General features: G+C 61.5%; 50 protein-coding genes (1 of these 50 running past the window's edge). 26 read left to right on the top strand and 24 right to left on the bottom strand.

Annotated features, from left to right (window positions below):
- Window positions 1-55, bottom strand: the start of a protein-coding gene (locus ACUN9V_RS13830) for an NfeD family protein (RefSeq protein ID WP_445511807.1). It extends 1,313 nt beyond the left edge of the window; only the first 55 of its 1,368 coding nucleotides appear in the window; its start codon is at window positions 53-55; its stop codon lies off the left edge, out of view.
- A gap of 205 nt (window positions 56-260) precedes the next feature.
- On the opposite strand from ACUN9V_RS13830, the gene ACUN9V_RS13825 reads away from it, so the two are divergent.
- Both ACUN9V_RS13825 and ACUN9V_RS13820 read left to right on the top strand, forming a co-directional pair.
- Window positions 261-1,259, top strand: a complete 999-nt coding sequence (locus tag ACUN9V_RS13825; RefSeq protein ID WP_445511806.1) for a GlxA family transcriptional regulator — start codon at window positions 261-263, stop codon at window positions 1,257-1,259.
- Window positions 1,260-1,348: 89 nt separating this feature from the next.
- Entirely contained in the window at window positions 1,349-2,641 is a 1,293-nt protein-coding gene (locus ACUN9V_RS13820; protein WP_445511805.1) for a TauD/TfdA family dioxygenase, read from the top strand.
- Between the two features lie 88 nt (window positions 2,642-2,729).
- Here the strand turns inward: ACUN9V_RS13820 and ACUN9V_RS13815 are convergent, their stop codons facing one another.
- From ACUN9V_RS13815 to ACUN9V_RS13800, 4 genes are all read right to left on the bottom strand, one after another.
- Entirely contained in the window at window positions 2,730-3,218 is a 489-nt protein-coding gene (locus ACUN9V_RS13815; protein WP_439283825.1) for a thioesterase family protein, read from the bottom strand.
- Window positions 3,219-3,235: 17 nt separating this feature from the next.
- A complete protein-coding gene (locus ACUN9V_RS13810; protein WP_445511804.1) occupies window positions 3,236-4,207 on the bottom strand; it encodes a 3-hydroxyacyl-CoA dehydrogenase NAD-binding domain-containing protein in 972 nt (323 codons plus the stop codon).
- Between the two features lie 270 nt (window positions 4,208-4,477).
- The gene (locus tag ACUN9V_RS13805) at window positions 4,478-5,359 is read right to left on the bottom strand and encodes a 3-keto-5-aminohexanoate cleavage protein (protein WP_445511803.1); all 882 of its coding nucleotides are present in this window, start codon (window positions 5,357-5,359) and stop codon (window positions 4,478-4,480) included.
- A gap of 160 nt (window positions 5,360-5,519) precedes the next feature.
- On the bottom strand, window positions 5,520-6,539 hold the full coding sequence (locus ACUN9V_RS13800; protein WP_445511802.1) for a GlxA family transcriptional regulator: 1,020 nt from the start codon (window positions 6,537-6,539) through the stop codon (window positions 5,520-5,522).
- A 95-nt stretch (window positions 6,540-6,634) separates the two neighbouring features.
- Here ACUN9V_RS13800 and tmpA point away from each other — a divergent pair, with 95 nt between their 5' ends.
- The 5 genes from tmpA to argC all read left to right on the top strand — a co-directional run bounded on the left by tmpA (window position 6,635) and on the right by argC (window position 11,864).
- A complete protein-coding gene (tmpA, locus tag ACUN9V_RS13795; protein ID WP_445511801.1) occupies window positions 6,635-7,762 on the top strand; it encodes a 2-trimethylaminoethylphosphonate dioxygenase in 1,128 nt (375 codons plus the stop codon).
- Window positions 7,759-8,337 carry an HD domain-containing protein gene (locus tag ACUN9V_RS13790; RefSeq protein ID WP_445511800.1) on the top strand — a complete coding sequence of 193 codons (579 nt, stop codon included), beginning with the start codon at window positions 7,759-7,761 and terminating at the stop codon, window positions 8,335-8,337. Before tmpA ends, ACUN9V_RS13790 begins: the two co-directional genes overlap by 4 nt.
- A 56-nt stretch (window positions 8,338-8,393) precedes the next feature.
- On the top strand, window positions 8,394-9,350 hold the full coding sequence (locus ACUN9V_RS13785) for an ABC transporter substrate-binding protein (protein ID WP_445511799.1): 957 nt from the start codon (window positions 8,394-8,396) through the stop codon (window positions 9,348-9,350).
- A gap of 163 nt (window positions 9,351-9,513) precedes the next feature.
- Window positions 9,514-10,764, top strand: coding sequence for a pyridoxal phosphate-dependent aminotransferase (locus ACUN9V_RS13780; RefSeq protein ID WP_445511798.1), 1,251 nt, complete (start codon window positions 9,514-9,516; stop codon window positions 10,762-10,764).
- Window positions 10,765-10,826: 62 nt separating this feature from the next.
- On the top strand, window positions 10,827-11,864 hold the full coding sequence (argC, locus tag ACUN9V_RS13775; RefSeq protein ID WP_445511797.1) for an N-acetyl-gamma-glutamyl-phosphate reductase: 1,038 nt from the start codon (window positions 10,827-10,829) through the stop codon (window positions 11,862-11,864).
- A gap of 92 nt (window positions 11,865-11,956) precedes the next feature.
- Here argC and ACUN9V_RS13770 read toward each other — a convergent pair whose 3' ends face one another.
- The 3 genes from ACUN9V_RS13770 to ACUN9V_RS13760 form a co-directional block, all read right to left on the bottom strand.
- Window positions 11,957-12,841: an NAD(P)-dependent oxidoreductase gene (locus tag ACUN9V_RS13770; RefSeq protein WP_445511796.1), complete on the bottom strand. Its 885-nt coding sequence runs from the start codon at window positions 12,839-12,841 to the stop codon at window positions 11,957-11,959.
- A 133-nt stretch (window positions 12,842-12,974) separates the two neighbouring features.
- The gene (locus tag ACUN9V_RS13765) at window positions 12,975-13,490 is read right to left on the bottom strand and encodes a cupin domain-containing protein (RefSeq protein ID WP_445511795.1); all 516 of its coding nucleotides are present in this window, start codon (window positions 13,488-13,490) and stop codon (window positions 12,975-12,977) included.
- Between the two features lie 63 nt (window positions 13,491-13,553).
- Window positions 13,554-14,801 (bottom strand): MFS transporter, encoded by a 1,248-nt coding sequence (locus ACUN9V_RS13760; protein ID WP_445511794.1) that lies wholly within the window; start codon window positions 14,799-14,801, stop codon window positions 13,554-13,556.
- Window positions 14,802-15,001: 200 nt separating this feature from the next.
- On the opposite strand from ACUN9V_RS13760, the gene ACUN9V_RS13755 reads away from it, so the two are divergent.
- From ACUN9V_RS13755 to ACUN9V_RS13745, 3 genes are all read left to right on the top strand, one after another.
- Window positions 15,002-15,931, top strand: coding sequence for a LysR substrate-binding domain-containing protein (locus ACUN9V_RS13755; protein ID WP_445511793.1), 930 nt, complete (start codon window positions 15,002-15,004; stop codon window positions 15,929-15,931).
- 183 nt (window positions 15,932-16,114) lie between these two features.
- Window positions 16,115-16,864, top strand: coding sequence for a type I methionyl aminopeptidase (map, locus tag ACUN9V_RS13750; protein ID WP_439304777.1), 750 nt, complete (start codon window positions 16,115-16,117; stop codon window positions 16,862-16,864).
- A gap of 139 nt (window positions 16,865-17,003) precedes the next feature.
- Window positions 17,004-17,888, top strand: a complete 885-nt coding sequence (locus ACUN9V_RS13745; RefSeq protein WP_439304778.1) for a DUF1932 domain-containing protein — start codon at window positions 17,004-17,006, stop codon at window positions 17,886-17,888.
- 46 nt (window positions 17,889-17,934) lie between these two features.
- Here the strand turns inward: ACUN9V_RS13745 and ACUN9V_RS13740 are convergent, their stop codons facing one another.
- The gene (locus ACUN9V_RS13740) at window positions 17,935-18,624 is read right to left on the bottom strand and encodes a DUF4396 domain-containing protein (protein ID WP_445511792.1); all 690 of its coding nucleotides are present in this window, start codon (window positions 18,622-18,624) and stop codon (window positions 17,935-17,937) included.
- A gap of 297 nt (window positions 18,625-18,921) precedes the next feature.
- Between ACUN9V_RS13740 and fucP the strand changes: the two genes are divergently transcribed.
- Window positions 18,922-20,220, top strand: coding sequence for an L-fucose:H+ symporter permease (gene fucP, locus ACUN9V_RS13735; RefSeq protein WP_445511791.1), 1,299 nt, complete (start codon window positions 18,922-18,924; stop codon window positions 20,218-20,220).
- Window positions 20,221-20,316: 96 nt separating this feature from the next.
- Here the strand turns inward: fucP and ACUN9V_RS13730 are convergent, their stop codons facing one another.
- On the bottom strand, window positions 20,317-21,165 hold the full coding sequence (locus ACUN9V_RS13730) for an oxidoreductase (RefSeq protein WP_445511790.1): 849 nt from the start codon (window positions 21,163-21,165) through the stop codon (window positions 20,317-20,319).
- Window positions 21,166-21,579: 414 nt separating this feature from the next.
- Here ACUN9V_RS13730 and ACUN9V_RS13725 point away from each other — a divergent pair, with 414 nt between their 5' ends.
- Both ACUN9V_RS13725 and ACUN9V_RS13720 read left to right on the top strand, forming a co-directional pair.
- On the top strand, window positions 21,580-23,133 hold the full coding sequence (locus ACUN9V_RS13725) for a DHA2 family efflux MFS transporter permease subunit (protein ID WP_445511789.1): 1,554 nt from the start codon (window positions 21,580-21,582) through the stop codon (window positions 23,131-23,133).
- Between the two features lie 82 nt (window positions 23,134-23,215).
- Entirely contained in the window at window positions 23,216-24,403 is a 1,188-nt protein-coding gene (locus ACUN9V_RS13720; RefSeq protein ID WP_445511788.1) for an HlyD family secretion protein, read from the top strand.
- A gap of 32 nt (window positions 24,404-24,435) precedes the next feature.
- Here ACUN9V_RS13720 and ACUN9V_RS13715 read toward each other — a convergent pair whose 3' ends face one another.
- Window positions 24,436-25,233: an MBL fold metallo-hydrolase gene (locus ACUN9V_RS13715; RefSeq protein WP_445511787.1), complete on the bottom strand. Its 798-nt coding sequence runs from the start codon at window positions 25,231-25,233 to the stop codon at window positions 24,436-24,438.
- Window positions 25,234-25,337: 104 nt separating this feature from the next.
- A complete protein-coding gene (locus ACUN9V_RS13710) occupies window positions 25,338-26,213 on the bottom strand; it encodes a DMT family transporter (protein ID WP_445511786.1) in 876 nt (291 codons plus the stop codon).
- A gap of 137 nt (window positions 26,214-26,350) precedes the next feature.
- Between ACUN9V_RS13710 and ACUN9V_RS13705 the strand changes: the two genes are divergently transcribed.
- Window positions 26,351-27,265, top strand: coding sequence for a LysR substrate-binding domain-containing protein (locus ACUN9V_RS13705; protein ID WP_445511785.1), 915 nt, complete (start codon window positions 26,351-26,353; stop codon window positions 27,263-27,265).
- Between the two features lie 24 nt (window positions 27,266-27,289).
- Here ACUN9V_RS13705 and ACUN9V_RS13700 read toward each other — a convergent pair whose 3' ends face one another.
- Window positions 27,290-28,552 (bottom strand): PIG-L deacetylase family protein, encoded by a 1,263-nt coding sequence (locus ACUN9V_RS13700; protein ID WP_445511784.1) that lies wholly within the window; start codon window positions 28,550-28,552, stop codon window positions 27,290-27,292.
- A complete protein-coding gene (locus tag ACUN9V_RS13695; RefSeq protein ID WP_445511783.1) occupies window positions 28,549-29,754 on the bottom strand; it encodes a glycosyltransferase family 4 protein in 1,206 nt (401 codons plus the stop codon). Before ACUN9V_RS13695 ends, ACUN9V_RS13700 begins: the two co-directional genes overlap by 4 nt.
- Window positions 29,755-29,963: 209 nt before the next feature.
- Here ACUN9V_RS13695 and ACUN9V_RS13690 point away from each other — a divergent pair, with 209 nt between their 5' ends.
- The 4 genes from ACUN9V_RS13690 to ACUN9V_RS13675 all read left to right on the top strand — a co-directional run bounded on the left by ACUN9V_RS13690 (window position 29,964) and on the right by ACUN9V_RS13675 (window position 32,785).
- Window positions 29,964-30,563, top strand: coding sequence for a TetR/AcrR family transcriptional regulator (locus ACUN9V_RS13690; protein WP_445511782.1), 600 nt, complete (start codon window positions 29,964-29,966; stop codon window positions 30,561-30,563).
- 103 nt (window positions 30,564-30,666) lie between these two features.
- On the top strand, window positions 30,667-31,701 hold the full coding sequence (locus ACUN9V_RS13685) for an NADP-dependent oxidoreductase (protein WP_445511781.1): 1,035 nt from the start codon (window positions 30,667-30,669) through the stop codon (window positions 31,699-31,701).
- Between the two features lie 105 nt (window positions 31,702-31,806).
- Window positions 31,807-32,493 carry a type 1 glutamine amidotransferase domain-containing protein gene (locus ACUN9V_RS13680; RefSeq protein WP_087718204.1) on the top strand — a complete coding sequence of 229 codons (687 nt, stop codon included), beginning with the start codon at window positions 31,807-31,809 and terminating at the stop codon, window positions 32,491-32,493.
- Between the two features lie 4 nt (window positions 32,494-32,497).
- The gene (locus ACUN9V_RS13675) at window positions 32,498-32,785 is read left to right on the top strand and encodes a DUF1330 domain-containing protein (RefSeq protein ID WP_075562974.1); all 288 of its coding nucleotides are present in this window, start codon (window positions 32,498-32,500) and stop codon (window positions 32,783-32,785) included.
- Between the two features lie 152 nt (window positions 32,786-32,937).
- Here the strand turns inward: ACUN9V_RS13675 and ACUN9V_RS13670 are convergent, their stop codons facing one another.
- The 3 genes from ACUN9V_RS13670 to ACUN9V_RS13660 all read right to left on the bottom strand — a co-directional run bounded on the left by ACUN9V_RS13670 (window position 32,938) and on the right by ACUN9V_RS13660 (window position 36,719).
- Window positions 32,938-34,650 (bottom strand): thiamine pyrophosphate-dependent enzyme, encoded by a 1,713-nt coding sequence (locus ACUN9V_RS13670; protein ID WP_445511780.1) that lies wholly within the window; start codon window positions 34,648-34,650, stop codon window positions 32,938-32,940.
- 199 nt (window positions 34,651-34,849) lie between these two features.
- Window positions 34,850-36,277 (bottom strand): amidase, encoded by a 1,428-nt coding sequence (locus ACUN9V_RS13665; protein ID WP_445511779.1) that lies wholly within the window; start codon window positions 36,275-36,277, stop codon window positions 34,850-34,852.
- Window positions 36,278-36,398: 121 nt separating this feature from the next.
- Window positions 36,399-36,719: a YrhK family protein gene (locus ACUN9V_RS13660; RefSeq protein ID WP_445511778.1), complete on the bottom strand. Its 321-nt coding sequence runs from the start codon at window positions 36,717-36,719 to the stop codon at window positions 36,399-36,401.
- 188 nt (window positions 36,720-36,907) lie between these two features.
- On the opposite strand from ACUN9V_RS13660, the gene zwf reads away from it, so the two are divergent.
- Together zwf and ACUN9V_RS13650 are read left to right on the top strand one after the other, a co-directional pair.
- On the top strand, window positions 36,908-38,494 hold the full coding sequence (gene zwf, locus ACUN9V_RS13655) for a glucose-6-phosphate dehydrogenase (protein WP_445511777.1): 1,587 nt from the start codon (window positions 36,908-36,910) through the stop codon (window positions 38,492-38,494).
- Window positions 38,495-38,579: 85 nt separating this feature from the next.
- Window positions 38,580-39,755 carry an MFS transporter gene (locus ACUN9V_RS13650; RefSeq protein WP_445511776.1) on the top strand — a complete coding sequence of 392 codons (1,176 nt, stop codon included), beginning with the start codon at window positions 38,580-38,582 and terminating at the stop codon, window positions 39,753-39,755.
- A 62-nt stretch (window positions 39,756-39,817) separates the two neighbouring features.
- Here the strand turns inward: ACUN9V_RS13650 and ACUN9V_RS13645 are convergent, their stop codons facing one another.
- The 7 genes from ACUN9V_RS13645 to doeA form a co-directional block, all read right to left on the bottom strand.
- Window positions 39,818-40,765 (bottom strand): cyclodeaminase, encoded by a 948-nt coding sequence (locus tag ACUN9V_RS13645; RefSeq protein WP_445511775.1) that lies wholly within the window; start codon window positions 40,763-40,765, stop codon window positions 39,818-39,820.
- Window positions 40,766-40,816: 51 nt separating this feature from the next.
- Entirely contained in the window at window positions 40,817-41,803 is a 987-nt protein-coding gene (gene eutB, locus ACUN9V_RS13640) for a hydroxyectoine utilization dehydratase EutB (RefSeq protein WP_445511774.1), read from the bottom strand.
- An 83-nt stretch (window positions 41,804-41,886) separates the two neighbouring features.
- A complete protein-coding gene (locus tag ACUN9V_RS13635) occupies window positions 41,887-43,287 on the bottom strand; it encodes an aminotransferase (protein ID WP_445511773.1) in 1,401 nt (466 codons plus the stop codon).
- Window positions 43,288-43,418: 131 nt separating this feature from the next.
- Entirely contained in the window at window positions 43,419-44,882 is a 1,464-nt protein-coding gene (locus ACUN9V_RS13630; RefSeq protein ID WP_445511772.1) for an NAD-dependent succinate-semialdehyde dehydrogenase, read from the bottom strand.
- 226 nt (window positions 44,883-45,108) lie between these two features.
- Window positions 45,109-45,591 carry an Lrp/AsnC family transcriptional regulator gene (locus ACUN9V_RS13625; RefSeq protein WP_445511771.1) on the bottom strand — a complete coding sequence of 161 codons (483 nt, stop codon included), beginning with the start codon at window positions 45,589-45,591 and terminating at the stop codon, window positions 45,109-45,111.
- Window positions 45,588-46,622 (bottom strand): N(2)-acetyl-L-2,4-diaminobutanoate deacetylase DoeB, encoded by a 1,035-nt coding sequence (doeB, locus tag ACUN9V_RS13620; RefSeq protein ID WP_445511770.1) that lies wholly within the window; start codon window positions 46,620-46,622, stop codon window positions 45,588-45,590. The genes ACUN9V_RS13625 and doeB overlap by 4 nt, the downstream gene beginning before the upstream one ends.
- 237 nt (window positions 46,623-46,859) lie before the next feature.
- Window positions 46,860-48,059: an ectoine hydrolase DoeA gene (doeA, locus tag ACUN9V_RS13615; protein ID WP_110691380.1), complete on the bottom strand. Its 1,200-nt coding sequence runs from the start codon at window positions 48,057-48,059 to the stop codon at window positions 46,860-46,862.
- 196 nt (window positions 48,060-48,255) lie between these two features.
- Between doeA and ehuR the strand changes: the two genes are divergently transcribed.
- The 6 genes from ehuR to ACUN9V_RS13585 all read left to right on the top strand — a co-directional run bounded on the left by ehuR (window position 48,256) and on the right by ACUN9V_RS13585 (window position 57,559).
- On the top strand, window positions 48,256-49,662 hold the full coding sequence (gene ehuR / locus ACUN9V_RS13610) for a MocR-like ectoine utilization transcription factor EhuR (RefSeq protein WP_445511769.1): 1,407 nt from the start codon (window positions 48,256-48,258) through the stop codon (window positions 49,660-49,662).
- A gap of 74 nt (window positions 49,663-49,736) precedes the next feature.
- Window positions 49,737-50,672 carry a 2-hydroxyacid dehydrogenase gene (locus tag ACUN9V_RS13605; RefSeq protein WP_445511768.1) on the top strand — a complete coding sequence of 312 codons (936 nt, stop codon included), beginning with the start codon at window positions 49,737-49,739 and terminating at the stop codon, window positions 50,670-50,672.
- Between the two features lie 118 nt (window positions 50,673-50,790).
- Complete coding sequence (gene hsdR, locus ACUN9V_RS13600) at window positions 50,791-53,220, top strand: EcoAI/FtnUII family type I restriction enzme subunit R (protein WP_445511767.1); 2,430 nt, start codon at window positions 50,791-50,793, stop codon at window positions 53,218-53,220.
- Window positions 53,221-53,346: 126 nt separating this feature from the next.
- On the top strand, window positions 53,347-54,849 hold the full coding sequence (locus tag ACUN9V_RS13595; RefSeq protein ID WP_445511766.1) for an N-6 DNA methylase: 1,503 nt from the start codon (window positions 53,347-53,349) through the stop codon (window positions 54,847-54,849).
- Window positions 54,846-56,498: a restriction endonuclease subunit S gene (locus ACUN9V_RS13590; RefSeq protein ID WP_445511765.1), complete on the top strand. Its 1,653-nt coding sequence runs from the start codon at window positions 54,846-54,848 to the stop codon at window positions 56,496-56,498. The genes ACUN9V_RS13595 and ACUN9V_RS13590 overlap by 4 nt, the downstream gene beginning before the upstream one ends.
- Window positions 56,495-57,559, top strand: a complete 1,065-nt coding sequence (locus ACUN9V_RS13585; RefSeq protein ID WP_445511764.1) for an SIR2 family protein — start codon at window positions 56,495-56,497, stop codon at window positions 57,557-57,559. Before ACUN9V_RS13590 ends, ACUN9V_RS13585 begins: the two co-directional genes overlap by 4 nt.
- Window positions 57,560-57,671 lie beyond the last annotated feature (112 nt).

Below are 57,671 nucleotides of genomic sequence, written 5' to 3'. Positions count from 1 at the left end.
GGCACCGCCAGCGGCGGGTCGAGAACCTGCGCGTATCGACCGTCGAATTGACCATATCTGCAGCGTAGCCAGTTTCCGGCGTCCGCGCCGTTAGACGCTGGTCGTGCCGATCAACCTGTCGCACTCCCGTTTGCAGCATGATGCCGCTGACGAATGCCGACGTGTTTCCTGCGATTTTTTTTGTCACCATGAGCGCGCCACGATGGCAAAATCCATAGACACCCTCACCGTAGTGTCCGATAACGCCGGGAAGCCACATCATGCGTCTGGACTACGTTGGACCACTGCCCGAGCCGGTGGGCTTTCTGCTGATTCCGCGCTTTTCGATGATGGCGTTCTTCTCGGCGGTCGAGCCGCTGCGGATCGCCAATCGACTGGCCGGTCAGGAGCTCTATCGCTGGACGCTGATCAGCGAGGACGGTCAGCCGGTGACCGCCAGCAACGACATGACGCTGCTCGTCGATTGCGGGCTCTCCGATGCGCCCTCCTTGCCGACGCTCGCGGTCTGCGCCGGCTTCGAACCCGAACGCGACCACTCGCGCCGGCTCTCGCAATGGCTGCATCGCCAGGCCAGCGAAGGCTGCCTGCTGGGCGGCATCGACACCGGCCCGCTGATACTCGCGGAGGTCGGGCTGCTCGAGGGCCATCGTCTGACCCTCCACTGGGAAAGCCTGCCGGCCTTCCGCGAGCGTTTTCCCGGGCTTGATGCCGTGGAATCGCTGTTCGAGATCGACGCTCGCCGGTTCAGCTGCGCCGGCGGCGCTGCCGCCATGGACATGACCCTGAGCATGATTGCCAGCCGTCACGGTCAGGCCCTGGCCGACGATATTTCCGAACAGCTTATTCACGCCCGCCTGCGCCCCCGCCAGGACCATCAACGGCTTCCACTGGCGAAACGGCTGGGCACCCATCGCCGTCCGCTGGTCGATGCCGTCGCGCTGATGGAACAGCATCTCGAGCAGCCGCTGTCGATGGCGGCGCTCAGCGAGCGGATCGGCCTGTCGTTGCGCCAACTCCAGCGTCTGTTTGTGGACGAACTCGGCAAGCGCCCGCGGGATTACTATCTCGAACTGCGTCTGGACCGCGCCAGACATCTGCTGGAAGAGACCGACCGCGATATCCTGAGCATCGGCCTGGCCTGTGGCTTCAGCTCGGCTTCGAGTTTCTCGCGCGCCTATCGCCAGCACTATCGACAACCGCCCAGCGCCTCGCGAAGGCGCGCCGAACTTCCAATGTCAGACGCGGATCACGACCAATAACCTCAAAAAAATGGCGTTTTAGGTCAATTTCGCCACCGGCTGATCGGCGACGCTGACTCGATCCCTATCAGCGAGCCTCCGGAGCCTCCATGTCAGCCGATCCCGACTCTCGATCCCTGCGCCATTCTCGAGTCTCGTCTCAATCCGAGACCCAGTCTCGATCTCAGCCTTTGCCCGCCACTCCGGATTTCGACGCCTGGCCGGTCGAGGTCGCCATCATCGCGATCGATCACGATCCGCAGATCTTGAACGTGACCTGGCAGGACGGCAGCCAGAGCCGCTACCACAGCATCTGGCTGCGCGAGAACGCCGCCGACGACAGCACCGTGAATCCGGCGACGCGGGAGCGGATCCTCGATCTTTCCCGGCTGGAGGCGTGGCCCACGATCGAGCACGCCAGATTGGAAGCCAATGGCGCGATCACGATCGACTTTCTGCCCGAACGACGCCGGCTATCGTTCCACCCCGGCTGGCTACGAGCCCACGATTACGCCAACCTCGTCGAGCACGAGCCCCCGTTAGTGCCACGGACGCTGTGGCTGGGGTCGGATCGCGAGGAACCGACCACGCTCGACGCGACCGGCTGGATGGAAAGAGATCACGACGCGACAAGCGTCGACTCGCTGCTGAAACAGGCGCTGGAGGCGGTGATCGGCGAGGGGCTGGTCCGACTTCGCAATCTGCCCACGGCGCCTGGCAGTCTGGATGCCATCGCCCGGCGAATCGGCCCGCCGCGACCGACCAATTTCGGCAATCTGTTCGATGTCCGCGCCAAGCCGGATCCGGATTCCAACGCTTACACCTCGCTCGCCCTTCCGCCCCACGTCGATCTGCCGACGCGGGAGTACCAGCCTGGCTTGCAGTTACTCCACTGCCTGGAGAACGATACCGTCGGCGGCGAAGCAGTGATGATGGACGGATTTGCCGTGGCCGAAGCGCTGCGCGAACGTCATCCGGCGCACTTTGCCACGCTGACCCGGGTGCGCTGGTGCTACGCCAATACCGCCAGGACCAGCGACTACGTCTGGTTCGATCCGATGATCAAGCTCGATGCTCGCGGCGAGTTTGATGAAGTCCGCATCGCCGACTTCCTGCGCGGCCCGCTGATGGCACCGTTCGACGACGTGGAACCCGCCTACGCGGCGCTGATGACGCTTCAAAGTCTGCTACGCGAGCCCGAGTTCGCGCTGCGCTTCAGCTACGCTCCCGGCGATCTGGTGATCTTCGACAACCGGCGCCTGCTCCACGCCCGGGACGCCTTCGATGTCAGCCAGGGCGGCAGTCGTTGGTTGCAAGGGTGTTATCTGGAACGCGATGAGGCTCGTTCGCGCCTGCGCATGCTGAAACGCGCCGAGCGCCAGGCGCGGCTGGAAGACGCCTGAGCCCAGAGCCCGACCCATTCCTCCCAAAACGCAAAGACCCCGCTGTTCCCAGCGGGGTCTTTGGTGTTTCAAACAGCCGAGGAAACGGTCAGCGCCGGATCCCGATCTTGCGGCCGGCTCCCTTCGGCCATTCGTCTCCGGCTTTCGGTAGCGCCTCGACGCTCGCGGCCACCGGCTCGGGGAAGGCGCCAGGGCGACCGCTTTCGATGTCGATCCCCATCAGCATCTGCTCGCTGGTCGCCAGGGTATCGCCATCAGCGTTAGTCAGCGTGAACAGCACGTGCAGGCGTTTGGCGTCGCTGTCGAGCAGCGTCAGCGCCACGCTCAGCGCTTCGCCGCGATGCGCCTGCTGGCGATAGCAGAGATGGGTCTCGAGGGTATAGATCGTGTAGCCGTGCTCGGCGCGACCGGCCTCGTCGAGACCGACGCGATCCATCAACGCCTCCACCGCCAGGGAGAACACGCGGGCGTACTCGGCATCGTTCATGTGGCCGTTATAGTCGACCCAGGCGTCCTGCACCCGGGTCTTGAACAGCGGATCATCCGGAATCGTGGTCATCAGAGGCGCCTCGCTCATCAAATCCGTCTCGTTCATTAAATCCGGCCCTGGAGCCCTTCGGCTTCCGGCCAGTATTTCTGGGTCAGTTCGAGCAGCTCGGTCAGGAACGCATCGCGGCGTGTCTCGAGCTCGGCGACGCTGCGCCCGGCGGCCTGATGCTCGCAACCATCGGCCACCTTATCGATCAACTCCTCGGTCAGCTCGGGGGCTTCCAGCTTGGTCCACGGCAGTTTCAGCGCTGGGCCGAACTGGTGAAGCATATGGCGCATGCCGCCGTCGCCGCCGGCCAGATGGAACGTCAGGAAGGTTCCCATCAACGACCAGCGCAGGCCGCAACCGTAGACCACGGCGGCATCGATCTCTTCGGTGGTTGCCACGCCGTCGTTGACCAGATGCAGCGCCTCGCGCCACAGCGCTTCCATCAAGCGGTCGGCGACATGGCCTTCGATCTCGCGACGCACCACCAGCGGGCGCATGCCCAGTGCGGCGTACTGTGCCTGGGCGCGCTCGATCACCACCGGCGCGGTGTGCTCGCCACCCACCAGCTCCACCAGCGGCAGCAGATAGACCGGGTTGAACGGGTGCGCCACGATCACGCGCCCCGGGGCCCGGGTGCAGGCGGACTGCAGATCGCTCGGCTTGATACCCGAGGTCGACGAACCGATCACCACGTCCAGCGGCGCCAGCGCGTCGAGCTGGCGCAACACGTCGTGTTTGAGCGCCAGCCGTTCCGGCACGTTCTCCTGGATCAGCTCGGCCCCTTCTACCGCGGCCTCCAGGGAATCGACGAAGGTCAGCGCCTGCGGGTCGGCGTCATCGGCCAGCCCGAGTCGTTCGAGCGACGGCCAGGCGCGCTCGACGAACGCACGGGTGCGCTCTGGTGCGGCGGGGTCGAGGTCGAAGGCGGTGACCCGGCAGCCGGCCGCCAGGGCGCGGGCGATCCAGCCGTTGCCGATCACGCCGGTACCGATCACGGCGACATTGCGGGGAAGTTCGGAAGTAGTCATGGATACCTCGCGGGAATAAGGGAAGATGTGAAACCGCACGCTCAGCGGCATCGAGCGCGCGATCGCGATCGCGATGGGCGAAGCGAGCGACGCGCTAGAGGTTCAAGCAGCCGGAGGGGGTTTACAAAGTCGGCGAGCGAGGACAAGACAAGGCAAAATCGGCCGAAAAACGGACCGGGCTGGCGCTCCAGTTTACACGGGGGTAAATGAGCATTTTAAGGCCGATTTTAACGCCGTATTGTCGAGCGCAGGCAGTTTGTAAACCTCCTCTCAGGGCTTGCGCAGCGCGAGCGACTCCCGCGTCTGGGCCGGCGTCTGCACCTTGCCGCCGAGGTTTTCGGCGATCGTCACTGCGCGCTCGACCAGTTGGGCGTTACTGGCGAAGACGCCCTTGCTCAGGTAGAGGTTATCTTCCAGGCCAACACGCATGTGCCCACCCATGATCATCGACTGCGCCGCCATCGGGAACTGCTGACGACCGATGCCGAAAGCCGACCAGATGGCGTTTTCCGGCAGTTTGTTGCGCATCGCCAGCATGGTTTCGGTATCGGCTTCGGCGCCCCAGGGAATGCCCAGGCAGAGCTGGAACAGCGGATCGCCGTCGATCAGGCCTTCCTCGACCAACTGACGCGCGAACCAGACATGGCCCAGATCGAAGCACTCCAGTTCCGGCTTGACCCCGGCCTGCTGGATCAGGCGCGCATGCTCGCGCAGCCAGTCGGCGGTGTTGAGATAGACCATGTCGCCGAAATTGAGGCTGCCGCAGTCCAGCGTGCAGAGCTCGGGCAGCAGCTCGCCCACCGGGTGGTGACGTTCGGCCGCGGTCTGCAGATCGGTACCTTCGAGGCCGTGAATCACGCCGTCACGAATCTCGGGAAACAGATCGCCACCGCCGCCGGCGGTGATGTTGATCACCGCATCGACATCGGACTCGCGGATGCGCTCGACGACTTCACGGAAATGATCCGTCGAGTGGCTGACACCGCCGGTTTCTGGATCGCGAACGTGAAGGTGGACGATGCTGGCGCCGGCGCGGGCGGCATCCAGCGCGCTGTCGGCGATCTGCTTAGGCGTAATCGGGAGATCCGGGTGCTTGCCGGCAGTATCGCCAGCACCGGTCACGGCACAGGTCAGGATGACGTCGCGATTCATGAGATAACCTCTCGGTCCGACCCCGAACCGCCAGCGGCACGGAGCAATGGTTGAGCGCACCTGGTGATGCGTTGCTATGCCCTCATTGTGGGCGCCGAACCGACCCGATTGTTGTCATAAAACGCCGCCACATTGACATTGAGCGACGACCTAAACCCTGTCACGACGAGCGTTTGCCCCGCTGCGCCGTGGTCCGTGGCGACTCCCCGAACCGCTCACGATAGACCCGGGAAAAATGCGCGGGCTGGCCGAACCCGGCCGCCAGCGCGGCCTGGGTCACGCTGGTACGGCTATCGGCGAGAATCTGCTGGGCGCGGTCGAGACGTAACGAGAGATAGCGTCCTTTCGCCGTCTCGCCCCGATAGCGCTGGAAGAGCCGGTTGAGCTGGCGCTGGGACTGGCCGATCCGCTGACATATGTCGGGAATCGTCAACGGCTGCGCCAGATGGCCCTCCATGATCGCTTCCGCCCGGCGCACGCTGCGTGGGCAATATTCCGATCCGATATCGACGTTGCCCTCATTGTCGATACGTGGATCCAGACGGGAATGCACCAGCTGGCGGCTCAGGGCCGTCACCAGGTTGGCGCCGTGCTCGCGCTCGATGAAAGCCATCATCAGGTCGAGACTTGCCGCCCCGCCGCCGCCGGTCAGACGTTGGCGATCGAAACGATAGCGCGCATCGCTCAGCGCAAGGCCTGGAAACTCCTCGAGGAACGCCGGGGCACTTTCCCAATGCAGTGCCGTCTCGTAGCCTTCCAGCAATCCGGCTCGCGCCAGGATGAAGGCGCCGGTGTCGAGTGCGGCGAGCAGCCCGCCGTGGGCGGCAACCCGGCGCAGCACGGCCCACTGTGAAGGCGCCACGGTCGCCTCGGCTTCATAGGAAGCGATGACGAACAGATTATCGAAGATCGGCGTTTCACCCAGTGCAGCGTCGACGTCGACGGTCACGCCATTGCTGGCGGTCACCGCTTCACCGTCATTGGAGAACAGCCGCCAGGCGAACAGCGAACGACCGAATCGGTTGGCGACGCGCAGCGGCTCGAGCAGACAATAGAGCGTCAGCATCGAGAATTTGGGCAGCAGCCAGAGATTGACCGTGATGTCCGCTTCGTCCGGTGAAAGCACGGGCGGCAGGTCGGGGCGCGGATAGAGCCATTGCGGCGTCGGATGATCGGTCATGGCGAAAATCCTCGCTGATACGGCCAAAAAACTCAAATCGCCTCGCGTCATACCTCATAGGGTGTCAACACACTGAGACACCAAGAGATGTCGCCATGGACGTTTTCGTCGAGATCATTCCGGAAACCCACGCCCGCCAGCTGCGAGTGATCGTGGATAACCGGGAGACGCGGCTCCACGCGCTGTGGCTGCGCGAGCGCTCGCCGGATGCCGAAACCCTCGATCCGCGCACCGGTCAGCGTCTGATCGAGGCTGCGGCGCTGCCGCTGGACCTGGCACTAATCGAGGCGAGCTGCCGCGGCGACCGGATCCATCTCGCGTTCAGCGATGGCCATCACGCCGATTTTGCCCTGAGCGACCTTGTTCCCGCGTCGTCGGACGTGATCCACGAACACTGGGATGCATCGTTGGCCGAACTGCCCAGCGCCGATTTCGAGCGCTCCCTCAAAGATGACGGGGCGTTGGCCGCGATGCTGGAATCGCTCGAGCGTTACGGTTTCGTCAAGGTCCGCGGCGTGCCGTTGACCCTTGATGGGATGATGCCGCTGGTGGAGCGCCTGGGGCCACTGCGCCGCACCAACTGGGGCGGCATCGCCGACGTCAAATCGATCGCCGATGCCTATGATCTGACCATGACCCAGCGCGGGCTCGAGCCGCATACCGACAACCCCTACCGCGATCCGATCCCGGGTTATATCTGGCTGCACTGCCTGAGCAACGCCGATAGCGGCGGCGACAGCACGTTGGCCGACGGCTTCATGGCCGCCGAGCGGCTGCGTCGCCAAGATCCCGACGCTTTTGATTGCCTGACCCGGATCTCGACGCGGTTCCGCTACGTCGACGACAGCGCGCATCTGGTAAGCGAAGGTCCATTGATCGAACTCGATAGCCGCGGCGAAGTGGTCCGGGTGCGCTACAACAATCGCACCGAGCGCATCCCCCCGCTTCCGCCCGAGCAGCTGGAGCGCTACTACGCCGCCCGGCGCGCGTTCTTCGCCCTGATTACCGATCCCGACCTGACGCTGACCCCCAAACTGGCACCGGGAGAGATGCTGATCATGGACAACTACCGGCTGTTGCATGGGCGAACCGCGTTCCGGCTCAGCCAAGGCGTTCGTCACCTGCGCCAGGGCTACGTCGATCGCGATACCACCGCCAGCCGGCGCCTGATCTTGCGTCGCCAGGCTGGAGACAACTCACTCTCGCGAAAGGAGTCCGCATGAGCGCCAACTTCACCCGTTTCGATAACAGCAAGGCGGAGGACTGGCGCGAGATCGACGCGCACTTTCGTGACTATCGCGAAGGTGTCGTCGAGCGCGTCGTCACGCATCTGCTGCGCCTCGAGGGCGATACCCACGGCTATCCGGTCGATCGCTACACCCACTGCCTGCAAACGGCGACCCGCGCCGAACGCGCCGGCGCCGACGACGAAACCATCGTCTGCGCCCTGCTCCACGATATCGGCGACGACCTGGCGCCGGACAATCACGCCGAGATTGCGGCGGCGATCCTGGAACCGTTCATCGACCCGTTGAACGTGTGGATGATTCGCCATCACGAGCTGTTCCAGGGCTATCATTACCGCCACTTCTACGACCTGGATCGCCACGTTCGCGACGATTACCGCGGCCATCCCGGCTACGAACGTACGGTTCGTTTTTGCGACGAATGGGATCAGACCTCGTTCGACCCCGACTACGACACGCTTCCGCTCGAGCACTTCCGTCCGGTGCTCGAGCGAGTTCTGGCACGCCCGCCGTTCGAAGGCGAGGGGCTGCCCAGCGTTTCGACCGGCTAAGCCCACGCGCTCGTAGACCGGAACGCCCATTAATCGCACAACAACGAGGAGTCACCATGACACTGCGTAATGCGCTTCTGGCGGCGACGCTGCTGCCACTATCGCTGATGACCGTATCGACGTCGGCTTTCGCTCAGAGCCCGCAACCGGATGAGGCCGATAGCGTCAATTTCGTCGTGCCGCCGTGGCCCGGTGTTACGGTCAAAACCGAGGTTCTCAGTCAGTTGATCGCGCCGCTCGGCTATGACAGCGAGGCCCAGGAAGTCAGCAGCACGGTCGGCTATCAGACACTGCAGACCGGCGACAGCGATGTTTTCCTGGCCGGCTGGATTCCGGCTCAACAGGAGAGCCACGACGAGGCGATGGCCAGCGGCAAGATCGAGGATCTCGGCAACAACGTGACTGGCGCTCGAATGGGCTTTGCGGTACCGGGTTATGTCTACGACGCTGGCGTCCATAGCGCCGAAGACCTGGCGGCGCACCGTGATCAGTTTGATAGTCGCTTCTACTCGATCGAATCGGGCTCAACGGTCAGCACATTCATTCATGATGCCCAGGACCAGGACATCTACGGTTTGGGCGACTGGCAGATTCTCGATTCGTCGACGCCGGGCATGCTGTCGGAGGTCGATGCGGCCTTCAACGACAAGCGCTGGATCGTCTGGTACGGCTGGACCCCGCACTGGATGGCGCCGGCTTACGACATGCACATTCTCGACGACCCGAAGTCGGTCTACGGCCCGGACAACGGCCAGAGCGACGTGCGCACCATTGTCAACAAGGCGTTCGCCGCGGCCAATCCCAACCTGCTCGCGCTGCTCGAGCAGTTCACGCTGACCGCCGACGAACAGAGCGAATTCATCGACGGTTACGGTCGCCAGGAGCGCTCGGCCAAGGATGTCGCCCGCCAGTGGTTGCAGGATCATCCCGACCGGGTTGCCGAGTTCCTCGACGGTGTGAAAACCCGCGACGGCAAACCGGCACTCGATGCCGTGACAGCTAGTCTGCAGTAATCGTTTCTGACCTCTCGGATCGAGTCACGGGATGCAATTCTGAGTGGCTGATGGACGCCGAGCGGCCCTGGTGCCGCTTGGCGGCTGTTCGTCGAGGTACGTAATCGTTAGTCTGTCCCTATCAGCTTGCTTCCAATCCGCGACTTGCGACCACGGGACTGTCATGCGTTCAGCCGATTCACACGATACTTCTCCCCCCTATGCCCAACTGACGCAGCGCATCGCCGGTGAAGGTGCCAGCGCCTGGAATATTCACTTCCGCGCCAAGGCCCGTCAGGCCCGCGGCGAAGACGTGATCATCCTGTCAGTGGGCGATCCTGATTTCGATACGCCGCCCACCATCGTCGAGGCCGCCGTCACCAGCCTGCGCAGCGGCGCCACCCATTACACCGACGTGCAGGGCAAACCGGCTCTGCGTGAGCGCATCGCGGCCTTTCATCGTGGCCACGGCGGCCACGCCGATACCGACGCGAACAACGTCGCCGTACTTGCCGGCGCACAGTGTGGGCTCTACGCCACGGCCCAGTGCCTGCTCGATCCGGGCGACGAGGTGATCATTCCCGAACCGGCCTACGTCACCTACGAAGCCGTGGTGCAGTCCACCGGTGCCGTGCCGGTCTGGGTGCCGTTATCCGCCGATGAGGGCTTCCAACCGCGGGCGGCCGACATCGAGGCGGCGATCACCCCTCGAACGCGGGCGATTCTGATCAACAGCCCCCATAACCCCACTGGCCAGTGCCTGACGCCAGCGGTGTGGGAATCGATCGCCACGCTCTGCCGCGAGCATGACCTGTGGCTAATCGTCGATGCCGTCTACGCCGATCTGATCTTCGACGGCGAGCACGCAAGCCCCGATAGCCTGCCGGGCATGCGCAAGCGCACGGTGGTCATCAGCAGTCTGTCAAAATCCCACGCGATGACCGGCTGGCGGCTCGGCTGGGTCGTCGGTCCGCCAGCACTGATGTCTCACCTGGTCAATCTTGCCCTGTGCATGCTCTACGGCTGTCAGCCATTCATTCAGGATGCCGCGATTGCCGCATTCGACGAGCCGCCAACGGCGATTGCCACGATGCGTCAGACCTACCGACAACGTCGCGATGCGGTGGTCGAAACCCTGCGTGACAGCGAGGTCGTTGCCACCCTTCCTCCTGCCGCGGGGATGTTCATGATGATCGATATTCGCGCCACCGGCCTCAGCACGCATGCTTTCGCCGACCGTCTGCTCGATGAGCACGGGGTCTCGGTGCTCGCGGGCGAGGCCTTCGGCCCTTCCGCTGCGGGTTTCGTACGGCTGAGCCTGACGGTGGGCGCCGAGCGTCTGCGCGAAGCCTGTCGGCGAGTCGAGCGCTGTGCCCGGGAGTGCCAGGGCGAATCCCGGCTGGCGGCCAGGCCACTCAATGGCATGACAAGCTGACGCCAAATCTGCACAATATTGCGATTACGACATCGTCATAGATCAACGGCAGGACAACGCCCATGGCACCTCAGGACTCATCCCAGCGCGCCTTCGAGGACTCTTCCCAGAGCTCATTCAAGGGCTCTTTCAAGGGCCCTTTCAAGGTCTATGTCGACGGCCAGGAAGGCACCACCGGCCTGCGCCTGTTCGATTATCTTCAAGCGCGCGACGATATCGAACTGCTGCGTATCGACAGCGACAAGCGCAAGGACCCGGTCGAACGAGCGCGACTGCTGAATGCCGCCGACATCGCGTTTCTGTGCCTGCCGGATGCAGCCTCTCGCGAGGCCGCAGCGATGGTCGAAAATCCAGACACCTGTCTAATCGATGCCAGTACGGCGTTTCGTACCGATCCCGACTGGGTCTACGGGCTGCCGGAGCTGGATGACGGCCAGCGCGACCGGATTCGCGCCAGCAAGCGCATCGCCAATGTCGGTTGTCATGCCAGCGCGTTCATTCTGCTGGTACGGCCGCTGGTGGATGCAGGATTGTTGCCCGCAGACTATCCGCTCTCCGCCTTCTCGCTGACCGGTTACAGCGGGGGCGGCAAAGCGATGATCGCCGACTATCAGGCCAGTGCGGGCGGCAAGTCTGCCGCCGACGATCGCCTGAGCGCGCCGCGGCCCTATGCCATGTCGCTCGGCCATAAGCACCTGCCGGAGATGCAGCAGCATGGCCGCCTGGCGCGGCCGCCGGTATTCTCTCCGATCGTCGGTCCTTTCCTGAAAGGGCTGATGGTCAGCGTGCCGCTGCAGCTGTCTCATCTACCTGCTGGCATTCGGGCGGAGGATTTGCTGAATGCCTACCGCGCCCAATACGCCGAAGAGCCTTTCGTGCAGGTCAGGCCGTTCGAGCACATCGATAACCTGGACAATGGCTTTTTCGACGTGCAGGGCGCCAATGAGACCAATCGCGTCGACCTGTTCGTGTTCGGCAACGAAGAGCGCGTCTGCCTGGTGTCGCGGCTCGACAATCTCGGCAAGGGTGCCGCCGGGTCCGCTGTACAGAACATGAACGTGCACCTCGGCGTGGACGAAATGACGGGCCTCAGCATCTGACGCGAAACTCGCCGGGCCTGGATTTCATCGATCCAGACCCGGCGAATTCAGGGTCGTATGCTGTCGAGGGTCAGTCTGTGAGCGCCGATCGATCAGCGGCGATACGTTTCCAGAAATGCATAGATCGCCGCGATATCCTGCTCGCCATGCCCTGCATTAACGGCATCGAACCAGAGATTGCGGATATGGGAAAGCGACGGCAGCGCCTTGTCGTCGCCCGCCTCCAGTGCCAGCCCGAGATCTTTCAGCCCCCACTGCATCGCCATCTGCGGATCGAATTCGCCGCTGGCGATCATGTCCATCTTGAGCTTCATGTAGGGCGTGGCCAGCGGGCCACCCTCGAGCACCTGCCAGAGATCGTCGGTGGTGAAGCCGAGCGTATCGGCAAGCTGTGCGGTCTCGGCGATGCCCTGCATCATCGAGATCAGCCAGGCGTTGATGACGACCTTCATCCGCGCGCCCTGCCCGGCCTGTCCCAGCCACTGGGTCTTGTTGCCCAGCACCTCGAAGACCGGCTCGACCACGGTGCCCGCGCGATCACGATCGCCGCTGGCCAGAATGGCGATCTTACCCTGCTGCGCCGGCGCCTTGGTGCCGGAAACCGGCGCGTCGATGAACACGACGTCACTGCGCGCGTCACCGACTTCGGCGATCAGCCGGTCGGTTTCGGCCACGCCCAGCGTGCCCATCTGGATCAATATCGCGCCTTCCGTCATCGCGACCAGCGCGCCATCGTCGCTCAACAGCACGTCCCGCGTCACCGCGAGGTCGGGGAACATCGTGATCACGGCCTGGGCCTGATCCACCGCATCGGCGGGAGACTCGGCAAGACGTGCGCCATTCTCGACGAGACCGCTGGCCTTGCCGGGAGAGCGGTTCCACACCGCTACATCAAAGCCGGCTTGCAGGAGATTGGCGGCGAAGGCATGGCCCATGGCACCCAGGCCCAGCACGGCAATGGAACGAGAATCGGACATCGGAGTGTTCCTCAAGAAAAGTGTAGGCTGCTAATCACACAGGAAACTATAGACGAAAGTCACATCCTTCAAGCTCAAGGCCCGATTTCAACGCGACGCCCTTCCGCTATCGTTCCCTTGCCTTGGCGCCTTTTTAATGATGACCGCGCCATAACGACAACAGCGCCCCGCCGACGGGATCGTCGTCGGGCGACGCGACCGCAGCCACCCGGCGGCGGGCGGCATCGAGTTGGCCGGGCTCTCCGCGCTCTACCTCCCACGACTGGCCCGGCGGATAGGCGCCGACCATGGTGAAGTCATCACTGGCCTCAAGGCAGGCATGACCGACGCCCGCCGGCAGCACCAGCACATCGCCTGCAGCGATATCGTGCTCGCGGCCGTTGGGGCCGCCCAGGCGAATATGCGCCCGGCCACGGAAGACGCCCAGCGCCTCGTGCGCGGTGGAATGGAAATGATCGAAATCGTAGAGCCCATAGCGCCACTGTGGCGGCCATTGGTGACGAGCGAACAGCGCCTCGAAACCGGCGGCCGGATCCGACTCGGAGGCGTCGAGAACCTGACGGTAGATCAACACCGGCAGCAACGAGTTGGGAAAGCCGCTGGCCTCATCGGCGTCGAACGTGTGCGTTTCGGGTTGCGGCGTCGCCATGGCGTTCTCCCTGAAGCTGGATCATCGATGCCACAAATAGCTTAGGAGACGCTCGCCGGCTCGTCACTCGGGCTCGTCATTCGGGCTCGCCGACAGCGGCATCCGGTAGACCGCGAAAAGACTCAGGCCGGCGAACAGCAGCATCGGCCACAGCGCGAGGTTCGGGTTCGAGTATGCCTCCGCGAGCCAGCCGCCCAGCATCGGCATGACGAAGGCCAGGGAGTAGCCGACGAAAGACATGCCGGCGGTCAGCGAGGCCACCGCCTCCCCGCGTTCCAGACAAGGCGGCAACGCCATGATCAGCGTGAGTTCCAGGGTAATGCCGAAACCGGAAATCACCAGCGCGATCAGCGCCGGCCAGCCCTCCATCCCCAGAAAACCGACTAGCCCCAGCACCCCGAGCGCGGCAAAGATGCCCAACGGCTGACGTCGAGTGATCCAGCGTCGCCCTCGCCACAGCATGACCAGCGACGCCGCCAACGGACTGGCGTTGTAAAACAGCAGCGCCAGCGTGAGCAGGTCAGATTCTCCACGAGCCTCGAGAATACTGCTGAGATAGGCGTTGGTGGCCATGAATAGCCCTATCGACGCTGCCAGCGGTACGCCCATCAGCCATACCCGTGACGAGCGCAACGACATCGAGCGGGAAGGCACCGTCTCGGATGCGGCCGCGACCTTGCGATGTCGCGAGCTCTGGCGAAGACGCACCGCCAGCAATGCGACGATCACCAGCGCCGGCAGCGACCAAAGCAGCAGCGCCAGCTGCCAGCTATCGCCCGCCAACGCCAGCACGACGGGGCGCGTGCCTCCCGCGCCGATCAATTCACCCACCGTCATGCCGTTGAGATAGATCGCGCTGCCCAGCCCCAGATGGCTCGGCGTCCAGCCCCGCAGCAACGCGGGCACCGTGACCTGCATCACCGCCAGCCCCAGACCCATGACGACCGACGCCGTGAACAGAACGGGGGCGGAGAGCGTCAGCCCCCGTGCCGCGGAACCCAGCGCCACGATCGCCAGCGCCAGCGTCAATGCCTGCAGCATGCCGACGCGTCGGGCGAATCGCACCGCCAGCATCATGCTCAACGCCAGCACCACATAAGGCACCGTGGTCAGTGCGCCAATAGCAGCGCTTCCCAGAGACAGCGACTCGGCGATCTCTCCGGCCAGTGGCGGCATGATCAGAATGGGCAGGCGCATATACAACCCGACCAACCACAGCAGTGCCAGCGCACCCCATGGCAAAGCCGAGTCGGTCTTTGTCGAAGAGACAATCGACGAGACATAAGACTGCGCGCGTGCAAACAGAGCCATGACGCCACCTGTGTTAGCCAGCGCCCGGCAATGACCGGGCGCGATGAAAAGACGATCAAGAATCGATGAGAAAAGACCCGCAAAGCATCGCGTGATTGTCTCTATCGATATCAGCGCAATCTAGGCAATCGGCCGGGCTGCGACAAAAGAAACTTCTTGCCATAATGGGTGAAAATATCTCATCCATGGTGCCATCGACGATGCGTTATCTTCCCCCGCTCAACGCGTTGCGTGCCTTCGAGGCCGCCGCCAGACACGAGAGTTTTCATCACGCCTCGCAAGAACTTCACGTCACGGCATCAGCGATCAGCCACCAGATTCGCGGGCTGGAAGAAGCGCTGCAGACGACATTGTTCGTGCGCCGCACGCGTCAGGTGCTATTGACCGATGCCGGGCGTCGCCTGTTCGATGGCGTCCGTGAGGGGCTGGATCGCATCAGCGCGGCGGCGGTGTCGGTTAAAACGCAGCAGGAGGACCCGGTGCTCACCGTATCGACGGTGCCGATTTTTGCCAGCGGCTGGCTGATCCCGCGTCTCGCCGACTTTCAAACCGCCTATCCCGGCTATCAAGTGCGCCTGGAGACCTCGGTCGATCTGATCGATGTCGAACGCGCTGACGTCGGCGGCATGAACGTCGACGTCACCATTCGTTACCTGTCGAAGCCGCCGGACACCTCGCTCGATACCCGATTTCTATTTCACGAAAGACTGACCGTGGTTTGCGCACCGGGAATGGCATCAAAACTGACGACGCCCGATGATCTCACTCGCGTCACGCATATTCAGACCCGACTGCGGCCGGAGGGTTGGCGGGCGTGGCTAACGCCCAGAGGGCTGGCCCACCTCGATGACGGCAGTGGCCCCACCTTCGATAACGATAGCCTCGCACTCGAAGCGGTGATGACAGGGCTCGGCGTTGCCATTACCCATCAGGAGATCGCGCATCCACTGATCGCCAGCGGCCAGTTAATCGAGCCGTTCGGTGCCGGTCATGTCATCGGCCTAAGCTGCTACTGGGTCTGCACCCGCCGCTGCGCCGAGCTGCCCAGGGTCGCCGCCTTTCGTGACTGGCTGCTGACCCAACTCGCCGCCGAAGGGCTACTCGACGCCAGTCGACCAATGCATCACTAAGCGGATCGGATAGCGGATATCAGCGTCGAATACCGGCAGGTTGAAGTGTCGAGATACAGTAGTGGATAGACTCAAAGCTATGCTCAATGGCGAGCGCTACTTCAAAGATCTGATTCACGGATTTAACTCAAAGTCACAGCTCAAAGTTACTGGCCAGAGCACCATTTCGAAAGAGGCTTCTGAATGACGATCACGAAACAAGGTGAGCTGGATGGGCTCAAGGAAATCGGCCGAATTGTCGCCAACACGATGCTCGCCATGTCGAAATCGTTGGAGCCCGGCATGACGACACGAGAACTGGATGAGATCGGTAAAGCGTTACTGGAGCGTGAGGGCGCCCTGTCTGCGCCGCAATCCAGTTATCACTTTCCGGGAACGACTTGCATCAGTGTCAATGAAGAGATCGCCCATGGAATTCCGGGAGATAGAGTTATCGCTCAGGGCGATCTGGTCAATATAGACGTCTCAGCCTCCAAGAATGGTTATTTTGCGGATACCGGCTCGACATTCCGTGTCACACCAGTCGCGCCTGCACTCGACACACTTTGCCGAGACGGTAGGCGAGCCATGCAGATCGGAATCGAACAGGTTGGCAACTCACGGCCGTTATCCGGCATCGGCAACGCCATCGGGCGCTTTGCTTCGGATCGGGGCTACACATTGATCCGCAACCTCGCCAGCCATGGTGTTGGCCGATCACTGCACGAGTACCCCGAGGAAATCGCGACCTGGCCCACCCGCGGCGAGAAAAGACGCATCAACAAAGGACTCGTGCTGACCATCGAGCCATTCCTGTCCACCGGCGGACACTGGGCAACCGATGGGAATGACGGCTGGACGCTTTACAGCGAGCCACACGCTCCAACTGTGCAGTATGAACACACTGTCGTCGCCACGGATCGAGGGGCCATCATCGTTACATTGCCGAGTTGATCGATCTCTGTATTGTTAATCTCTTGAGACTAAAACTCCTCGCCCTGGAATCTTCTCCCTTAGACACAAGGGGCATGGTCGAAGGCCGAATCCTGTCCGATAGTGTTTGTCATACAAACGCGACAGGAGAAACCAGACCATGACACTGACCGTTGCATTGATTGCTCCGGGCGCAATGGGTGCCGCCATCGGCAAACGCTTGAGCGAGAACCATGTCGAGGTGATTACCTCACTGAAGGATCGCAGTGAGCGCAGCCGAGAACGTGCCAAGCACGCTGGCATGCGTGACGTCGAACTGTCTGAATTGATGCAGGCCGATCTACTGCTTTCCGTCGTACCACCGGCGCAAGCCGAGGCGATTGCCAGCAAAATCGCCCCGCTACTGGCCGACTGTGAAACACCACCGATCTACTGTGACTTGAATGCCATCAGCACCGCCACGCTGGCCCGCGTCGAACGTATCGTGCGAGATAGCGGCGCGGCATTCGTCGATGGCGGCATCATCGGTCCGCCGCCCTCCGAGACCAAGACGCCGCGAATCTACGTGGCCGGCGAACAGGCCTCCAAACTGGCCCAGCTCAACGATCACGGCCTGGACATTCGGGTGCTGGAAGGAGAGAGCGGCAGCGCTTCCGCGCTGAAGATGTGTTTTGCAGGAATCAACAAGGGCATGACAGCGTTGACCACGATCATGCTGATCGCTGCCGGGCGCAGTGGCGCCGGCGATGCGTTACGTGCGGAACTCGAACATAGCCTGCCCGAGGTCATCACGCGTATCGATAGCGGCATTCCGGACATGCTGCCCAAGGCGTGGCGCTGGCACCCGGAAATGCGCGAGATCGCCGATTTCCTCGATGCCAGCGATCCTCAGGGGACGAATCCCGCCGGGCGGCAGGCTTTCGAGGGCTTTGCATCGCTTTATGAGCAGCTGGGGGACGACACCAACAATGAAGCACTCAAAACGCTACTCGCTGGCCTGATCGATAACGGCTCCGGCTCAAACTGCGAGGGGAAGCCCTACTGAGCCAACCACGGTGCTATATGGCCGCTACATGGCGGCTATACGGGCGCTACATACCGTGCTTGATGCCTCGATTGATCAATATCCAGTTGGCCGGATAAGAAGTGACAAAGCCGATCAGCATCGCGATCTGCATCATGAACCAGAATGGCGCGGTGAACGCGTTGAGCTCTCCCATCCAGCCATAGAGAGCAATCAGCATCCAGAGATACATGCCGATCTGAAAGGCGATCAATGACAACGTATCGGCCTTGATCGCGTCTCTCAGCGCCGCGCCGGGGCCTGAATCGCTCATTGCCCGAATCGGCAGATACTGGAACAGCACGCCGAACAGATAGGCGCCGATGAACGCGAGCACGAAATGCCCCAGCACCGCGGAGCCCAGCAGGGCGAAGCCGGTGGCCGTGGCGATCGGGGCCGTCACCACGTCGCCCAGCGTGCAGCCGCCGCCGCAGTGGGTAGCGGAGACGAAGACGCTCTGCCACTTGGGCTTATCACCGCCATGATGCTCATGGCCGCCGTGCTGTTCGTGGGCTTGATGCGCCTGCTCCAATTTAGTCGGCGCTCGACCCATTCGGCGATAGGCCCACCATCCGAACACCGGCATGTAGAGCCCGGTGATCGGCCATGTCAGATTCATGATCGCCATGGGCTGGGGGCGTTTCAAAACATCGACGGCAATGATCAGTGCCGTCGCGATACCCAGCAGCAGAAAAGTCCATGACCAGAAAATCAGCATTATTGCCCTCCTTGGCGATGTCTCGGCTATCTATGTCCGCGATATGCCCGCGATCGAGTGGTCGCGTTCTTTCTAAGATCGCTTCAGGTATAGAAACGTTCGGCGACTTCAACAAGCGAGGTCCCGGACCCAGGTTCGCGCATTCACATGGCGCATTCCATTACCGTTCTAATAATGAACAGCTGCTTTATAAGCCGCCTCGCTTAATGCATTATCTTGTCCAGCCAGCGCGCTGACACGATCAACGTCGGGGCAACGGCCCATTCTCTGGACACTTCATCACAGGATTCTCCGAACATGTCCGAAACGCACAGACCCAATTACCGCAGCGCGCTGACCGTCGTCACGACGATCTTTTTCATGTGGGGTTTCATCACCTGTCTCAATGACATTCTGATTCCCCACCTGAAAGCGGTCTTTTCGCTGAACTACACCCAGACCATGCTGATCCAGTTCACCTTCTTCGGCGCGTATTTCATCATGTCGCTGCCGATGGGCAAGGTGCTCGCCAGGATCGGTTACAAGAACGCCATCAGCCTGGGACTGTTGATCGCCGCGGTAGGCGCGGTGATGTTCTATCCGGCGGCGCGGGCGCCCTCGTATCCGCTGTTTCTGACCGCGCTGTTCGTGCTGGCCAGCGGCGTCACCATGCTGCAGGTCGCGGCCAACCCCTATGTCAGTCTGCTGGGGGCCGAGGGCTCCGCCTCGAGCCGGCTCAATCTGGCCCAGGCGTTCAATTCGCTGGGCACCACGCTGGCCCCGTACTTCGGGGGCATGCTGATCCTTGGCGCCGCGGTGCTGGGGGCCAGTGAACTGGCCGACATGTCCAGCGCCGACCGTATGGCCTACAAGGTTCAGCAGGCCCAGAGCGTGCAGCTGCCCTACCTGCTGCTGGCCGGTGTACTCGCTGTTCTGGCGGTGGTGATCTATCTGTGGAAGCTGCCCAATTTCAAGGATCAGGCCCGCGACGATAGCCCCACCGAGAACGTCACTGCCGCCCAGGCCTTGCGTCACCCGCATGTACTGTTCGGCGTCATCGGCATCTTTGCCTACGTGGGTGCGGAGGTTTCCATCGGCAGCTTCCTGATCAATTACATCTCGCTGCCGGACATCGGCAACATGAGCGAAAGCAGCGCCGCCAGCTACGTTGCCTATTACTGGGGCGGCGCCATGATCGGTCGCTTTATCGGCTCGGCGCTGATGCAGAAGATTCGCCCCAGCCTGATGCTGGGCGTGTTCGCCATCGTTGCGGCACTGCTGACCGCTGCGACCATGTTGACCTCCGGCCATGTCGCCATGTGGAGCATCGTTGCCATCGGCCTGTTCAATTCGATCATGTTCCCGACCATCTTCACGTTGGGCATCGCCAAGCTCGGTCCGCTGACCAGCAAGGCGTCGAGCCTGCTGATCATGGCCATCGTCGGCGGCGCCATCCTTCCGGTGGCCCAGGGCGCGATCGCCGATACCGTGGGCATTCATCACGCCTTCGTGCTGCCGCTGATCTGCTATCTGTTCATCGCGTTCTACGGCTTCCGCGGCTCGCGGGTCATCAATCCGCACCCCGCCGCTCAAGGTGAAGCCAACGCTTATTCGTGAACGGCTACCCGTCAACGACAAACGCCCCTCGATGGAGGGGCGTTTGTCGTTGAGAACGTCGTTGCCTACGCTCCGGTCATCCGTTTCCGACGGCGTTCACTTGTCTGGATAGTCGGTCGCTTCACCGACCGCCCGCCACTCGCGAATTTCCGCCAGCCGCTCCTCGAGATTCTCGATCACCTTGTCGACACCCCAGGCCCCCAGCACCAGATGACGCGGCGGCTGCGGCTGCGCGACCAGATCCATCATCGCTTGAGCGGCACGCACCGGATCACCCGGCTGCTTGCCGCTGTTGCTGCTGGTTCCTGCCATGCGCGCCTTGGCCGTCTCGGCGTAGTCGTCGATCTTGCTCGGCGTCTGCTGCAGCGAGCGTCCGGCCCAATCGGTGCGAAACGGCCCCGGTTCGACACAGGTGACGCGAACACCCAGCGGCCCCACCTCGGCCTTGAGCGAATCCGACCAGCCTTCCACCGCGTGCTTGCTGGCAGCGTAGTAACCGGAACCCGGAAACCCGATGAAGCCGGCGACCGAACTGATGCTGATGACGTGTCCGGCACGGCGTTCGCGCATGCCGGGCAGCACCGCTCGCGTCATCGCGAACAGACCGAAGACGTTGGCATCGAACTGCGCTCGAATCGCGCTCTCTTCGCCCTCCTCGCAGGAGGCTTGATAGCCGTACCCGGCGTTGTTGATCAGCACATCGATCCGGCCGAACTTGTCGTTCGCCGCCGCGACGACCTCATCGATCTGCGCTGCATCGGTGACATCCAGCGCCAGCGCGAGAACGCGATCTTCGGCGCCTTCGACCAGATCCGCCACGCGCTCGCGGGAACGCGCCGTCGCGATGACTTTCCCGCCCTGCTCGATGATCAGCTTGGCCAGTTCGCGGCCGAAACCGGTGGAACATCCCGTGATCAACCACACGGGAGAATTGGGCATGGACATGCAATACCTCCTTTCGAATATCGAGAACACGAGCTTTCGAGAACACGACGCCACGGAAAATAGATCATGACCGTATGGCAGCGCCGTCGGTGAACGTGAGTCTCTAGCGTAGACGATCTCACGGCAACCGATGCCGCCGCCAAGGCCCGATTCGGCGTCCGACGAGAGCCACCGCTTCGTTCTTCGCGCGAGAGCCGGTTATCGTGCGACCTTAGTCGCAAGCACCTTGAAAGTCATACAACCAAGTCGGGATAATCGCTTAGCGAGCAAAAAATAGACGCGTTATCGATTCGCCTGCTTCCTTCATCGCCCGATCTTTGCAAGCTGCATTTTTGCCTCCTGCACCGTTCAAGGATACCCATTGCCTTTCACCCATAGGATCGCCGGCGCCATCGATACTTCGGATGACGACGCATGACCCAGGTCGAGCAGCTTTTCGAGCGCTACGGTCCACGCTATCGGCTGTGGGTGACGTTGACCGTGATGCTGGGCCTGGTGGCGCTGGGCATGTCGATCACCATCGTCAACGTGGCCATCCCCTACATCAAGGGCGCCTTCGGCATGAGCGACTCGCAGGTCCAGTGGCTTTCTACCGGCTTTCTGGCCTCGACCACCGTGTCGCTGCTGGTCGCGCCGTGGCTGGTGGCCGCCGTCGGTCAGCGAGCCACCTTCGTCGGATTGCTGCTGACGTTCATCGCGGCCTCGATCCTCGGCGGCCTGGGCCAGGGCATGGCGACGCTGGTGGCGGCGAGGATCGTCCAGGGCGGCATGACCGGGTTGATTCGCCCGGTCGCCATGCAGGCGCTGTTCGCCGTCTATCCGCCGGAGGGGCGGGGCATGGCGACTGCCATGTACGGCATGTGCCTGGGCCTGCCGCTGACGCTGGCGACCGTCGTCGGTGGCTGGCTGGTCGAACATTTCACCTGGCGCTACGTGTTCTTCGTCACGCTGCCCATCTGCGCTGCCGCGATCGTGATGGGTCTGTTCTTCCTGCCCACCCGCGAACAGAAGGGTCCGCGCCCCCCCTTCGACTGGGCCGGCGTGGTGCTGCTATTCGTAGCAGTGTTTTCGCTGCTCGCGGCGCTTTCCAACGGCCAGCGCTGGGGCTGGTACGATCCTCGCGTTCCCGAGCTGATACTGGTGTCGGTGCTCTGCGGGGCCACGTTCATTGCCTGGCAGAATCGCTCCCGGCATCCGCTGCTCGACCTGGCGATCTTCCGCAATCGCCTGTTCGTCGTCGGCACGCTGGCGATGTGCCTGTTCGGCGGCACCTTCTACGGCATCATTTACCTGCTACCGCAATTCGTGCAGGCGGTGCTGCACTACAGTCCGATCACGGCCGGGCAGATATTCCTGCCCTCCACCGCCGTGCTCGGCATTCTGGTGCCGCTGGTCGGTTGGCTAAGCGATCGTTACCCGCCCCATTGGATCACGCTCCCCGGTCTCGCCTGCACGCTGCTCTCGGTATGGTTGATGGCGCAGATGGACTGGAATACCTCCTTCGTTTATCTCGCCACGGCGATGGGCATTCTCTCCATCGGCATGGCGTCGTTCCCGCCGCCGACGCTATCCACCGCCATCGCCGGTCTGCCCAGCCACCTCACCGGCCATGGCTCGGGCGCAATCAACTTCGCGCTGCAGCTGGGCGGCGCGCTGGGCACGGCGGGTCTGGTCATACTGCTCGATCGCCAGACCGTCTACCACGGTCAGATCCTGAATGCCGGCGTCAACGCCGGTAACGCCATCGCACGCCAGCAGCTTGGCCAATTGACCGATCTGGTAGGCCGCCTCGGCGTACCGGAAACCCATCAACCGGCCATGGCCGGCTACCTGATGGGCCGCATCGAGGCGATCTGGGCCTCGATTTTCGCCTACCAGGACGGCTTCTGGATCCTGATAGGGAGTCTGCTTCTGGTGGTGATACCGTCGATTCTGCTTAGCCGCTGGCGAGGCTTGCCTCGCGCCTGATCTTGCTCATCCGCCTTATGTTCTCCCGACTTATGTTGTCCCGACTTGTGTTCACCCGACTTTCGAAGGATCCATTCACGCCATGACCGCTGATTCCCCTCGATCTGCCAAGCGCCGCCTGCCTCGCAGCGTGAAACTGCTGATACTCGCCATCGTCGTGGTGCTGTGCCTGATCTGGATCGGCCTGGCGATTGCCCACCGTCTGTCGCATGTCAGCGCCCAGGACGCTCGCGTCATGACCGACCAGGTGACCGTCAGTAGCCGTCTCGAAGGCTGGGTGACCAAGTTCGATCTCACCGAAGGTGACACGCTACACCCCGGCGATGCCGTGGCGGTGCTTTATCGAAAACCCGATGCGCGCAGACTGACCGCACTCGAAGCCGAGGTCGACACTCAGCAGGCCCAACTGGATTATGAACGATCGCGGTTGGCTATGGCCGGGAAACAGCTGAAAGGGGGGATGCATCTGACGCATCGTCAACTCGAGGCCAGCAAAGCCGCCGAAGACGCGGCCCAAGCGCGGCTGACTCAAGCCGAACGGGACTTCAAGCGCTCCGACACGCTCTATCAGAAACGCTCGGTCTCCGAACAGCGCCGTGATCAGGATTACTACGCCTATCAGGCCGCTCTCGCCGAACACGCCCAGGCGCAACAAGAGGTTCAGGTCAATCAGGCGTTGGCGGACAACGCCCAGATCGGCTTCATCAACGGCTCGCAGATGCCGCTTCCCAACCCCGATGTGCTACGGCAACAGGTAAAGATTGCCGAAAGCAACCTTGCCTCTGCCGAGGCCAAACGTGATGAGGAGCAACTGCGCATCGCCGACCTGCAGGTCAAGAGCCCGGTGGATGGCGTGATCGACAAGACGCTCATCGACCAGGGCGAATACATCAGCGCCGGGCAGCCGATCCTGATGATGCACGACCCCTCGAAGCTGTGGGTCGAGGCCAACATCAAGGAAACCGACATCGGCGCGCTGCGCGTTGGCCAATCCGTCTCCATCACCGTCGATGCCTTTCCCGACCAGGCCTTCAGCGGTCACGTCGCCGTCATCGGCCGCGCCGCGACCAGTCAATTCGCCCTGTTACCGGACCCCAACCCCTCCGGCAACTTCACCAAGATCACGCAGCGAATTCCCGTACGCATCCGCTTCGACGACGGCCCCACCGACCTAATCGGCCCCGGCATGATGGTCGGGGTGGATATCGACATCAGCGGCGCCGACAAACGCCAACCGGATTCACAATCAGGCGTCGACTCCCACAGCTGACCGAATCGATGAGATCGGAGCGGTGAAAACTCTCACCCGCGCAGCGCCCGACAATGGCGCTGCGCCGACTCCTCGATGACGTGCTTGGCATCGATCAGTATCTCGCGACCCCAGAAAGCGGAATAGGCGCTGTCGAAATCGAGCGGCTCGAGGCGCCTGGCAATACTCTCGACCGTGCTGGCGTCGAGAGGAATATTGTTGGGATAGGACCACATGAACGATGCCATACGATCCGGCGTCACCAGCAGCGTATCGCTAGTCAGTAGCACCTCGTGCTCGGGCCAGTGCAGCACGCTGGCGCCGGGGAAATGGCCACCTAGACGATGGACCTCGACGCCGGGCAATATTTCGCGAGACGCCCCCTCCCAGAACTCGATTCGCACATCCGGCACGGTGACCCAGTCACGATCTGCGGCGTGAACATGAATCGGGCAGTCGAACGCCTGTGCCCAATCTGCCATGGTGGAAAAGAAATGCGGGTGGGACAGCACGATGGCATCGAGCCCGCCGAGACCTTCGATGATCTCGATGGTCGCCTCGTCGAGTAAGGTCAGGCAGTCCCACAGCACATTGCCAGCCGGTGTTCGTACCAGGAAGGCGCGCTGGCCGATGGCGAAGCTTGGCGTGGTGCCTATCGCCATCAGTCCCGGCGCCATGTGGCGGAAGGTGTTGGTGTGATGGGTCGCCAACTCGGTTGGCGTCGTCCAGCGCTGGCCCTCGACGGGCACGAACTGACGCTCGTCCTCGCAGATTTCGCAGTGCTCCGGCGGTGCCTCGCTGGGCGTATATTGCACACCGCAGGTAGCGCAGATAAAACCATGGTTACGCATCTCGACCTCCCCGTAGAACCGCCTCAGAACATCGATTGTCACTTCTCTTTATCAACGTCGCTTATTATCAACGTAGCTTGAGGTCGTGCGCTTGCCAGCGATCGTCACGCTTTATGCTGCCGGATCACCAGCCATCCGGCGATCAAGATAATCGCCATACCCACCAGCATTGGGCCATCAGGAACCTCGCCGAATAACCAGAACCCCCAACCGATGGCGAATATCAGATAGGCGTAGTCGAATGTGCCTACCAACGAAGACGGCGCAATCTGATACGCTCGCGCGACGCCGGTGTTGACGGTCACCATCAGTAGCGCATAAACGAGGATCAGCGATATCTCAAAGATATCGAGGGGCTGCCATTGCCGGCTCAAGAAGCCCTGCCGCACGGCGGTGTCACCGATCGTGGTCGCCGTCAGCCCGCTGCCCACGAGCCCGGCCAGCGCAAAGGAGAGATTCAGGCCCAGCGCCAATACCAGCGGGCGCTCACCGGCGCAGTGGCGACGCGTCAAGACCATGGCGACGGCGTAGCAGCAGGCTGCGGCCACCGGCAGGCAGATGGCGACAGACACCAATCCCGGTCCCGGACGCAGCACCAGCAGAACGCCCCCGAAGCCGATGCCGATCGCTGCCCAGCGACGAAGGGTCAGCCGTTCATCACCCATCAGCGACGCCATCATCGCAATGAACAGCGGCGTGGTATAGATCCCCACGGCGGCGGTCGCCAGCGGGATCAAGGGTAACGCCGCGTAGAACAATAACCACATCGCCAGCAACAGCAGGCTGCGCAGCATCACCCACCCGATCTTCCCGGGTACCAAGGCCGCCAGCCCCCCGCGCAGAACCAGGCACCCAGCCACAATGGGAATCGACACCAACGATGCCATCGCGAGCAGTTGCCAAAGCGACAGCGCCGCGCTGAGATACTTAACCAACGCGTCAGATAACGCGAGCAGACAAACCGAGCCGACGATCAACATCACCCCTTGGCGATGATTGTCATGGCGTTGCTGATGCATGATGATCCCTATCGTTTCCAGACTGATGGGGCTCAGCATGCACGGAGAACCTGTCATCTGACCAACGACTTCACCGTCACAACCCATGAGCTCAGATTATGAATCGGCTAGGTCAGTCATTGCCGCCTTTGTCGACGTTATTGCCTTTCGAGGCGGCCGCGCGCCTCGAAAGTTTCTCGCGCGCGGCCGATGAGCTGCACCTCACTCAGGCCGCCGTCAGCCGCCAGATACGCGCACTGGAGGACGATCTGGGCCTCGCGTTGTTCGAGCGCCGTAATCGCGGCGTCTTTCTCACCCCAGACGGTCGCGAATTCGCCGACATCGTCTCCCGGGCGTTACGCGCCATGGCGGATCAGGCCGACGAGCTGCGTGGCCCTCATCGCGGTTCCCAGGTCATTCTATTCTGCCAGCTGTGTGAGGCCTTCTACTGGTTGATGCCGCGCCTGGCCACCTTCAACCGCCGCCACTCCGACATCGACCTGAAGCTGGCGACGTCGACGCGCCCCGTCACCGAACACCGCGACCCGTTCGATATCGCGCTCCAAACCCACGGCAGGCCCAGCGGCAACCATCGTCTCGCCTTCACCGCGACCGATGAGATCTACCCCATCTGCAGTCCCCATCATCCCGCGGCACAACAGGCACCCCTGGCCCTGAGCTCGTTGGCGGGATTCGAGTTGCTACATCATCGGGTCGAGCCGCAGGAGTGGATGGAGTGGCGCGACTGGTTCCGCGCCATGGGGCACCCCTTGACGGCCCCCCTGCCCGGCAAGCGCTTCGACAGCTATCCGCTGATGCTTCAAGCGGCCCTGGAAGGCCACGGCGTGGCACTGGGTTGGCGGCGCACGACCGAACGGCTGATCGCGTCGGGTGAACTGGTTCGTCCCGTGAGCGACAGTCTGCCTCAACCGGCAGCGATCGCCGTGTACACGCGACAGGGATCGCCCGAACGTCACGCTACGCGGGCATTGCTGGACTGGCTGAAAGACGCGCTGGCCGATACCGACCACTGACATTGCCCGCCCTCACCCGCCACGTCACCGAGGTGACTCATCGGCTTCGAATCGTTGCAGCCAGCCTTTGACGAATACCTCACCGGGCAACACCCGGAAAAACTCGGTCGAGCGCACGGCGGATTGAAAATAGGGATCACGCTCTGCCGCAAACGTCGGGCGAAACCCGGCGCGTTTTACCCGCTGACGCTGTTGGCGACGATTCGCCCGCGACGACAGGTCACTCATGCTATCCAGCAACAGCGCCTTGTGTTTCTGCATTGCCGGGGCGAGGGGCCACAGCATCGGCACCGGCGCGTCATCGAACAGCGAGTCGATGGCGATGGATTTTGGTGGCATCCAGGCCGGCTGAAAGGCCGGACCGGGAGGATAGGCGTGACGATAGTGATTGGCATAGAGCATGACGTTAGCCGGCCGGTGCGCGCTTTCCGACAGCGCCAGTGCCAGTGCCAGCGATGTCGCGCGATGATCGCCATGCGGGTCGAATTCGGGATCGGTCACCAGCACCGTTTCGGGGCGCAGAGTATCGATCAATTGCCGGAGGGCAGCCAGCACATGCTCGCGCTCGAGCACGTCGGTCTCCGAGAAAGGCAGTTCGACACGATTGAAGGCGCGGGTCTCGCGGACCGGCCACGCCGGCGTCTGCGGCGTGCCGTCATGGATCAACGACCACCCCTGTCCATCCGGCACGCCGATCAACGTCGATCGCTCTGGCGACAGTCCGGATAGCAGCGGCGTGGCGTAGACGTTCCAGCGTCGCCATTCGGCCTTGCGTCTCGAAGCGTCTGCCTGGGTCTGGTCCAAGCCGCTGAGATACTGCCGATCCATGCTCTTGAGCTTCTCGCCGCAGGAGAGCGTGACAATGTGCATCGTCTCCGCCTGATCGGTGTAGAACCCGCCGGCAGCCAACTCTGCGTCATCCGGGTGCGGGGCCAGAATCAGATACGGCCCCGTTAGCGCCGGTCGCGGGTGCCAGCGGAGACGCGGCGTCTCGACGAGCCGGGCACCTTCGACGCTGAGCTGAAGCTCGCCCTCCGCCGCAACATCCTCTGGTAATGGATAGGCAATCCGCTGCCTGTCGCGCTCGGGCTCCAGCGAGAAGACTTCAGGCGAACGCTCTCCCCCGCTGATCGTCACGCGGGGCAAGCCTCGGCGGGCCCACGACCAACGTCTGGCCTTCAGCGTCAGCTCGATCTCGATCATGCCCGCGACGTCGGCTGCACGCGCCGGCAGGCTGAATCCATAACGATCGCTACCCAGAGATGTCGCCTCGATCACACCGCTCATGTCGTCCCCATCGTTTGCAGATGCCGAGTCATGCTGTCGACGTAATGATCCAGCGCAAAATGCTCACGCACGAAGCGCTGCCCGGCCTGGCGCATGCCGAGATGACGCTCGGGATCGCCGAGCACCGCAGCCACGCTTTCTGCCAGGCGTTCTGGCGATACCCCAAGTGGCACACGCAGTTGATCCGTGTCCGGGTCGTAGACCTGCGGCGGAATACTGCTGTGATCGGCATGCGTCGTCAGCGACTCGACCGCTTCGGTGCACGGCAACGTCAGACCGCTGACGCCCTCGCTCAAGGTCTCCGGCAGGCCATCGACCCGACTGCCGATGACCGGACAACCGACGGCGGCCGCCTCGATACTGACCAGGCCGAAGGTCTCTCGAAACGACGGACACAGCAACAGATCGAATGTCGCAAGCTCGGCCGACATATTGTCGACGAAGCCATGAAAGATGACCCGATCGGCCAGGCCCAATTCATCGACCAGGCGCTTGAGGCTCTGCTGCATCATGCCGCTACCTAGCACGTGCAGCTCGGCATCGAGGCCGCTATCCACCAAGCGGCGAAGGGCGCGAATGGCAATGGGGAAGCCTTTGACTGGCACCAACCGCCCCGCCACACCCAACCGCCAGCGTCGATTGACGGCCAGCTCGGATGCCTCGACGACTGCGCTGTTGCCCACTGGATGAATCAACGGATTATGCTGCACCACCATGGGGATATCGGTGACACCCCAGCGCAGCTGCAACATGCGGCGAGTCGCATGAGAGACGCAGATCACACCGTCGCAGGCAGCCAGGTGCGCCAGTCGAGACGAGCTCGGATTGGCGCGCCATGCGGAGCCATGATCGTAGTGGATCGCCCGCGCGCCGAGCTTGCGATGGGCCGCAATCAGCGGGCCAGCATTGAGCTGTGACCAGCTCAACAACACATCCGGCCTGGGCACCTTGGTCAGCGCTCGCGACATGCCCCACTGCCGCACTCCCGGTATCCACGCGGGGAGTTTGACGCCCTGTGGCGCCTTGTAGCCGATCATCGGCATTCCCGGCGGCAGCCGAGACGCCATCGCCTCGGCGACGCGATCGCCTTTGTTGACCAGCACGTTGCCGTGGTCACGGCGGGCGAGCTCGTGGATCAGCGTGGCACAGAGCAAGCCGATGCCCCCCGCCACGTTGAAACTCGCAAAGTGCGATACGTTCATGAAAGAGCCTTTCCCTTCGAACCATCGGCGTCCAGCGCCGGGATAATAAGCATGGTAAGTGAAGTATTCACGAGAGCAAGCGGCAAAAGGCGAGACCGGGATACGGCTAGCCGAAGACACACCCCGGGCATTCTCTGCCAACGCGCATTATCGATGCACACTATCAACGCAAACTAGACGACTGGTCTATTCCGGACTAGAGTGGGCGCATGAACAATTCACTTGCCAATCGCGACGTCAAGACGCAGATCCTTGATATCGCTCAGTCCACCATGGGAAGCCGAGGGTTTTCCGCGGTCGGGCTGAATGAAATTCTCAAGGCGGCTCAGGTCCCGAAAGGCTCTTTCTACCATTACTTCGAGTCGAAAGAGGCATTTGGAGTCGCACTGCTGGAACGTTACTTCAGTCGCTATCTGGCCGAACTTGACGTATTGCTTGGCGCTACTGACGACGGCTCCGCCATTTCCCGGTTGATGCGCTATTGGCAGCGGTGGGTGGACACCCAGGCCGGAAATGACCTGCAAAGCCGCTGCTTGGTGGTCAAGCTGGGTGCCGAGGTCAGTGATCTATCGGATTCCATGCGTCAGGTACTGGAAGACGGCACGGATCGGGTCATCGAGCGTCTGACCCGCGAGCTGAAACGCGCCCGGCAGAACGGAGAAATGGCTGCCGACGGCGATGCCAGCGAGTTGGCTGCCTCGCTTTATCAAATGTGGCTAGGGGCCAGCATGTTGGCTAAGGTTACCCAGGACGATAGACCGTTGCAGTCGGCATTGAGCACAACACGACGCTTGCTCGGCCGTGACTGAACCGAGAGTGAATCCAGGGCCGACGAATCGGCTCTTTTATTTTCACTGCGACTAGACGACTGGTCTAATCGAATCGACTTCATCGACGCAAAAGGAGTGCCTCATGGCGCAGAATCAGGCAATCAATCGACAGTGGGTACTGGCCTCGCGCCCTCACGGCGAGCCGAGTCGGGATAATTTTCGCCTGGAAGAGACCGAGATCCCCAGCGTTACCGAAGGCTCGGTGTTACTGCGCACGGTGTATCTCTCGCTGGACCCCTACATGCGGGGCCGCATGAGCGACGCGCTATCCTATGCCCCACCCGTGGCAATCGATCAGGTCATGGTCGGCGGCACCGTCAGCCGCGTCGTCGAATCTCGACATGCCGATTTCCAGCCAGGCGATTGGGTGCTGGGCTACAGCGGCTGGCAGGACTACGCCCTGTCGGACGGCACGGCCCTGACCAACCTGGGACAGCAGCCCGAGAATCCTTCCTACGCTCTTGGCGTCATGGGCATGCCGGGCTTTACCGCCTACATGGGGCTGACGGATATCGGCAAACCCAAGGCGGGTGAGACCCTGGTGGTCGCTGCCGCTACCGGCCCTGTCGGTGCGACGGTTGGACAGATCGGCAAGATCAAGGGCATGCGGGTCGTCGGTATTGCCGGCGGTGACGAAAAGTGCCGCTATGTGGTCGAGACACTGGGCTTCGATGCCTGTATCGACCACCGGGCAGACGACTTCGAAACCCAGCTCGAAGCCGCGTGCGATGCCGGCATCGATGTCTACTACGAAAACGTGGGCGGCAAGGTCTTCGATGCCGTCCTGCCGCTGCTGAACACCAGCGCTCGAATACCGGTCTGCGGCGTGGTCGCGCAGTACAACGCGACGGATCTGCCGGAGGGGCCCGACCGCCTGCCTATGTTGATGACGACCATTCTCAAGAAGCGCCTCACCGTGCGCGGGTTCATCATCTTCGATGACTACGGGCATCGTTTCGACGAATTCTTCACTGATATGTCGCGCTGGGTCGAGGAAGGTCGCATTCACTATCGCGAAGAGATCAAGGAAGGCCTGGAAAATGCCCCCAAGGCGTTCAGCGGTCTGCTGAAGGGTGAGAACTTCGGCAAACTCGTCATCCAGGTCGGCGAGCGCTGATCCCATGTCGCTCGATCTCGTCCCCCTCGATCTCGTCCTCCTCGACTTCGAAGCACCGGATCCCGCGGTCATCGATTGCGTAACCACCACAAAGGCATTCATCCCATGAAAGTATTAATGGTACTGACATCACACGATCAACTTGGCGACACCGGTGAGAAAACCGGCTTCTGGCTCGAAGAGCTGGCAGCGCCTTATGTCGTCTTCCAGGACGCCGGCGCCGATATCACGCTGGCCTCGCCCAAGGGGGGTCAGCCCCCGCTGGACCCTAAAAGCGACGACCCGACGGCGGATACCGAAGAGGTCAAACGTTTCCGCGCTGACGCGGAGGCCATCAAGGCACTTGCCAGCACCCACGTGCTGGCAGATATCGATAGCGACGATTTCGACGCAGTCTTCTACCCTGGCGGCCACGGCCCGCTGTGGGACCTGGCCGAAGACAAGGCATCCATTGCGCTGATCGAACGTACCCTGCGGACCGGCCGTCCCGCGGCGCTCGTTTGCCATGCGCCTGGCGTACTGCGTCACGTGAAGGACGCTGACGGCGCGCCGATCGTGAAGGGTAAAAAGGTCACCGGCTTTTCCAACAGCGAGGAAGAGGCTGTCGGCTTGACAGACGTGGTGCCGTTTCTGGTCGAGGACGTGCTCAAGTCACAGGGTGGCGACTACAGCAAAGGCGCTGACTGGTCCTCTTACGTTCTGACCGACGACCTGCTGATTACCGGCCAGAACCCGGGCTCCTCCGCCGAAACCGCGAAGGCCCTGCTGAAACGACTCAACGAAAAGGGGTAGTTCAATGAGCACTTACGTGATCTTCATCAAGGACGCCACCCTCGATAGCGAGGAGATGGCGATCTACGCCGACAAGGCCAGCAAGGCAAGGGGGGAGGTCCCTCCCAAGCCCCTGGCATTCTATGGCGATATCACCACCCTAGAGGGCCCAGAAGCCGAGGGTGCCGTGGTGCTGGAGTTTCCCGACCGCCAGGCCGCGCTGGCGTGGTATGAAAGCCCGGCCTATCAGGAGGCCAAGCAGCATCGGCTCAAAGGCGCCGACTATCGTGTCATGATGGTGGAAGGGGTTTAACGGCTAGCGGTTGCCGGTAGAAATTCCAGTGCAAAGGGGGCGGCAAGTGATAATGCCGCCCCCTTTATTGTGCAGCCTCTCCGGTATGGACCGACAACCTCCGGCCGTCATCGATGCCACCGCCAGCTCGGCAGAAAAAACCGCCGGACCGTCTACCTCCAGAAGTTGCTCTTCACCAGATCGACCACATCGCTCATGCGGCCGTTGAGCACGGCCTTGCCCGAATAGAGCGCGGTGGACGTTACCTGCCCCGGTTCGATCTTGGGCGGCATCACCAGCTCCATGCGGTTGACCTTGACGTCGAGAATCGCCGGGCCGGGATGGGCCAGCCACTCGGCGATGGCGTGCTTGAGCTCGTGTTCCTGCTCGACCCGCCGCCCCCACAGGCCGATCGACTGCGCCAGCAGCCCGAAATCGGGGTTGTCGAGGTCGGTGTAGCTGTCCAGCAGACCGTCGACTTTCTGCTCCAGCTCGACGAAACCCAGCGAGCTATTGTTGAAGACGACGATCTTGAGCGGAATCTTCTCCTGCTTCAGGGTCAGCAGGTCGCCCATCAGCATGGTCATGCCACCGTCGCCGCACATCGCGATGACCTGACGCTCGGGGAATGCCTTCTGAATGCCGATCGCCTGCGGATAGGCGTTGGCCATGGTGCCGTGGACGAGGCTCGACAGCGTCCGACGCTTTCCGTTGGCGCGGATGTGACGCAGCATCCAGACCATCGGGCTGCCGCCATCGGCGGTAAAGAAGGCGTCGTCGTGGGCGGCTTCGTCCAGCGCCAGCGTCAGTTCCTGCGGATGGATCAGGCCGTCGTCGTCGGACTCGTGAGCGTCGCGCTCCAGCGCCTTGTGGTAGCTCTTGCGGCAGCGCTCCAGCCAGGACGTGTCGCTCTGCTCGTCGACGATCTGGGCCAGCGCGGCACAGGTATCGCGCACGCTGCCGAGCAGTCCGATGTCGACCGGGTGACGTTTGCCGATCTGCTGCGGATCGATATCGACCTGAATGATCGTCGCCTTCTCGGGATAGAACTGCGTCCAGGCGAAGTTGCAGCCAAGCAGCAGCAAGGTGTCGCATTCGGCCACGGCGTGGTAACCCCCGGCGAGGCCGAAAACCCCGGTCATGCCGACCTCGAAGGGATTGTCCGGTTCGATGAAATCCTTGGCCCGCGAGGTCCACGCCACCGGCGCGTTGAGCTTGGCCGCCAGCACCATCACCTCGTTACGCGCGTGCTCGCAGCCGGAGCCGGCGAAAATCGAGATCTTGCCCCCGGCGTTGAGCGCCTTGATCGCCGGCACCAGCTCCTCGGCGCTCGGCCGGGTGATCGGGTTGAATCGATGGGCGCGATACGGCAGATCCTGGCTCGGCTTCTGGGTGAACAGATCGCCGTGCACGATCAGCACCGCAACACCGTTCTCGGCCAGTGCCGCCTGGGCCGCCAGGGCCGTCATCCGGCGCACCTGATCGGGATTGATGATCCTTTCGCAGAAGACGCTGCACTGCTCGTAGATCGGCTTGGGATCGACGTCCTGAGGAAAGCCGACGCCGGTATCGGCGGTACCCACCTGAGAGGCGATCAGCACCACCGGGGAGCCGCTACGATGGGCTTCAAACAGGCCGTTGACGAAATGTAGCGTACCCGGGCCGCAGGTACCGGCACACAGCGCCAGTTCCCGAGTCATGTAGGCTTCGCCACCGGCGGCGAAACCGCCGACCTCTTCGTGGCGCACATGCACCCACTCGAGATCGCTGCGCCGGATCGCGTCGGTGAAGTGATTGATGGTATCGCCGACCACGCCATAGCAGCGCTTGGCGCCCGCCTCGGCAAGGGTTTCGACGATGATTTCAGCGACATTCTGATGACTCATGGGGCGACTCCTGTCATGGCCAGACACTGCCGAAGCGATGCTGCGCTATTCTCGGCGACTTCGACCTCGTCGGCCCGATGAACTGGGCGATGAATGAGATAAAAAAGAGTGAAATAGTGGGCACTGACGAAACGAGGCACCACACGACAGGTGCAGCGCCTCGTTCAAGCGTAGTCGGCAATCGGTGAATCGCCTTGACTCAGGCCATTTCCGCCGGGTCCGGCACCCGCGGGAAGCGGGGCGGATGCGCCTGCATATAAGCGTGGCAGGCGCGGAGCACGCGAACGTCGTCATGCTTGCCGCCGGCGAGCTGGAAACCGACCGGCAGCCCGCGGTCGGTGAACCCGCAGGGAACGGAAGCCGCCGGCTGCTGGCTGAGGTTGAACGGATAGGAAAACGGTGCCCACTCTTCCCAGTCGCGCATGCCGCGGCCCGGCGGCACCTCATGGCCGGCCTCGAACGGTTCGATCGGCACCGTTGGCGTCATCAGCAGGTGATACTGCTGATTGAAGCGCTCCAGGCACTCGGTGAAATTGGCCCTCCGGCCAAGGGTCTGGAACAGGTCCAGCGCACTCCACTGCTCGGCGGTGCGCGCGTTGGCCACCAGCCCGGGGTCGAGCTGCTGGCGCTGCTTTTCGCTGCACTTCGACCAGAAATCCAGCGATGCGGTGAACCAGAGCTTCTGGAAGATATCGATCGGAGACTCGAACCCCGGATGAACTTCTTCGACCTCGGCGCCCAGCTGCTCCAGGTTGCGTGCTGCCTCGCGCACCCGGGCGGCGACCTGCTCGTCGACCTCGGCATAGCCCAGTGTCGGCGAGTACGCGATACGTAGCCCGCGCAGATCCTGGTCGAGATCGGCACCCCAATCCGCCGGCTGACCCCGCGTGGCGTAAGGATCGCGATAATCGTAGCGCCCGATCACGTTGAGCATGCGCACGGCATCTTCGACGTTGCGCGTCAGCGGCCCGATATGGGATAGCGACGGCTCGGTGGCAGGCGGCCATTGGGGTGTCCAGCCGTAGGTCGGCTTGAACCCGAAGACGCCGGTGAAGGCCGCCGGAATGCGGATCGAGCCGCCGGAATCCCCGCCCTGGTGCAACACGCCCATATTGAGCGCGGCAGCGGCAGCCGCGCCACCGGAGGAGCCTCCCGGTGTCAGACGCGTATCCCAGGGGCTGTAGGTGGCCCCGAAGACCCGATTGTCGGTCACTGCCTTCCAGCCAAACTCCGGCGTATTGGTCTTGCCGAGAATCACCGCGCCCGCTTCCCGTAGCATCCGGGCTGGCGGGCAGTCCTGTTCGCACGGCGCCGACGACGACGTCAGCGAACCGCCACGCGCCGGCATGCCGGCCACTTCGGCAAGGTCCTTCATCGACACGGGAATACCATCGATGGCGCTCAACGGTTTGCCCTGCCCCCAGCGCCGGGCCGACGCCTTGGCGGCCTTCTCCGCGCCCTCGCGATCCACGTAGACATACGCATTCACGGCGCCGTTGAAGCGATCGATACGGTCGAGCGAGGCCCGTGTCGCCTCCAGCGGCGATGCTTCGCCGGATCGATACATTCGCTCGAGGCTTACGGCGTCCATATTGCCAAGATCAGTACCTGAATCGGGTTTGCTCACAATCCCTCCACGTCCTGTGGGTGTGGTGCGGTCACACGAATTTCGTCGCGATCAAGCCTAGTCGGCAATCCAGCGGCGGCGCAATGTCGATATCGGACAAGATCGGGTTCGCTGGCTCGCTTCAGAAGTCGTGTTCGGCGGCGCTCGGTGCCGACGAATTGGCATTCATGCGCTGCAGATGCAGCCGTCGAGTCAGACGGATCACCGGTCGAATCAACATCTCGACGCTACCGATCACGAACAGCCAAGTGCCAGCGTAGGCCAGGGAATCGTAGAAGAAAAAGATGCTGCCAATGACGAACCAGACACCGACCAGGATATCGTTGGCAATGCTCAGTATTTCGTAGCGTTGGCGGATGATCAGCTCGTCGTGGCCAAAATGCAGTGTCAGCGGCTCGTTGCCGTTCGAGGTTTCGGTACGCTGGCGGGAAGTGCGACTCATGATCAGGTGACTCCGTTCGAACTGAAAGAAGGGTCGCATCAGTCTGGTTCAGCTTGTCAGGAGGCGCAAAGCAGATCTGGCTCGGACCCGCCGACCCTATTTCACTGGCTCCGTGACAGTTTGTCTTCCATGATGGACTCAAGCGAGACGACCTGCTTTTGGCAATCCACGTAACGAGGTGAGAGTCCGTGCCCAATTCGACGCCATCGCAACATGAGCGCACCCCCGTCGCCGACAACACCACGATGTTCATCTTCGGCGCCGGCGGTGACTTGGTGAAGCGGCTGCTGATCCCGTCACTCTACAATCTGGATCGGGATCAGTTGATCGACCCTGAAATGCAAATCGTCGGCATCGATCTCGCCGAGTATGATGACGACGCGTTTCGCGCCCATCTCAAGCAGTTCATCGCCGAAAAGGCGGCAGATAGTCACTCGGAAGGACGCGTCAAGTCGCTGGATGAATCGCGCTGGGCCGAGTTCGAGCAGCGAATCCATTATCTGCAGGGCGACTTTACCGATGAAGCCGTTTATCGCCAGATCGAGGACGCCATCGCCACCTCCGGCAACGACAATGCGATCTTCTATTGTGCAACGTCATCGCGGTTTTTCAGCGACATCGCCAAGCAACTCGGCCAGGCCGGATTACTGACCGAACGAGGCGAAAACTATCGACGGTTGATCGTCGAGAAACCGTTCGGCCATGATCTCGAATCGGCCCAGGCATTGAATGCCGATCTGCTCGAGGTGATGAAGGAAGATCAGATCTATCGGATCGACCATTTTCTGGGCAAGGAGACGGTTCAGAACATTCTCGTCGCCCGCTTTGCCAATGTGCTGTTCGAGCCTTTCTGGAACAACCATTACATCGATCATATCCAGATCACCGCGGCGGAAACGGTGGGTGTCGAAGAACGCGCGGCTTTCTACGACAAGGCCGGCGCCATGCGCGACATGGTGCCCAATCACCTTTTCCAGCTGCTTGCCATGGTCGCCATCGAACCGCCGGCGGCTTTTGGAGCCGATGCCCTGCGCAGCGAGAAGTCCAAGGTGCTGGGTGCGATTCGGCCCTGGACGCCCGAAGAGGCCGCCCATCACTCCGCACGCGGGCGCTACGAAGCCGGGCAGCTCGATGATCGGCCGGTACCCGGCTACCTCGACGAAGATGGCGTCGATGCGGACAGTCAGACCGAAACCTTCGTCGCGATGAAAGTGATGGTCGATAACTGGCGCTGGGTCGGTGTGCCGTTCTATCTGCGTACCGGCAAACGCATGAGCGCGCGGGATACCGAGATCGCGATCTGTTTCAAACCGGCCCCTTACGCCCAGTTCCGCAACACCGACGTGGAGCGGATGGCATCCAACTGGCTGATCATCCAGATCCAGCCCAACGAGGGGATGTGGTTCGACTTCCAGGCCAAACGGCCCGGCCCCGAGCTCGAGATGGATACCGTCAAGATGGGCTTCGCCTACAAGGACTTCTTCGATCTGCCTGCCGCTACCGGCTACGAAACGTTGATCTACGACTGCCTGACCGGCGATCAGATGCTGTTCCAGCGCGCCGACACCATCGAAAACGGCTGGCGCGCGGTACAGCCTTTCCAGCAAGCCTGGTCCCGCGAGTCGACGACCGGAGAGAACGAAATCGAAGGCTACGCCGCGGGGTCCGACGGTCCCGATGGTGCCCACGAGCTGATCCAGCGCGACGGCCGGCTATGGCACAAGGTCGGCGAACCCACCGGCCCCGGCGTCGCGCCGGTGCCGCGCGGTCGCTGAATCACCGGTGAATCGCAGACTTGGCGATATCCGATGATCCAGACTGGTATGGATACTTTCGATGACTCGGGGCGGGAAGGTTTGAGTGCCTAGCGCCAGGAAGACTTGGATCGCGGTCGCCGCGATGTTTGCCTTGAATGGGGGACTGTTCGGCACCTGGGCGTCACGCATCCCCACAGTGGTCGAACGCCACGCCCTCGACGGCGGCCAGCTGGGGCTGCTTCTGTTGACCCTGGCCGCTGGCGCCATCGCCTCGTTCCCGCTCGCCGGACGGGCATCGGACACTTTCGGAGCGGCGCGTGCGACGCTCGTCATCGCACTGGCTTACACGATCGCGCTCGTACTGATCGCCGGCGCGCCCAACGTCTGGCTGACCGGAGCGGCGCTGTGCCTGTTCGGCGCCGGCCACGGGGGCATGGACGTCACCATGAACAGCTGGGCCGGCGAGGCCGAAAGGCATATCGCCAAACCGGTCATGTCCACGTTTCACGCTATGTGGAGCTTGGGCGCCGGCGTCGGGGCGGTGGGCGGCTACCTGGCGACATCGCTCGAGCTCGGTCTGATGGCGCATTTCGCCCTGGTCGGCATCGTGTTCTGGGCGCTGACAACCTGGCTCGCCGCCATCGGCTGGCCCTCGGAGACTCGCCAGCCGACCAAGGGCGCCAAACGCTTTCCGCTGCCTCACGGTGCGCTTTTCTGGATCGGTCTCGTCGCGATGTGCGCCGCGCTCGGCGAGGGCGCCATCGCCGACTGGAGCGCGCTGTTTCTGGTCAGCGTCACTTCGGCGACCCAGGCTCAGGGCGCGCTGGGTTACGCGGTGTTTTCAGCGGCCATGGTTGTCATGCGCCTGTTGGGGACGAGCGTTATCGTAAGGTTGGGGGAGGTCAATGTCGCCCGGATCGCCGGCTGTTCGGCGGTCGCGGGCGTTCTGCTGGCCGTCATCCCCGCCAGCTTCGCAGCGACACTGGCGGGTTTCGTGCTGCTCGGACTGGGCTACGCGCTGATCATGCCGCTGGCTTTCTCGCGCGCCGCCAACGATCCGGACACCCCGCCTGGCGTAGCAATCGCCAGCGTTGCCACGCTCGGCTATGGCGGCATTCTGATCGGCCCGCCGCTGATCGGCTTCACCGCGCACTTCATCACGCTGCACTACGCCTTCGCCCTGCTCGGCGTTCTGGCGCTGGTGATCGTCGTCAAGGCCTCGGCGCTGGGGCGCCCCGAATCAAGCGCCGCCCCGGCCGCCGAGAGACCTCGCCAGTAGCTTCTCGACCAGCGTTGCCAGGGGCACTGTTACAGGGTCCACGGTCACAGGGTCCACGGCATTCACTCCGTCAGCCGCGCCAACGCAAAACCGGCAATGGCGGTGTCCTGCACGCCGGTACCGGTGAGATCGCAGACGGTGATCTGCGAGTCGGAGGCACGTAGACTCTTGCCGCTGGCGATCACGCGGCCCAGCTCGTTGACGGTGAACGGGGGCTGGTGGCCGGCGTAGGCCTTGAGCTCACCGTTGTTCTCGCTCTGGGCGCGGGTATCGGCGACATAGTGATCGGCTCGTTCCATGACGGACGTATCCAGCTCACGCTTGTCCGGGCTATCCGAGCCCATGGCGGTGACATGAACGCCTTCACGTAAATGCTCGCCACTCAGCAGCGGCTCCCGCGACGGCGTGGTGGTAACGATGATGTCCGCCTCGCGGCAGGCCTCGCCGATATCGGTATGTACCGCCACGGTCAGCCCGTATTTTTCCTGCATCCGCGCTGCGTAGGATTCGGCCTTGGCGACATCCCGCGCCCAGACATCGAGGGTGTCGATGTCCCGCACCAGCATGAGCGCGGCGACCTGCAGCTCCGCCTGCAGCCCGGCGCCGAGTACGGTGACGCGTTTACTGTCGGCACGCGAAAGATACTTGGCGGCAATGGCGCCAGCCAGTGCGGTGCGAATATCGGTGAGGTAGCCTTCATCGAACAGCACCGCCTCGACCAGCCCGGTCTTGGCCGAGAACACGATCATCAGGCCGTTGAGACTCGGCAGTCCCAGTTTCGGGTTGTCGAAGAAGCCAGGGCTGACCTTGATCGCGAAGCGAGAATTGCCCTTGATATGCGCGGTCTTGACGTCGACCTCACCGTTGGCCTCCTCGATCGCCATCGACAGGATCGGCGGCTGCACCACGTTGCCCTCGCCCAGCGCGCGAAAGCCCGCCTCGACGGCTTCGAGCGCGGCGTGATCGAGACTGACGACGTCCTGAATCTGCTGGCGGTTATAGAGTTCCATCGGGATGACTCCTGAGTCCATTCGGTTGAATTCGTAACATCATTCGAGCGCTCAGCGCTCTGGATAGTCGATCAGGGTTTTCGCCCGCATCAGGTTTTCGGCGTCGACGCCATTGCCCGAGACGATCAGCGCCACCTTCTCGCCCCGAACGTCGATGCCGTGCTCCTCGATGGCGGCGAGCCCGACCGCGGCGGCGCCTTCCACCAGCATCTTTTCATGCTCGAAGAAGTGCAGCATGGCGCGGGCAATGGCCGTTTCCGACACCTGGCAATGATCGTCCATGACCTCGCGAACCAGCTCGAACGTGCAGCGGTTGTCGAGCCCGATCCCGCCACCCAGCGAGTCCGCCAGCGACGCTTCTTCCTCCACCTCGACCGGCTTGCCGCCGGCAAGGCTCTCGATCATTGCTGCGCCGCGCTGCATGCTGACGCCGGTCACGTGGACCTTCGGGTTGATGCCCTTGAGCGCGCGGCCGACACCACCGAGCAGACCGCCACCGGAAAGCCCGATCAGTGCACGGTCGAGCTCAGGGATATCTTCCATCAACTCTAGCCCGATGGTGCCTTGCCCCGCCGCGATCAACGGATCGTCGAAGGGCTCGATCAGCGCCATCCCCTCCTCGGCGACCAGACGCCGCGCCTCGACGAAGGCATCGTCCTGGGAGCGTCCGATGATCCGGGCTTCGGCACCCAGCGCCTCGATGGCCGCTACCTTGTTGGCCGGTACCAGTTCGGAGACGCAGATGATGGCGCGGGCGCCGAGCCGCTTCGACGCCCAGGCCACCGCGCGGCCATGATTGCCGGTGGAGGCCGTGGTCACGCCGCGCTCCAGCTGTTCCGGCGACAGCGACGCGATCTTGTTGAGCGCGCCTCTCAGCTTGAAGGCACCGCTCGGCTGCAGGGTTTCCAGCTTGAGATAGATCTCGGCATCGAAGCGCGTCGAGAGGCTCTGGGAAAGTATCAGCGGCGTCCGCGCCGCCTGGCCGGCGATGCGGCTTCGCGCCAGATAGATGTCGTGAAGCGTCACGGGGTCTGACATCGTTGAGCGATTCCCGATTGAGAAAATGGAAACGGCAGGGTGGACGTTTCCACCCTGCCGCAGTCTCGTGGCGCCATCAACACTCAGGCGTTCAGCTTGCCTTCGCGCGTCAGCGCATCAGTGATCTTGTCGACGGCTCGCTTGGCGCGGGCGATCACTTCATCCACCTGGCCACGATCGATCACCAGCGGCGGCGCGAAGCCGAGGATATCGCCGTTGGGCATGGCGCGGGCGATCAGGTTCTCTTCCATCGCCGCGGCCGCGACCCGGGCACCGACCTTGAGCGACGGATCGAATGGCGTGTACTCGCCCTTCTCCGGCGCGAATTCCAGTGCCGCCATCAGCCCCTCGCCGCGCACGTCACCGACCAGCGGGTGCTCGCCGAAGGTTTTCTTGAGCTGGGCATTGAAGTAGGCACCGGTCTCGGCAGCGTTACCCACCAAGTTTTCGCGCTCGATGATATCGAGATTGGCCATCGCCGCGGCGGCGCCCAGTGGGTGGCCGGAGTAGGTCCAACCGTGGCCGATCGGGCCGTATTCGCCGGTGCCATCTTCCAGTGCCTTCCACACCCGTTCGCCGACGATCACGCCGGAAAGCGGCTGATAGGCGCTGGTCAGCCCTTTGGCGATGGTCACCAGATCCGGCTTGATACCGTAATGCTGGAAGCCGAAATCGCTGCCCAGACGGCCGAAGCCGCTGACGACTTCGTCGGCGATCAGCAGGATGTCGTGGCGCTTCAGCACGGCCTGGATCGCATCCCAGTAGCCTGCCGGGGGCGGGATGATGCCACCCGTGCCCAGCACCGGCTCGCCGATGAAGGCGCCGATGGTTTCCGGCCCCTCGCGCTGAATCAGCGCCTCGAGCTGCTCGGCGCAGTAGGCGGAGAACTCCCGCTCGCTCATATCGCCCCGTTCCCGGCGATAGTAGTAAGGGGCTTTGGTATGTAGCACGCCATCGATGGGAAGGTCGAAATGCTGATGGAACGCGGGCAAGCCGGTCAGCGAGCCTGCAGCGATGCTGGAGCCGTGGTAGCCGCGCTGACGTGCGATGATCTTTTTCTTCTTCGGCTGTCCGGTGACGTTGTGGTAGTAGCGCACCAACTTGATCTGGGTCTCGTTGGCGTCGCTACCGGAAAGTCCGTAATAGACCTTGTTCAAACCATTGCCGGCGAGCTTGGCGATGCGTTCGGAAAGCGCGATCAGCGGCTCGTTGGAGTGGCCGACATAGGTATGGTAATACGCAAGCTCCTTGGCCTGGGCGTAGATCGCCTCGGCGATTTCGGTGCGGCCATAACCGATGTTGACGCAGTAGAGCCCGGCAAAGGCGTCGATCATCTCGCGGCCGTCGCGATCGACGATGGAGATCCCCTTACCACCGGTAATCACGCGTCCCGGCGCATCGCCTTGGGCGTAATCGCGCAGATGGGTGGACGCATGAAAAACGTGGCGGCGATCTTTGTCGATCAGGGTACGAGTATCGGTCATACGATTTCCTTACCGAAAGAGGATTGCTGCCGTGCTCGCACTATCGAGCGATATCGGAAACGGCAGCAATCCGGGCGGGCGCAGCGATCGGAACGATCCTTGTGTCATACCCGCGTTGAAATTCCTGAAACTTATGAATTGCTCGCCGACGGCATATTGCCCAGACAGTAGTACTTGGTATCGAGATACTCATCGAGCCCCGCAGCGCCACCTTCACGACCCAGCCCCGACTGCTTGACGCCGCCGAACGGGATCGGCGCGCCGGTCATCTTGACGCTGTTGACGCTGACCATGCCGTACTCGAGTCCGCGCATCAGCTTCCAGATCCGGCGCACGTCGTAGGTGTAGAGATAGGCGGCCAGACCGTATTCGGTGTCGTTGGCCAGCCGGAGAACCTCTTCGTCATCGTCGAACGCGCAGACACCGGCGACCGGCGAGAAGGTCTCCTCGCGGAACACGCGCATCTCCGGGGTGATGTCAGCCAGCAACGTCGGCATGAAGAAGTTCTCGCCGGGCGCCGGGCGCTCTCCACCCAGCTGGCGCGCGCCCTTCTGGATGCCGTCCTCGACGATACCCCGAGCGGAATCGACCGCACGCTTGTGAATCAGCGGGCCGATATCGCTTCCCTCCAGACCGTTGCCGACCTTCAGCGCCTGCATGTGCACCACGAAGCGTTCGACGAAGGCATCGTAGATCTTGCGGTGAACGAAGATGCGGTTGGCGGCGAGACAATCCTGCCCGGCGGTCTGGAACTTGGCGGCGACCGCTTCTTTCGCCGCGACATCCGGGTCCATGTCGTCGCAGACGATGAACGGCGCGTTACCGCCCAGCTCCAACGACATCCGCTTGACGCTGGACGAGCTCTGACGCATCAGCAGCTTGCCGACACGGGTCGAGCCGGTAAACGAGATGTTGCGGATGCGGTTATCGTTACAGAGCACTTCGGAAACGGTCGCCGGATCGCCGGTGACGACGTTGAATACGCCCGCCGGGATCCCGGCCCGCTCGGCCAGTTCGGCCAGTGCCAGCGCGGAATATGGCGTCTCGTTGGCCGGCTTGACGATCACCGTGCAACCGGCCGCCAGTGCCGCCCCCGCCTTACGGGTGATCATCGCCAGCGGGAAGTTCCACGGCGTGAACATCGCCGAGACGCCGACCGGTTCCTTGATCGTGCCCAGCGCCGCGTTGGGAATATGGCTGGGAATGGTCACGCCGTAGGCGCGCTTGGCCTCTTCGGCGAACCACTGAATGAAGCTGGCGCCGTAATCGACCTCGCCCCGGGAATCGTCGAGCGGCTTGCCCTGCTCGTAGGTCATCAGCAGCGCCAGGTCTTCCTTGTGCTCGTGCAGCAGGCGATACCAGGCGTGCAGCTTCTCGGCGCGCTCATGGACGTTGATCGCTCTCCATGCGGCGAAAGCATTCTCTGCCGCGGTCACCGTGTCGGTGATCTGGGCCGCTTCCAGCAGCGCGCAATGACCCAGAGTCTCTCCTGTGGCGGGATCGACGACCGCTTCTTCGCGACCCTCGCTACCGTGGGTCCATTTGCCATCGATATAGGCGTACTGGCGGAAGAGTCTGGGATCGTTGAGTTTCATATCGCCTCCTGCAGGGGTGTCGGCGGTGGGGCAGAACGGGTTGCCTATCCTGCGAATGCGACCATGGTATCGATTCGGCGGCAGGAAACTTTTCGTCTCGACCGCTTTGCGGCACGCTTTCTTTCGAAAGCCCGGTCAGGAGTTGCGGTTTTTTTGGCGGGATGTGCGACGGAACGAATGAGCCCGGCTTGGGCCGGGCTCATCGTCATTTTCCAGTCGCTTGTTCTCAGACCTGCGAATCATCAGCTTCGGAGAACACCGGTGGCCCTTCGCGCTTGACCGTCTTGGTGACGATGTAGGTGAAGTAGCGCTCGATACCCAGATCGGATACGAGCCAGGCATCGATCAGGCGTTGATAGGCGTCGATGCTGTCGGCGGCGATCTTGACCAGATAATCGACGCCGCCGCCGACCGCGACGCACTCGGCGACGGCGTCGGTCTCCCGAACCATGCGCTCGAAGCGGGCAAAGCTTTCGGCATTGTGCTGCTTGAGCTCGATCTGCACCCATACCGGCGTGCGCTTGACGATGGCATCGGGATTGATACGGGCGCTGTAGCCTTCGATGACCCCGGCCTTCTCCAGCCGCTTGACCCGCTCCCAGCAGGGGCTGACGGAGAGGCTGATCGCCTCCGCCAGCCGCGACTTGGTGATCCGGCCGTCGCGGCTGAGGATCTCGAGGATTTTGAGGTCATAGCGATCCAGTTTCATCGGTTCTGATCACGCTCGAGCGACTCGACCACTTCCGCGACCACGGCGATGGTATCGCCCATCCCCACCTTGGCCGGGAACCGCCGCGCGATCAGCACGCCGTCGCGCTGGGCGCGATACTCGACCGGTTCGGCCCCGGTGCGACTCATGTCGTAGACACGCGCCAGCACGTCGCCCTGCTGAACCAGTTCTCCCAGAGACACCGTCAGTTCCAGCAGGCCGGAATGCTCGCTCTGCACGTAGCAGCTGGCATCCGGCATATCGACGTAGATCATGGGTTCGGTCGGCTTCTCGATCTCGCCAGCCATCAACCCATAGTGAATCAGGAAGTTGCGCACGCCGCGCTCGGTCAGCGCCAGACTCTGCGGCGTCGAAGTACCGCCACCGCCGAGTTCGGTGGTGACGAAGGTCTTGCCCTGGGACTCCACCGCGGTGTCGTAAAGCTTGGTGGCATCGAGTTCGAACATCATCATCGCGTAGGGCGCGCCGAAGGCGACGGCGCCGGCGAGACTCGCGCGCTCCTGGGCGAGATCGTCGAGCCGGTGCGCCGCGGCGAACGGCACGATGTCCAGCGTGCGACCGCCGGAGTGCAGATCCAGCGCCACGTCGCACATCGGTACCAGCACCCGAGTGAAATAGTCGGCGATCTGACTCGTCACGCCGCCATTGGGGTCGCCGGGAAAGCTACGATTAAGGTTGCCGCCATCCAGCGGCGACGTTCGCTTGCCCGCTTCTGCCGCCGGCGTGTTCATCATCGGCACGATGATCACTCGGCCGCGAACCTCTTCGGGCTTGAGGGTGCTCGCCAGCTTGAGCAGCGAAGTGATGCCTTCGTACTCGTCGCCATGGTTACCGCCGGTCAGCAGCGCCGTGGGGCCTTCGCCGTTGGCGACCACGGTGATCGGGATCATCACCGCGCCCCACGCAGAGGTGTCGATGGAGATCGGCAGCTTGAGAAAACCGTGCTGAACGCCCTGGGCATCGAAGTCGACGGTGGCGCTGATCGGGCTGGGACGCAGGGTTGCGGACATGCGAACTCTCCTCAATGAAACGGATGACGCGCCGCAGCGAATCGCTAACAGGCGCGTCATTGAAAGGTAGCAAAATAGCCGGGCGGGGCGGATCCCGGGCGGGCCTCAGGCCCGCTATCCGGCCTCGTTCCACCAACGACCGGCGACTCTTGTTTAATGGACATATTTGACGAACAGCTGCCGCGGCTTATCTAACCAACAGCTGATCCGGTTTATTTGACCAGCAGCTGATCCGGCTTACTTGACGAACAGCTGGCGCGGAAAATTGCACAGCGGCTCGGCGCCATTCTCGGTGATCAGGATGCTTTCGGTGATCTCGAGGCCCCAGTCGTCCATCCACATGCCGGGCATGAAGTGAAAAGTCATGCCGGGCTCGAGAATCGTCTCGTCGGATGGGCGCAGACTCATGGTGCGCTCGCCCCAGTCCGGCGGATAGCTGATCCCGATCGGATAGCCGCAGCGCGCGCCACCCCGATCGAAACCGTACTTGTCCATCGCCGCACCCAGCGCCAGCGCGATATCGGCACAGCGATTGCCGGGCTTGGCCACCGCCAGCCCGTTGTCGATGCCTTCGAGCAGGGCCGATTCGCCGCGGATGAAATCCTGCGGCGGCTTGCCCAGAAAGACGGTCCGCGATAGCGGCGCGTGATAGCGCTTGTAGCAGCCGGCAATCTCGAAAAACGTACCCTCGCCCTTGCGAAACGGGGTGTCGTCCCAGGTCAGGTGCGGGGCGGCGGCGTCGCTGCCGGTGGGCAGCAGCGGCACGATCGCCGGATAGTCGCCGCCATGGACCGTGCCATGCTCGTCGGTCCAGCCTTCGGTGCCCACGCGGTAGATCTCGGACACCAGCTTGCTCTTGGCCAGGCCCGGTTCGATCATCTCGATGATCCGCGTGTGCATGCACTCGACGATTCTCGCCGCCGTGCGCATGTAGGCGATCTCCTGCGGAGACTTGATCGCCCGGCACCAGTTGACCAGCGCCGTGGCATCGATCAGCTGCGCGTGTGGCAACTCCTTGAGCAGGCTGACGTAGGCCTTGCCCGAGAAGTAGTAGTTGTCCATCTCCAGCCCGACATTGCCGGTATGCCAGCCATATTCCGGCAGCACCGACTGGGCCAGATACTCCATCGGATGCATGTCCGGATTCTGAACATAGTAGTCGGGGTAGTAGCGCACGCGCTCGGCGTCCATCCAGCAGGTACGCCAGGCACCGTTGGCGTCCTGGCGCCGCCCGTACCAGACTGGCTCGCCTTCCAGGCCCACCAGCACGCACTGATGCACATAGAACGACCAACCGTCATAACCCGTCAGCCAACCCATGTTGGAGGGGTCGCTGACGACGAGAACATCGATTCCGCGATTCGCCATGGAAACGCGCACTTTGTGCAAACGGCTGGCGTACTCTTCACGCGAGAAAGGCAAGGAAACCTGAAACATGGCGCCACTCGACTAACGGGACTGAATGATCGAGACATCGGCCATCGAGGGGTTCGGGTCGAATGTCCTGCCGCTTGCCGACCGGGTGAGAAATTGTCATGATTTAAAACGTAATATTCATGACAATTATCGGTCAATGCATCGAAGACGATAGTAGCATCGTCGCTCAGCGTGCCGTCAAAGGCTTTATTGCATCATGACAATCGACCTGACGCCCTTCCTTGGCGGCCACGGCCCCAAATACCTTTCCATCGCCCGCGCCCTCGCCGAGGCGGTCCGCCACGGCGTGCTGACTCCGGGCATGCGCCTGCCGACGCATCGTGAGCTGGCAGAGACGCTGGGTGTCAGCGTGCAGACGGTATCTCGGGCCTATGAACAGGCCGAGAAGAGCGGTCTCGTTCAGGCGCGTGTCGGCAGTGGCACCTGGATTCGCGATGCCGAAGGCGACTCCGAAAACGAGTACCTGCGAGCACCGGCGGCGGTCACCGATGCCGCCCCCATCGATCTGTCGATCGCCCATCCGGTGTGCCCGCCGTCTCATCATCGACGCTTCCGGCAAGCGCTGGCGGAACTCGCGGAAACGGCCCACGCCGACGTCATCGGCGCCTGCCGGCCGATCGCCGGTCTTCAGCACCAGCGCGAACGCGCCAACGCCTGGCTGAAGGAGCGTCTCGGCGTGCCGGGCGAGACCGACGATCGGCTGCTCTGCAACGGCGCCGCCCATGGGCTGATGCTGGCGATCGCCACGGTCGTACAGCATGGCGATATCGTGCTGACGGAAACGCTGACCGACCACGGTCTGATCGCGCTGGCCCGCACGCTCGGCTTCCAGCTCCATGGCGTGGCGATCGACGAACAGGGCGTCATTCCCGAAGCGCTGGAGGCGGCCATCGTGAAATTCCGTCCGCGCGCGGTCTGTCTGACGCCGACCCAGCTCAACCCTACCGGCGCCACCATGGAGAACGCCCGGCGCGATGTCGTGGCCGATATCCTGCTGCGTCACGATGTGTGGCTGATCGAGGACGACGTCCATGCGCTACTGGAGCCCGCGGGATTGATCCCGTTGACCGCCCGCCTGCCCCAGCAGAGTTTCCACGTCACCAGCCTGACCAAGGCGACCGTCCCCGGGCTGCGCGCCGGCTATCTCAGCGTGCCCCGTGGGCAGATGCATCACACGTTGCCGAGACTGCGCGCGACCAGCTGGATGGCAACGCCGCTGGTCTTCGAAATTGCGGATTACTGGCTGGCCAGCGGCATGGTCGACACCCTGGCGCATGAGCAGCGCCAACTGCTGGCGGAGCGTCAGGCACTGGCCGCCCGCAAGCTGGCGGGCCATGCCATCGAATCGCGCCCCAGCAGCCTGCATATCTGGCTGGCACTGCCCGAACCATGGCGAGCGGAAGAGCTACAGCAGCAGGCACGCCAGGAAGGCGTCGCCATCACCACCGCGCAGCCGTTTCTGGTCGAACAGTCCGCGATGCCGCGCCGCGTGCGTATCAGTCTGGGGGCCGAGCCGGACCTGGCGCGTCTCGCCAGCGGGCTGGACGTGCTGAGCCAGTTGATGGGCGAAGCGCCGCCGCCGATGCTGGAAATCGCTTATTGACCTAGAGAGCGATGGTTTATTTTTTACCTCTGAGCTGAAAACCCCGCGCCCAACTACACAAAGACGGAGCCGAGATGCGAGTCCTGATCTATCACAACGATGCCGAGCAATGGCGCCAAATTCTGCACGAGCGCCTGCCGACCGCCGAAATTTTCGTCGCGAAGGACAGCGGCAACCCGCAGGTCGATTACCTGGTCGCCTGGAAGCCGCCAGCCTCAGTTTTCGACGAACAGACGGCGCTCAAGGGCATCGTCAATCTGGGTGCCGGGGTGGATGCCCTTTTACAGAACCCTTCGCTGCCCCGCGAGCTCCCCATCGTCAAGCTGCGCGACGCAGGCATGGGCGAGTTGATCGGCGACTATGCGCGCTACGGCGTGCAGCATTTCCAGCGCGACTTCGACCGCTACCGACGCCAGCAGGCGAAGAGCGAATGGCGCGAGGTTCCGGTCGTCGACAAGCCCGACTGGCCGATCGGCGTGCTGGGTCTCGGCGCCATCGGCACCCGGGTGGCGCAGATGCTCGCCGCCGACGGTTATCCGGTCCTCGGTTGGAGCCGTTCGCCCAAGCAAATCGACGGACTCACCTGCCATCACGGCGACGACGGGCTCGACACGCTGCTGCGACAGGTCAAGACGCTGATCACCCTGCTGCCGGACACCCCGGCCACGCGACACATCATTGACCGCGACAATCTGGCCAAGCTCCCCAATGGCGCCAGCCTGATCAACCCCGGTCGCGGCACGCTGATCGACGAGCCCGCCCTGCTCGATGCACTGGGTGAAGGCATGGAGGGAAACGAAGGCCACCTGCGCGGCGCCCTGCTGGACGCCTTTCCCAATGAACCGCTGGCAGCGGACAGCCCGCTATGGCGCCACCCGCACATCCTGATCACCCCGCACATGGCCGGACCGACCCCGATCGGCGCTGCCGCCGATCAGGTCGCCGACGCGCTGGACGCGATGTCGAAAGGCAAGGCGGTCGAGACCATCGACCCCGAGGCGGGGTATTGATCGACAGAGATAGTAATTTCGAGATGCAACCTGAATTCATCGGAAGACGGTGATAGCCTCTGTTTCACAACGTAAGTCGCGATAAACAAACGGGCTAAGTCTGTCCTCGGGGGATTGGGTGAACAAGAAGACGCTTACCGAACGCGATATCTGTACCAAGTTCATCACGCCAGCTCTAGAGCAAGCTGGCTGGAACATTCAGACTCAAATTCGCGAGGAAGTCTCGTTCACCAACGGCCGTATCATCGTGCGCGGGCGATTGCATACTCGCGGCAAAAGACGCCGCGCCGACTACGTGCTCAGCTACCAGAAGAACCTGCCCATCGCCATTATCGAGGCCAAGGACAACAAGCACAGCCTCGGTGATGGGATGCAACAAGGGTTGGCGTACAGCGATGCGCTGGACGTACCGTTCGTGTTCTCCAGTAATGGTGACGGTTTTCTCCTCCACGACCGAACTGGTCTCGCAAAGCAGACCGAAACCACGCTGACACTCGAGGAATTTCCCTCACCGGAAAGCCTCTGGGAGCGCTACTGCCAGTACAAAGGTATTCCCAACGATACCCGCGCGGTGGTCGAACAGCCGTATTACGACGATGGCAGCGGCCGCGCGCCTCGTTACTATCAGACCGTCGCGATCAATCGCACGGTCGAGGCCGTAGCCAAGGGTCAGGACCGCATTCTGCTGGTCATGGCGACAGGTACCGGCAAGACCTTCACGGCGTTTCAGATCATCTGGCGCTTGTGGAAATCGAAACAGAAAAAGCGAATCCTCTTCCTCGCCGATCGCAACATCCTGGTCGACCAGACCAAGAACAATGATTTCAAATCCTTCGGACAGGCAATGACCAAGGTCACCAATCGTACGGTCGATCCGTCGTACGAAATCTACCTGTCGCTCTATCAGGCCGTCACCGGTAACGAAGAAGAGAAAAACATCTACAAGCAGTTCTCGCCGGAATTCTTTGATCTCGTCGTCATCGATGAATGTCATCGCGGCAGCGCCGCCGAAGACTCCGCCTGGCGCCAGATACTCGATTATTTCAGTGCCGCCACCCACGTCGGCCTGACTGCCACGCCCAAGGAGACCAAAGAGGTTTCCAATATCGATTACTTTGGCGAGCCGGTTTATACCTACTCTCTCAAGCAAGGCATCGAAGACGGCTTCCTCGCACCCTACAAGGTCATCCGGGTCGATATCGACAAGGACCTTCAGGGCTGGCGACCGAGCAAAGGGCAAGTCGACGCCCTGGGCCAGGAGATCGAGGACCGTATCTACAACCAGCGGGATTTCGATAAACAACTGGTTCTCAAGAAACGCACCGAGCTCGTCGCGCGCAAGATTACCGAATTTCTGAAAAGTACCGACCCGTACCAGAAGACCATTATCTTTTGCGAGAACATCGATCACGCCGAGCGCATGCGCCAGGCGCTGGTCAACCTCAACCCGAAGCGGGTCGCCGAGAACCGCAAATACGTGATGCGCGTCACCGGCGACGAGAACGAAGGCAAGGCCGAGCTCGACAATTTCATCGACCCCGAATCGCGCTATCCGGTGATCGCCACCACCAGCAAGTTGATGACGACCGGCGTCGATGCCCAGACCTGCAAGCTGATCGTGCTGGATCAGCGAATCCAGTCCATGACCGAGTTCAAGCAGATCATCGGCCGCGGCACGCGCATCAACGAGGAATACCACAAGCACTGGTTCACCATCGTCGACTTCAAGAAGGCCACCGAGCTGTTCGCCGACCCGGATTTTGATGGCGATCCGGTTCAGATCTACACGCCGAGCGGTGATGACCCCATCGCGCCCGACGATGAAAGAGAAGAGGACGAGATCGAGCCCGGTGACAGTGCGGAAGAGCCAAGCGCCGCTGGCGTAGAAGAGACTCAAGGCGGTTATGACGTGGAAGATGGCGCGACGTGGGAATCCGACGATGTCGGCATGCCCGAGCCGCCGGAACCACGACGCAAATACATCGTGGACGACGTCGAAGTCAGCATCGTTGCCGAGCGCATTGAGTACCTGGGACCGGATGGCAAACTGATCACTGACAGTCTACGGACATATACCCGGAAACAGCTCCAGAATCAGTTCGCCTCGTTGGATGACTTCCTGCGCCGGTGGCATCACGCCGATCGTAAGCAGGCGATCCTCGATGAACTGGCAGAGCAAGGCATTTTCTGGGAAGCGCTCGCGGAAGAGCTGGGCAAGGAATGGGGCGACACGCCCGACCCGTTCGATGTGATCTGCCATATCGCCTTCGATCGCCCACCGCTGACTCGGCGCGAGCGGGCGGAGCAGGTCAAAAAGCGTGATATTTTCACCCGCTATGAGGGCCAGGCCCGGCAGGTGCTGGAATCTCTGGTCGACAAGTATGCCGATGCCGGTATCGAACCCATCGAGAACCCCAAGGTGCTGACGCTATCGCCCTTCCGCGAGTACGGCGCGCCGATGGAACTGGTCAACGCCTTTGGTGGCAAGCCGGGCTACACCAAGGCCATCAACGAACTGGAAGAGGCGCTTTACCACCCCATTGCCTGACAAGGCTGATATCCTGCCGCCCTTTTCATGGCCCGTCGTCACCGCCTTCGGTTGATCACGATATTTTCCGACCCAGCCACGCTCGTCGCCAATCGCGCTGGATCGATTTTTTGGACAGAGAATCCCATGAGCATCTCCACCACGATCAAATCCATTCAGGACATCATGCGCAAGGACGTGGGCGTCGACGGCGACGCCCAGCGCATCGGCCAGATGGTCTGGATGCTGTTTCTCAAGATCTTCGACGACCGTGAGCAGGAATGGGAGATGTTCAACGATGCTTACCGCTCCCCTATTCCCGAACGGCTGCGCTGGCGCCACTGGGCCGCCGATGCCGAAGGCCTGACCGGCGAAGACCTCAAGCGCTTCATCGACAACGAACTCTTCCCCGGCCTGCAGCAATTACAGCCGATCGGCGACGATGCCCGTGGCGTAGTCATCCGTAATGTGTTCGAAGACGCCTACAACTATATGAAGTCCGGCCATCTGCTGCGCCAGGTGATCAACAAGCTGCAGGACGGCATCGACTTCAATACCCAGGCCGACCGCCATCAGCTCGGCGACATGTACGAACAGATCCTCAAGGACCTGCAGAGCGCGGGTAATGCCGGTGAGTTCTACACGCCCCGCGCCGTGACCGAGTTCATGGTCAATCGCGCCGATCCCAAGTTGATCGAGACCGTGCTGGACCCGGCCTGCGGTACCGGCGGCTTCCTGACCTGCACCATCGAGCACAAGCGAAGCCGTTACGTCTCCACACCGGATGACGAGCAGACGCTCCAGCGCAGCATCTTCGGCTGGGAGAAAAAGCCGCTGCCGCATCTGTTGGCGACCACCAACATGATCCTTCACGGGATCGAGGTACCCAGTCAGATCCGCCATGACAATACCTTGAACCGCCCTTACCGCGACTGGGGCCGCAGCGAACGTGTCGACGTGATCGTTGCCAACCCGCCCTTCGGCGGCACCGAGGAAGACGGCATCGAGAACAACTTCCCCGCCGAGCTGCGCACGCGCGAAACGGCGGACCTGTTCATGGCGCTATTCATTCGCTTGTTGAAGGATGACGGCCGCGCCGCCGTGGTGCTGCCGGACGGCTTCCTGTTCGGCGAAGGCATGAAGACCCGGCTCAAGGAGCGCCTGCTGAGCGAGTGCAATTTGCACACCATCGTTCGCCTGCCCAACGGCGTGTTCAACCCCTACACCGGCATCAAGACCAATCTGCTGTTCTTTACCAAGGGCCAGCCGACCGAGAACGTCTGGTACTACGAGCACCCCTACCCGGAAGGCTACAAGAGCTACAGCAAGACCAAACCGATGAAGTTTGCCGAGTTCGCCACCGAGATCGACTGGTGGGGAGACGAACGCGACGGCTTCGCCAGCCGCGTCGAGACCGAGCAGGCGTGGAAGGTCGGCATCGACGAGATCAAGGCACGCCACTACAACCTGGACATCAAGAACCCGCACCAGGGCGAGCAGATCAATCACGACCCGGAAGAGCTACTGACGCAATACGCCCAACAGCAGGCGGAGATTCAGCAACTTCGCGACCAACTTAAGATGATTCTGGGCGAAGCGCTGAACCGGAACGACGCGGAAAATCCGGCAAACCCGGAGAGTAAGGCATGAGCGCGCAGCACCTAATTACCGATCATCTCGACCTCTGGACCGGCGCCGTCACCCACAAGCGCAGCGCCGGAAGAGGCTCGGGAAAGAGCGGAAAAGTCGAACTGACCGGCATCAAGAAACTGCGCGAGCTGATTCTGGAACTGGCCGTGCGCGGCAAGCTTGTCGAGCAAGACCCGACCGACGAACCCGCCAGCGTGTTGCTGGAGAAAATCGCCGATGAGAAGGCGCGGCTGGTCAACGAAAGGAAGATAAAAAAGTCGAAGGAAGCATGGGAAGTAGCAAGAGACAAGCTTACCGAACTTCCAGAAACTTGGAGATGGGTAGCGCTTGGTGAGCTAGTTAGCGTCATGGATGCCGGCTGGAGCCCTGCTTGCCCCCCAGAGCCCGCACGGGAGAGTGAATGGGGTGTTCTGAAAACTACTTCCGTTCAAATCATGAGCTACTTCCAGCAGGAGAACAAGCGGCTACCGGAAGGCAAGGAACCCAAGTGCCAATATGAGGTTAAAAGCGGCGACATACTGATCACCCGCGCCGGCCCCAAAAACCGAGTCGGAATCTCATGCTGGGTAGACAAGACACGTTCAAGATTAATGATCTCAGACAAAATTATCAGATTCCATCTCATTGATGCTGCGATGTCTGGACCTTTTATCTGCCTCTGCCTCAATGCCGGCCTCACCAGGCAATATCTGGAACGCGCCAAGTCTGGCATGGCTGAAAGTCAGATGAATATTTCACAAGACAAGCTAAAAGCAGTCCCAATCCCTCTGTGCCCAGAAAATGAACAACACCGCATCGTCGAAAAAGTCGACGCGCTAATGGCCCTCTGCGACCGTCTTGAGCAGCAGACCGGCGATCAACTGGAAGCTCACGAGGTGCTGGTCGATACCCTGCTCGACGCCCTCACCCGCTCCGCCGATGCCGCGGAAGTGGCCGAGAATTGGGCCCGCATCGCCGAGCATTTCGACACCCTCTTCACCACCGAGGCCAGCATCGACAAGCTCAAGCAGGCGATTTTGCATTTAGCAGTTAATGGACAACTCATTAAATTTAAGACAGAGACTTTAACCTTGAAGAACATACTGTCTTTTGGACCTAAAAATGGCTTATCTCCTAAAGAAATCAATTACGATACTGGCACCAAAGTCTTAAAACTAGGAGCCACAAGTAGAGGAAAGCTGGACATCGATGAAAGTAAAAATATTGACATTAATATTAATTCATCATCACATCTCTGGATTGAAAAAGGAGACATCCTGATTCAAAGGGGAAATTCTTCAAGCTATGTAGGATGTAATATTGTAGTTGAAAGCGATCAACCGGGGATTATATATCCGGACCTTATGATGAAAATCAGAACGAATGGTTTAGCCAACCCAAAATTCATCTCTTACTCATTATCTTCTATGGATTCAAGAAGGTTTATGTGGAGACACATGACTGGGACTTCAGGAACAATGCCAAAAATAAGCAAAAAAACTGTTGAAGAAATCCCTATCAAGCTGCCAAGCCTAAACATTCAAATGGAAATCGTTGAGATTTTAGAAAACCTTTTCAGCTTTTGTGAAACGTTAAAAGCCAGTATCCAAAAAGCAAACAACATCAACACTAAAGTTGCTGAAAGCTTGATGGGGCGAGCTAAAAAATGAGCGAGCATGGGAAAAAAATTGAAAAAGCAACCGAGGACATTGACTATTTTTCAAGAAACAATCACCTCCATGAAGAAATAGATAACGATGAGAATATTAGCATAATCATAAAAAAAGGCGATGAAGAATATGAATTAAAAGAAAAATCAAAGGCACTTTTTTACGGAGCGCCAGTTGAATACGAATTGCAAATTAGCGCCATGAAAAATACATACAGACAAAAAATCTTGAGATCTGATGAATACGAAGACAATGAGCAAAATTACGGAAAACTTATAACTCGAATAAGAAACAAATCGACCATAATACCCTTTATAGGAGCGGGCTTCTCGGTTTCGGCAGGATGTCCTTCATGGTCGGATTACATAGAAAGCCAAGCTAAGAAAGCAAGACTTCCCGCACAATCCATTAAAGAAAGAGTTAAAAGTGGTTGCCATGAGGAGGTGATGAGCGAAGTTATCGAAGCTCTCACTATGGATAGATTCAAGAGGGATTTCGAACTATCTTTCAACAATAACAATATTTCTCCAGAACTAAGCCCATGCAGAGCTCTTGGCAACCTATTTGGAAAATGCATTGTAACAACCAATTTTGACAGAGTTATTGAAGAAAGCATATATCCTCCATTTATAGAAAAAGCAGTTGGAAGAGAAGATTCTGGTCGCTTCATCAAAGCAATGTTTTCAGGCGAAAGATATTTACTCAAACTACATGGGAACATTGACGAAGAGAAGGATAGAGTTTTAACTCAAGAAGAATACAACTCTGCCTACGGAGCAGATGGTATTAACTGGAGCCACCCAATTCCTTGGAAGCTCAAAAAAATATTCGAGTGCTTTTCGGTTATTTTCTTGGGTTGCAGCCTAATAAACGACAGGTATTTGAAAGTTTTAGCGGAATTACAAAAAGAACAAAAAGAATTCATGCCTGACCATTTTTCCATACTTACTGCGCCGGATGATGATGACGAAAGAATCAAGCAGGATGGTTTTCTAGCCAGTTTAGGGATAACGCCAATTTGGTTTACAGCAGGGGACTGGGAAGCCCGGCGGTCTCAATGACCAAGCGCAACACGTGACCCATCAGGTACGGTGTTGCCATGAACCACTGCTATCGCCATCTTTCTGCTGAAGACCGGGCCGCCATCATGATGATGCGAGCCACGCATTCGAT

This window comes from Salinicola sp. V024, assembly GCF_052645315.1.
Note: the sequence above shows the minus strand (reverse complement) of the source record. Positions and strands in the feature narration are given on the sequence as shown.

Excerpts from the sequence above, each read along its gene's own strand:
- ACUN9V_RS13595 (WP_445511766.1), top strand. The coding sequence starts at position 53,347 with ATGAGCATCTCCACCACGATCAAATCCATTCAGGACATCATGCGCAAG.
- ACUN9V_RS13710 (WP_445511786.1), bottom strand. The coding sequence starts at position 26,213 with ATGTTGATCGTCGGCTCGGTTTGTCTGCTCGCGTTATCTGACGCGTTG.
- argC (WP_445511797.1), top strand. The coding sequence starts at position 10,827 with ATGGCACCTCAGGACTCATCCCAGCGCGCCTTCGAGGACTCTTCCCAG.
- ACUN9V_RS13695 (WP_445511783.1), bottom strand. The coding sequence starts at position 29,754 with ATGAACGTATCGCACTTTGCGAGTTTCAACGTGGCGGGGGGCATCGGC.
- ACUN9V_RS13680 (WP_087718204.1), top strand. The coding sequence starts at position 31,807 with ATGAAAGTATTAATGGTACTGACATCACACGATCAACTTGGCGACACC.
- ACUN9V_RS13815 (WP_439283825.1), bottom strand. The coding sequence starts at position 3,218 with ATGAGCGAGGCGCCTCTGATGACCACGATTCCGGATGATCCGCTGTTC.
- ACUN9V_RS13705 (WP_445511785.1), top strand. The coding sequence starts at position 26,351 with ATGAATCGGCTAGGTCAGTCATTGCCGCCTTTGTCGACGTTATTGCCT.
- ACUN9V_RS13785 (WP_445511799.1), top strand. The coding sequence starts at position 8,394 with ATGACACTGCGTAATGCGCTTCTGGCGGCGACGCTGCTGCCACTATCG.
- ACUN9V_RS13765 (WP_445511795.1), bottom strand. The coding sequence starts at position 13,490 with ATGGCGACGCCGCAACCCGAAACGCACACGTTCGACGCCGATGAGGCC.
- ACUN9V_RS13675 (WP_075562974.1), top strand. The coding sequence starts at position 32,498 with ATGAGCACTTACGTGATCTTCATCAAGGACGCCACCCTCGATAGCGAG.
- ACUN9V_RS13740 (WP_445511792.1), bottom strand. The coding sequence starts at position 18,624 with ATGCTGATTTTCTGGTCATGGACTTTTCTGCTGCTGGGTATCGCGACG.
- ACUN9V_RS13660 (WP_445511778.1), bottom strand. The coding sequence starts at position 36,719 with ATGAGTCGCACTTCCCGCCAGCGTACCGAAACCTCGAACGGCAACGAG.
- map (WP_439304777.1), top strand. The coding sequence starts at position 16,115 with ATGACGATCACGAAACAAGGTGAGCTGGATGGGCTCAAGGAAATCGGC.
- ACUN9V_RS13670 (WP_445511780.1), bottom strand. The coding sequence starts at position 34,650 with ATGAGTCATCAGAATGTCGCTGAAATCATCGTCGAAACCCTTGCCGAG.
- ACUN9V_RS13715 (WP_445511787.1), bottom strand. The coding sequence starts at position 25,233 with ATGCGTAACCATGGTTTTATCTGCGCTACCTGCGGTGTGCAATATACG.
- ACUN9V_RS13780 (WP_445511798.1), top strand. The coding sequence starts at position 9,514 with ATGCGTTCAGCCGATTCACACGATACTTCTCCCCCCTATGCCCAACTG.
- ACUN9V_RS13590 (WP_445511765.1), top strand. The coding sequence starts at position 54,846 with ATGAGCGCGCAGCACCTAATTACCGATCATCTCGACCTCTGGACCGGC.
- ACUN9V_RS13800 (WP_445511802.1), bottom strand. The coding sequence starts at position 6,539 with ATGACCGATCATCCGACGCCGCAATGGCTCTATCCGCGCCCCGACCTG.
- ACUN9V_RS13790 (WP_445511800.1), top strand. The coding sequence starts at position 7,759 with ATGAGCGCCAACTTCACCCGTTTCGATAACAGCAAGGCGGAGGACTGG.
- ACUN9V_RS13720 (WP_445511788.1), top strand. The coding sequence starts at position 23,216 with ATGACCGCTGATTCCCCTCGATCTGCCAAGCGCCGCCTGCCTCGCAGC.
- ACUN9V_RS13730 (WP_445511790.1), bottom strand. The coding sequence starts at position 21,165 with ATGTCCATGCCCAATTCTCCCGTGTGGTTGATCACGGGATGTTCCACC.
- ACUN9V_RS13690 (WP_445511782.1), top strand. The coding sequence starts at position 29,964 with ATGAACAATTCACTTGCCAATCGCGACGTCAAGACGCAGATCCTTGAT.
- ACUN9V_RS13645 (WP_445511775.1), bottom strand. The coding sequence starts at position 40,765 with ATGGAACTCTATAACCGCCAGCAGATTCAGGACGTCGTCAGTCTCGAT.
- doeA (WP_110691380.1), bottom strand. The coding sequence starts at position 48,059 with ATGTTTCAGGTTTCCTTGCCTTTCTCGCGTGAAGAGTACGCCAGCCGT.
- ACUN9V_RS13810 (WP_445511804.1), bottom strand. The coding sequence starts at position 4,207 with ATGACTACTTCCGAACTTCCCCGCAATGTCGCCGTGATCGGTACCGGC.
- fucP (WP_445511791.1), top strand. The coding sequence starts at position 18,922 with ATGTCCGAAACGCACAGACCCAATTACCGCAGCGCGCTGACCGTCGTC.
- ACUN9V_RS13625 (WP_445511771.1), bottom strand. The coding sequence starts at position 45,591 with ATGAAACTGGATCGCTATGACCTCAAAATCCTCGAGATCCTCAGCCGC.
- ACUN9V_RS13805 (WP_445511803.1), bottom strand. The coding sequence starts at position 5,359 with ATGAATCGCGACGTCATCCTGACCTGTGCCGTGACCGGTGCTGGCGAT.
- ACUN9V_RS13630 (WP_445511772.1), bottom strand. The coding sequence starts at position 44,882 with ATGAAACTCAACGATCCCAGACTCTTCCGCCAGTACGCCTATATCGAT.
- ACUN9V_RS13755 (WP_445511793.1), top strand. The coding sequence starts at position 15,002 with ATGCGTTATCTTCCCCCGCTCAACGCGTTGCGTGCCTTCGAGGCCGCC.
- ACUN9V_RS13685 (WP_445511781.1), top strand. The coding sequence starts at position 30,667 with ATGGCGCAGAATCAGGCAATCAATCGACAGTGGGTACTGGCCTCGCGC.
- ACUN9V_RS13770 (WP_445511796.1), bottom strand. The coding sequence starts at position 12,841 with ATGTCCGATTCTCGTTCCATTGCCGTGCTGGGCCTGGGTGCCATGGGC.
- ACUN9V_RS13725 (WP_445511789.1), top strand. The coding sequence starts at position 21,580 with ATGACCCAGGTCGAGCAGCTTTTCGAGCGCTACGGTCCACGCTATCGG.
- ACUN9V_RS13700 (WP_445511784.1), bottom strand. The coding sequence starts at position 28,552 with ATGAGCGGTGTGATCGAGGCGACATCTCTGGGTAGCGATCGTTATGGA.
- tmpA (WP_445511801.1), top strand. The coding sequence starts at position 6,635 with ATGGACGTTTTCGTCGAGATCATTCCGGAAACCCACGCCCGCCAGCTG.
- ehuR (WP_445511769.1), top strand. The coding sequence starts at position 48,256 with ATGACAATCGACCTGACGCCCTTCCTTGGCGGCCACGGCCCCAAATAC.
- doeB (WP_445511770.1), bottom strand. The coding sequence starts at position 46,622 with ATGTCCGCAACCCTGCGTCCCAGCCCGATCAGCGCCACCGTCGACTTC.
- ACUN9V_RS13605 (WP_445511768.1), top strand. The coding sequence starts at position 49,737 with ATGCGAGTCCTGATCTATCACAACGATGCCGAGCAATGGCGCCAAATT.
- eutB (WP_445511774.1), bottom strand. The coding sequence starts at position 41,803 with ATGTCAGACCCCGTGACGCTTCACGACATCTATCTGGCGCGAAGCCGC.
- ACUN9V_RS13825 (WP_445511806.1), top strand. The coding sequence starts at position 261 with ATGCGTCTGGACTACGTTGGACCACTGCCCGAGCCGGTGGGCTTTCTG.
- ACUN9V_RS13820 (WP_445511805.1), top strand. The coding sequence starts at position 1,349 with ATGTCAGCCGATCCCGACTCTCGATCCCTGCGCCATTCTCGAGTCTCG.
- ACUN9V_RS13745 (WP_439304778.1), top strand. The coding sequence starts at position 17,004 with ATGACACTGACCGTTGCATTGATTGCTCCGGGCGCAATGGGTGCCGCC.
- ACUN9V_RS13760 (WP_445511794.1), bottom strand. The coding sequence starts at position 14,801 with ATGGCTCTGTTTGCACGCGCGCAGTCTTATGTCTCGTCGATTGTCTCT.
- ACUN9V_RS13635 (WP_445511773.1), bottom strand. The coding sequence starts at position 43,287 with ATGACCGATACTCGTACCCTGATCGACAAAGATCGCCGCCACGTTTTT.
- ACUN9V_RS13585 (WP_445511764.1), top strand. The coding sequence starts at position 56,495 with ATGAGCGAGCATGGGAAAAAAATTGAAAAAGCAACCGAGGACATTGAC.